The 53,368-nt window shown below is 50.7% G+C and carries 51 protein-coding genes, 1 pseudogene and 1 riboswitch (1 of these 53 only partly in view); of the genes and pseudogenes, 8 read left to right on the top strand and 44 right to left on the bottom strand.

Going from position 1 to position 53,368, the window contains the following annotated elements; all coding sequences use genetic code 11:
- The 9 genes from BLO51_RS03785 to BLO51_RS03750 form a co-directional block, all read right to left on the bottom strand.
- A partial coding sequence (locus tag BLO51_RS03785) for a helix-turn-helix domain-containing protein (RefSeq protein ID WP_167670099.1) occupies window positions 1–218 on the bottom strand: 218 nt, incomplete at its 3' end.
- 232 nt (window positions 219–450) lie between these two features.
- Window positions 451–606, bottom strand: coding sequence for a hypothetical protein (locus BLO51_RS30080; RefSeq protein ID WP_245719513.1), 156 nt, complete (start codon window positions 604–606; stop codon window positions 451–453).
- Window positions 555–1,301 carry a GntR family transcriptional regulator gene (locus BLO51_RS03780; RefSeq protein ID WP_245719512.1) on the bottom strand — a complete coding sequence of 249 codons (747 nt, stop codon included), beginning with the start codon at window positions 1,299–1,301 and terminating at the stop codon, window positions 555–557. Before BLO51_RS03780 ends, BLO51_RS30080 begins: the two co-directional genes overlap by 52 nt.
- A 155-nt stretch (window positions 1,302–1,456) precedes the next feature.
- The gene (locus tag BLO51_RS03775) at window positions 1,457–1,837 is read right to left on the bottom strand and encodes a YmaF family protein (RefSeq protein WP_090666996.1); all 381 of its coding nucleotides are present in this window, start codon (window positions 1,835–1,837) and stop codon (window positions 1,457–1,459) included.
- Window positions 1,838–1,941: 104 nt separating this feature from the next.
- Window positions 1,942–3,057: an aminopeptidase gene (locus BLO51_RS03770; RefSeq protein WP_090666994.1), complete on the bottom strand. Its 1,116-nt coding sequence runs from the start codon at window positions 3,055–3,057 to the stop codon at window positions 1,942–1,944.
- 142 nt (window positions 3,058–3,199) lie between these two features.
- A complete protein-coding gene (gene ndk, locus BLO51_RS03765; RefSeq protein WP_090666992.1) occupies window positions 3,200–3,643 on the bottom strand; it encodes a nucleoside-diphosphate kinase in 444 nt (147 codons plus the stop codon).
- 184 nt (window positions 3,644–3,827) lie between these two features.
- A complete protein-coding gene (gene ppdK, locus BLO51_RS03760; RefSeq protein WP_090666990.1) occupies window positions 3,828–6,533 on the bottom strand; it encodes a pyruvate, phosphate dikinase in 2,706 nt (901 codons plus the stop codon).
- Window positions 6,534–6,861: 328 nt separating this feature from the next.
- Window positions 6,862–8,154, bottom strand: a complete 1,293-nt coding sequence (gene murA, locus BLO51_RS03755; protein ID WP_090666988.1) for a UDP-N-acetylglucosamine 1-carboxyvinyltransferase — start codon at window positions 8,152–8,154, stop codon at window positions 6,862–6,864.
- A gap of 29 nt (window positions 8,155–8,183) precedes the next feature.
- Window positions 8,184–8,909: an FHA domain-containing protein gene (locus BLO51_RS03750; protein ID WP_174551189.1), complete on the bottom strand. Its 726-nt coding sequence runs from the start codon at window positions 8,907–8,909 to the stop codon at window positions 8,184–8,186.
- 318 nt (window positions 8,910–9,227) lie between these two features.
- Between BLO51_RS03750 and BLO51_RS03745 the strand changes: the two genes are divergently transcribed.
- Window positions 9,228–10,790 carry a sulfatase-like hydrolase/transferase gene (locus BLO51_RS03745; RefSeq protein ID WP_090666986.1) on the top strand — a complete coding sequence of 521 codons (1,563 nt, stop codon included), beginning with the start codon at window positions 9,228–9,230 and terminating at the stop codon, window positions 10,788–10,790.
- Window positions 10,791–10,931: 141 nt separating this feature from the next.
- Here the strand turns inward: BLO51_RS03745 and BLO51_RS03740 are convergent, their stop codons facing one another.
- The 7 genes from BLO51_RS03740 to BLO51_RS03710 form a co-directional block, all read right to left on the bottom strand.
- Complete coding sequence (locus tag BLO51_RS03740) at window positions 10,932–12,014, bottom strand: VanZ family protein (RefSeq protein WP_090666984.1); 1,083 nt, start codon at window positions 12,012–12,014, stop codon at window positions 10,932–10,934.
- Window positions 12,015–12,192: 178 nt separating this feature from the next.
- Window positions 12,193–12,636 carry a GNAT family N-acetyltransferase gene (locus BLO51_RS03735; RefSeq protein WP_090666982.1) on the bottom strand — a complete coding sequence of 148 codons (444 nt, stop codon included), beginning with the start codon at window positions 12,634–12,636 and terminating at the stop codon, window positions 12,193–12,195.
- 18 nt (window positions 12,637–12,654) lie between these two features.
- On the bottom strand, window positions 12,655–13,344 hold the full coding sequence (locus tag BLO51_RS03730; RefSeq protein WP_090666980.1) for a metal-dependent hydrolase: 690 nt from the start codon (window positions 13,342–13,344) through the stop codon (window positions 12,655–12,657).
- A gap of 129 nt (window positions 13,345–13,473) precedes the next feature.
- Window positions 13,474–13,842, bottom strand: coding sequence for a response regulator (locus tag BLO51_RS03725; protein WP_090667018.1), 369 nt, complete (start codon window positions 13,840–13,842; stop codon window positions 13,474–13,476).
- Window positions 13,843–13,938: 96 nt separating this feature from the next.
- Window positions 13,939–14,022, bottom strand: a riboswitch (cyclic di-GMP riboswitch).
- 126 nt (window positions 14,023–14,148) lie between these two features.
- Window positions 14,149–16,581, bottom strand: a complete 2,433-nt coding sequence (locus BLO51_RS03720; RefSeq protein ID WP_090666978.1) for an EAL domain-containing protein — start codon at window positions 16,579–16,581, stop codon at window positions 14,149–14,151.
- Between the two features lie 189 nt (window positions 16,582–16,770).
- Window positions 16,771–17,190: a DoxX family protein gene (locus BLO51_RS03715; RefSeq protein ID WP_090666976.1), complete on the bottom strand. Its 420-nt coding sequence runs from the start codon at window positions 17,188–17,190 to the stop codon at window positions 16,771–16,773.
- Between the two features lie 18 nt (window positions 17,191–17,208).
- A complete protein-coding gene (locus tag BLO51_RS03710) occupies window positions 17,209–17,970 on the bottom strand; it encodes a DODA-type extradiol aromatic ring-opening family dioxygenase (RefSeq protein ID WP_090666974.1) in 762 nt (253 codons plus the stop codon).
- 146 nt (window positions 17,971–18,116) lie between these two features.
- Between BLO51_RS03710 and BLO51_RS03705 the strand changes: the two genes are divergently transcribed.
- Window positions 18,117–18,461 carry a winged helix-turn-helix transcriptional regulator gene (locus BLO51_RS03705; protein WP_090666972.1) on the top strand — a complete coding sequence of 115 codons (345 nt, stop codon included), beginning with the start codon at window positions 18,117–18,119 and terminating at the stop codon, window positions 18,459–18,461.
- 46 nt (window positions 18,462–18,507) lie between these two features.
- On the opposite strand, the gene BLO51_RS03700 is transcribed toward BLO51_RS03705, so the two are convergent.
- From BLO51_RS03700 to BLO51_RS03650, 11 genes and pseudogenes are all read right to left on the bottom strand, one after another.
- Window positions 18,508–19,173, bottom strand: a complete 666-nt coding sequence (locus BLO51_RS03700; RefSeq protein ID WP_090666969.1) for an RraA family protein — start codon at window positions 19,171–19,173, stop codon at window positions 18,508–18,510.
- A gap of 19 nt (window positions 19,174–19,192) precedes the next feature.
- Complete coding sequence (locus BLO51_RS03695) at window positions 19,193–20,314, bottom strand: ROK family protein (RefSeq protein ID WP_090666967.1); 1,122 nt, start codon at window positions 20,312–20,314, stop codon at window positions 19,193–19,195.
- Between the two features lie 11 nt (window positions 20,315–20,325).
- Window positions 20,326–20,721: pseudogene (locus BLO51_RS30960) on the bottom strand (RidA family protein).
- Window positions 20,705–22,036, bottom strand: a complete 1,332-nt coding sequence (locus BLO51_RS03685; protein WP_090666965.1) for a M20 family metallopeptidase — start codon at window positions 22,034–22,036, stop codon at window positions 20,705–20,707. Before BLO51_RS03685 ends, BLO51_RS30960 begins: the two are co-directional and overlap by 17 nt.
- A gap of 25 nt (window positions 22,037–22,061) precedes the next feature.
- Window positions 22,062–22,805: an SDR family NAD(P)-dependent oxidoreductase gene (locus tag BLO51_RS03680; protein ID WP_090666962.1), complete on the bottom strand. Its 744-nt coding sequence runs from the start codon at window positions 22,803–22,805 to the stop codon at window positions 22,062–22,064.
- A gap of 201 nt (window positions 22,806–23,006) precedes the next feature.
- Window positions 23,007–23,228: an SDR family oxidoreductase gene (locus tag BLO51_RS03675; protein ID WP_245719511.1), complete on the bottom strand. Its 222-nt coding sequence runs from the start codon at window positions 23,226–23,228 to the stop codon at window positions 23,007–23,009.
- Between the two features lie 276 nt (window positions 23,229–23,504).
- Complete coding sequence (locus BLO51_RS03670) at window positions 23,505–24,752, bottom strand: MFS transporter (RefSeq protein ID WP_090666960.1); 1,248 nt, start codon at window positions 24,750–24,752, stop codon at window positions 23,505–23,507.
- A gap of 314 nt (window positions 24,753–25,066) precedes the next feature.
- The gene (locus tag BLO51_RS03665) at window positions 25,067–25,843 is read right to left on the bottom strand and encodes an SDR family oxidoreductase (RefSeq protein ID WP_090666958.1); all 777 of its coding nucleotides are present in this window, start codon (window positions 25,841–25,843) and stop codon (window positions 25,067–25,069) included.
- A 34-nt stretch (window positions 25,844–25,877) separates the two neighbouring features.
- Window positions 25,878–26,375, bottom strand: a complete 498-nt coding sequence (locus BLO51_RS03660) for a secondary thiamine-phosphate synthase enzyme YjbQ (RefSeq protein ID WP_090666956.1) — start codon at window positions 26,373–26,375, stop codon at window positions 25,878–25,880.
- Between the two features lie 4 nt (window positions 26,376–26,379).
- The gene (locus BLO51_RS03655) at window positions 26,380–27,099 is read right to left on the bottom strand and encodes a triose-phosphate isomerase (RefSeq protein WP_090666954.1); all 720 of its coding nucleotides are present in this window, start codon (window positions 27,097–27,099) and stop codon (window positions 26,380–26,382) included.
- A gap of 8 nt (window positions 27,100–27,107) precedes the next feature.
- Window positions 27,108–27,911 carry a sugar phosphate isomerase/epimerase family protein gene (locus tag BLO51_RS03650; RefSeq protein WP_090666952.1) on the bottom strand — a complete coding sequence of 268 codons (804 nt, stop codon included), beginning with the start codon at window positions 27,909–27,911 and terminating at the stop codon, window positions 27,108–27,110.
- Between the two features lie 253 nt (window positions 27,912–28,164).
- Between BLO51_RS03650 and BLO51_RS03645 the strand changes: the two genes are divergently transcribed.
- On the top strand, window positions 28,165–29,217 hold the full coding sequence (locus tag BLO51_RS03645; protein ID WP_090666949.1) for a LacI family DNA-binding transcriptional regulator: 1,053 nt from the start codon (window positions 28,165–28,167) through the stop codon (window positions 29,215–29,217).
- A gap of 3 nt (window positions 29,218–29,220) precedes the next feature.
- On the top strand, window positions 29,221–30,720 hold the full coding sequence (locus tag BLO51_RS03640; protein WP_090666946.1) for an FGGY-family carbohydrate kinase: 1,500 nt from the start codon (window positions 29,221–29,223) through the stop codon (window positions 30,718–30,720).
- A gap of 80 nt (window positions 30,721–30,800) precedes the next feature.
- Here the strand turns inward: BLO51_RS03640 and BLO51_RS03635 are convergent, their stop codons facing one another.
- From BLO51_RS03635 to BLO51_RS03615, 5 genes are all read right to left on the bottom strand, one after another.
- Window positions 30,801–32,153 carry an extracellular solute-binding protein gene (locus tag BLO51_RS03635; RefSeq protein WP_090666944.1) on the bottom strand — a complete coding sequence of 451 codons (1,353 nt, stop codon included), beginning with the start codon at window positions 32,151–32,153 and terminating at the stop codon, window positions 30,801–30,803.
- Between the two features lie 44 nt (window positions 32,154–32,197).
- Window positions 32,198–32,992: a carbohydrate ABC transporter permease gene (locus BLO51_RS03630; RefSeq protein WP_217266682.1), complete on the bottom strand. Its 795-nt coding sequence runs from the start codon at window positions 32,990–32,992 to the stop codon at window positions 32,198–32,200.
- A gap of 47 nt (window positions 32,993–33,039) precedes the next feature.
- Window positions 33,040–33,906, bottom strand: coding sequence for a carbohydrate ABC transporter permease (locus BLO51_RS03625; RefSeq protein WP_090666940.1), 867 nt, complete (start codon window positions 33,904–33,906; stop codon window positions 33,040–33,042).
- Window positions 33,907–34,151: 245 nt separating this feature from the next.
- Window positions 34,152–35,870 (bottom strand): sensor histidine kinase, encoded by a 1,719-nt coding sequence (locus BLO51_RS03620; RefSeq protein ID WP_217266681.1) that lies wholly within the window; start codon window positions 35,868–35,870, stop codon window positions 34,152–34,154.
- Window positions 35,871–35,979: 109 nt separating this feature from the next.
- Window positions 35,980–37,590, bottom strand: a complete 1,611-nt coding sequence (locus BLO51_RS03615; RefSeq protein ID WP_217266680.1) for a response regulator transcription factor — start codon at window positions 37,588–37,590, stop codon at window positions 35,980–35,982.
- Between the two features lie 238 nt (window positions 37,591–37,828).
- On the opposite strand from BLO51_RS03615, the gene BLO51_RS03610 reads away from it, so the two are divergent.
- The 3 genes from BLO51_RS03610 to clpP are packed head-to-tail and all read left to right on the top strand — an operon-like array spanning window position 37,829 to window position 39,375.
- Window positions 37,829–38,440: an ArsR/SmtB family transcription factor gene (locus BLO51_RS03610; protein WP_167670098.1), complete on the top strand. Its 612-nt coding sequence runs from the start codon at window positions 37,829–37,831 to the stop codon at window positions 38,438–38,440.
- On the top strand, window positions 38,440–38,766 hold the full coding sequence (locus BLO51_RS03605; protein ID WP_090666934.1) for a hypothetical protein: 327 nt from the start codon (window positions 38,440–38,442) through the stop codon (window positions 38,764–38,766). The genes BLO51_RS03610 and BLO51_RS03605 overlap by 1 nt, the downstream gene beginning before the upstream one ends.
- Window positions 38,767–38,796: 30 nt before the next feature.
- Window positions 38,797–39,375, top strand: a complete 579-nt coding sequence (clpP, locus tag BLO51_RS03600) for an ATP-dependent Clp endopeptidase proteolytic subunit ClpP (RefSeq protein WP_090666932.1) — start codon at window positions 38,797–38,799, stop codon at window positions 39,373–39,375.
- Between the two features lie 125 nt (window positions 39,376–39,500).
- On the opposite strand, the gene BLO51_RS03595 is transcribed toward clpP, so the two are convergent.
- From BLO51_RS03595 to solA, 4 genes are all read right to left on the bottom strand, one after another.
- Window positions 39,501–41,084 (bottom strand): DNA-binding protein, encoded by a 1,584-nt coding sequence (locus tag BLO51_RS03595; RefSeq protein WP_090666930.1) that lies wholly within the window; start codon window positions 41,082–41,084, stop codon window positions 39,501–39,503.
- A gap of 251 nt (window positions 41,085–41,335) precedes the next feature.
- A complete protein-coding gene (locus BLO51_RS03590) occupies window positions 41,336–41,764 on the bottom strand; it encodes a cell wall hydrolase (protein ID WP_090666928.1) in 429 nt (142 codons plus the stop codon).
- A 120-nt stretch (window positions 41,765–41,884) separates the two neighbouring features.
- Window positions 41,885–43,864, bottom strand: a complete 1,980-nt coding sequence (locus tag BLO51_RS03585; RefSeq protein ID WP_090666926.1) for an elongation factor G — start codon at window positions 43,862–43,864, stop codon at window positions 41,885–41,887.
- 266 nt (window positions 43,865–44,130) lie between these two features.
- Entirely contained in the window at window positions 44,131–45,288 is a 1,158-nt protein-coding gene (solA, locus tag BLO51_RS03580) for an N-methyl-L-tryptophan oxidase (protein ID WP_090667014.1), read from the bottom strand.
- Window positions 45,289–45,380: 92 nt separating this feature from the next.
- Between solA and BLO51_RS03575 the strand changes: the two genes are divergently transcribed.
- Window positions 45,381–46,241 carry an aldo/keto reductase gene (locus BLO51_RS03575; protein ID WP_090666924.1) on the top strand — a complete coding sequence of 287 codons (861 nt, stop codon included), beginning with the start codon at window positions 45,381–45,383 and terminating at the stop codon, window positions 46,239–46,241.
- On the opposite strand, the gene BLO51_RS03570 is transcribed toward BLO51_RS03575, so the two are convergent.
- The 8 genes in view from BLO51_RS03570 to BLO51_RS03535 are tightly spaced (at most 45 nt apart) and all read right to left on the bottom strand, a layout consistent with a single transcriptional unit that may run on beyond the window.
- Window positions 46,238–47,401, bottom strand: a complete 1,164-nt coding sequence (locus tag BLO51_RS03570; protein ID WP_090666922.1) for an amidohydrolase — start codon at window positions 47,399–47,401, stop codon at window positions 46,238–46,240. The two genes, BLO51_RS03575 and BLO51_RS03570, sit on opposite strands and share 4 nt — an antisense overlap.
- A gap of 18 nt (window positions 47,402–47,419) precedes the next feature.
- Window positions 47,420–47,929, bottom strand: coding sequence for a GNAT family N-acetyltransferase (locus tag BLO51_RS03565; RefSeq protein WP_245719510.1), 510 nt, complete (start codon window positions 47,927–47,929; stop codon window positions 47,420–47,422).
- Window positions 47,930–47,946: 17 nt separating this feature from the next.
- The gene (locus tag BLO51_RS03560) at window positions 47,947–48,699 is read right to left on the bottom strand and encodes an amino acid ABC transporter ATP-binding protein (RefSeq protein ID WP_090666918.1); all 753 of its coding nucleotides are present in this window, start codon (window positions 48,697–48,699) and stop codon (window positions 47,947–47,949) included.
- Complete coding sequence (locus tag BLO51_RS03555) at window positions 48,696–49,406, bottom strand: amino acid ABC transporter permease (protein ID WP_090666916.1); 711 nt, start codon at window positions 49,404–49,406, stop codon at window positions 48,696–48,698. Before BLO51_RS03555 ends, BLO51_RS03560 begins: the two co-directional genes overlap by 4 nt.
- Before the next feature lie 33 nt (window positions 49,407–49,439).
- Window positions 49,440–50,141 (bottom strand): amino acid ABC transporter permease, encoded by a 702-nt coding sequence (locus BLO51_RS03550; protein WP_090666914.1) that lies wholly within the window; start codon window positions 50,139–50,141, stop codon window positions 49,440–49,442.
- 33 nt (window positions 50,142–50,174) lie between these two features.
- Window positions 50,175–51,002, bottom strand: a complete 828-nt coding sequence (locus BLO51_RS03545; protein ID WP_090666912.1) for a transporter substrate-binding domain-containing protein — start codon at window positions 51,000–51,002, stop codon at window positions 50,175–50,177.
- A 45-nt stretch (window positions 51,003–51,047) separates the two neighbouring features.
- Window positions 51,048–52,397, bottom strand: coding sequence for an LLM class flavin-dependent oxidoreductase (locus BLO51_RS03540; RefSeq protein ID WP_090666910.1), 1,350 nt, complete (start codon window positions 52,395–52,397; stop codon window positions 51,048–51,050).
- A gap of 26 nt (window positions 52,398–52,423) precedes the next feature.
- Window positions 52,424–53,368, bottom strand: the 3' portion of a protein-coding gene (locus BLO51_RS03535; RefSeq protein ID WP_090666908.1) for an LLM class flavin-dependent oxidoreductase. 69 nt of this gene lie beyond the right edge of the window; only the last 945 of its 1,014 coding nucleotides appear in the window; its start codon lies beyond the right edge, outside the window; the stop codon is at window positions 52,424–52,426.

Genomic DNA, 53,368 nt, shown 5'->3' with positions numbered 1-53,368 from the left:
GGTGAATGATTCATTTTCAAAGCGGAAAGACCACCTGTTTGATAAGCTTGAATATAGCCTTTTACCGTTTGAACGCTTCGGTTTAAAATAGGCGCAATCGCTTCCGCCCGGGTACCTTGCAAATATAAATATAGCGCCTGATAACGCTCGTACATGCGGCGATCTTTTGCTTTTTTCATCGCTTGCTTAACTTCTTCTAATTTTTGTGCGTTTTCCATCTTCATTCCCTGCCTGTCTGTTCATGTTTCATTACTTATTCGACAAGTAGGTATGAATTTCCTTACCATAGATTTCTAAGGTCTTTAGTTCAACTTATATAGATCATATCTGGTTTTTTATTTATACTATAACGACATCAGAAAGCGCTGTCAGCCTTCTCATCAAAAAATATAGCGGGTAGTAACCGGACGACACAGCCCACCTGCAGAAAAAGAAAAGCCGTCCGGCTCCTCAGGTCAACGCCTCCTCGAGCCGACGGCAAATCGTATCTTCCTCTTCCATCCGGGACCAGAACCACTTCAGCTCCCGGTGCATCGCATCCACCTGCCTTGTGTTCAGATGAATGTCCGTCGTCCAGCGGAACGACGGAATAATTTCTCGGTACATGGAGTAACGCGACGGATGCTTGACCGCTCCCTTCCCACGCCACTCCGCAGCCTTCTGTCCGGCTCCTCCAGCCCTTTGTCGGCAAAGTGATCGCAGTTATAGCACAGCACGACCGGGGAAAACGCAAACGGCAGCGCCAAGTACCGGTCGCGATGCTTGAAGGCGCTTTGCAGAAACGGATACTGCCCGGCGGGCGGGCTCATGGGCTCCAACCACTCCTGCCAACCGCTGTCGACCACAGGCTGATAATCGGCATAGTTGATCGTAAATACGTCGACCATACCGCCCTTCATATATTCTTCAATCGCCTGCGCATAGTTCTCGTAAGGAAGGGCCACCGTTTGAACCCGGATATGCGGATAAGCGACATGAAAATCCGACAGCAGCCGGTTCAAGTCCATCTGTTCCATGACGGAGGGGTAATACCCCAGCTTGATCGTGACGCTGCCTTGGACCGCGGGGCTGCTGACCCGGTTACCGACTCTCAGTACCTTCTCGATCAACTGCTCGTCCACCAGCATATCCAGTCCTTTGCGGACGGAATTTTTACTGAGCTGGTACTGCTTGCCGAGCTCCATCTCGGATGGCAGGTATTTTCCAACGGAGAGCTTGCCGCTGACGATGTCTTCTCTGAGCAGTGTAACCATATGATCCAGACGCTTATGAAACGTCGTGCGGCTTGGCTTTTTCGGCATCGCCATATCCCTCCTGCCTGTCGAATAAACTGGTTTTCAGTTTATATAATGGCGGGTACGATGTCAATGCACCCAAGATTTTCAAACTTATGTGCACCCCAAAAAACGCCTGCTCCGAGCTTGCGCCGAAACATGCGTTTTTTGGGGTACGGGTGTTATACCTCATTGCCGGTGTTGCCTTTGTACGCGTGGGCGTGCGGTCTCATGCCGTTTACGGTCGTATACCCTTCGAAATAGTGATAATGTCCTCTGCCGGGTAGTGGAATGGCCGGACCTGTTACGCCCCGGATCGTATGGGTATGACCGTCGTTAAACGAAGTGACGGCGTAATAGCCATGAACATGCCGAGGGTTGCTCGGCGCGGGCTCAGTCATGCCGGCATAATAATGAAGATGCCCGTCATTGTACGAAGTCGCTCCCGAAAAAGGATGAACGTGAACGGGCCGACCGTCCCATGAAGTAATATAAAGCCTGTGTGCGTGACGAGGATCTTCGCCGTCGGAATGAACCACGAATCCCGTAACGGGAATGTCCATATGCACCAACCTCTTCTCCATGATGAATCGTACTCCATCGTATGAGAAGAAAGCTTGGGCCGTATGGGCGTTCGTCTAAGCTTGGAAACGGGCCGCTGCCCGCCCTATTTCAGATGCTCGGGATTCAGCTTCTCCAGCTCCGGCACGACAAAGCGGCCGTCCTTGCGGATCAGACGATCGTCAAAATAAATTTCGCCGCCGCCGTATTCCGGACGCTGGATCAGCACAATATCCCAGTGAACCGAGGACCGGTTGCCGTTATCCGCATCCGTGTAAGCGTTACCCGGCGTAAAGTGGATGCTGCCGTCGATTTTCTCGTCGAACAAAATGTCTTTCATCGGATGCTGTATGTACGGATTGACGCCGATCGCGAACTCGCCAACAAAGCGTGCTCCGTCGTCGATATCCAAAATTTCGTTCAGCTTGGCGGTATTGTTCGCCGTCGCCTCAACAATTTTGCCGTTGTCAAAGCGGAGCGTGATGTTCTCGAACGAAGTTCCCATATAAATCGTCGGAGCGTTATAAGAGATGACGCCGTTGACCGAATCCTTTACGGGCGCAGTGAATACTTCGCCGTCCGGAATATTGAACTGACCTGCGCATTTGATCGCCGGAATGTCCTTGATCGAAAAGCTGAGATCGGTGCCCGGTCCGACGAGCCGCACCTTGTCCGTCTTGTTCATCAGCTCGACAAGCGCGTCCATGGCCCCGGACATTTTGCTGTAATCGAGATTGCACACTTGGAAATAAAAATCTTCGAACGCCTCGGTGCTCGTATTCGCTTGCTGCGCCATCGACGGGTTCGGGTAACGCATCACGCACCATTTCGTATGATTGACCCGCTGGTCGACGACCGGACGCTGATACACCTTCATGAATAAGCGCAGCTTGTCCTCAGGCACATCGGACGTTTCGGTGATGTTATCGCCGCTGCGAACGGCAATGTACGCTTGCATCTGCTTCATGCGGTCCAGCTCGATGGCCGCCATCCGCTCGTACAGCTCCTGGTTGCCGCCAAGCATCAGCTTGCGCGTAACTTCGGGATAGCGGAATTCGATGAACGGATGTCCGCCTGCCGCATACACCTCTTCTATTAAACACTTGGTCAATTCCTGATCGCGAAGGCCGATCATTTCAATCAGGATGTTCTCACCCGGCTGAAGGTCGACGGAATACCGTACCAGGTTTCTCGCAAACTGCTGCAATCGTGGATCTCGCATCTTCTTTCTCTCCTTTGGGGACAGCATCTGAACTCACCTTCTCAACGTACCAAATTTTCGCGGAAAGTTCAAACCCTAATGAAGGTTTTCGGACAAAAGATCGCGATTATTTTACATTTTGAGGAAAGCTATTGCCGGACGGCTAAATCCAGCTTTGCAGCGCCCGGTCATAAGCCAAAAGCTCTTCTGCCCTGAAAAAGTTGGCAATTTCCCGTTCGGCGCTTTCCTGAGAATCGGAGCCGTGAATAATGTTGTTGCCGGTATGAACCGCGTAGTCGCCCCGGATCGTTCCCGGCGCCGCGTCCAGCGGATTCGTCTTGCCCATCATGGCGCGGGACAGCGCAATGACGTTATCGCCCTGCCATACCATCGCAAAGACCGGACCGGAGGTAATAAATTGAACCAGCTCGCCGAAAAACGGCTTTTCCTTATGCTCGGCATAATGGGTTTCCGCTTGCTCCTTCGTGATGACCATCAATTTGGAGCCGATGAGTTGAAAGCCTTTATCCTCAAAGCGCTGCACCAGCTTGCCGATCAACCCCCGCTGTACGCCGTCAGGCTTGATCATCAAAAATGTTTTTTCCATGTTCGTTTTACTCCGTTTCTAAAATGATAGATTGCTAATCTTACACTGGAAGCTGTGTGCATCCCAGTATAATCTTTTCCTTTATTCCCCATTCGTTCGAGGGTTCCGGAACAAGACACAAGAGCGCCGCCTGCACCCTTGCCCATGCAGGCGGCGTATGATCTTGTTCGATGCGCCTTGTTGCTTAAGTGCTCCGGCCGGACGTGACGGGTTCTTCCGAAGCCGTCTCCGGCGACGTTGCGCTTCCCAAAGCCAGTTGCGCTTGCGCAGCGGCGATTCTGGCGAGCGGCACCCGGTATGGCGAGCAGCTGACATAATCCAGCCCCACTCCGTGGCAGAAGAAGATCGACTGCTTGTCGCCTCCGTGCTCGCCACAAATGCCGGTCTTGAGCTGCGGCTTCACGGCGCGTCCGCGCTCGACCGCCCATTCGATCAACGTTCCGACGCCGTCCCGGTCCAGCACTTGGAACGGATTGTCGGGAAGCAGCTTCGTCTCCACGTAATGCGTCAAAAATTTGCCTTCGGCGTCGTCCCGGCTGTAGCCGAACGTCATCTGCGTCAGATCGTTCGTGCCAAACGAGAAGAAATCGGCGTGCTGCGCAATGTCCCCTGCCGTAACGGCGGCCCGCGGCACTTCGATCATTGTGCCGACGCGGTAGCGGAACGTGTGGGCGATCTCGCCGAGCACTTCATCCGCCTTGCGGGTCACGAGCTCGCGCATCCGCTTCAGCTCGTTCGCATGGCCGACCAGCGGAATCATAATGTCCGGCCGTACGTCGAGTTGCTCGCGCAGACAACTGAGCACGGCGCGGAAAACGGCCTCAATCTGCATCTCGTAAATGTCCGGCAGCACGAGTCCGAGACGGCAGCCCCGGGTACCGAGCATCGGGTTCATCTCATGCAGCCCCCGTACTTTGCGCAGCAGCTTCTCCAGACGCTCCTTACGGTCCGGATCCGCATCCGGCTGGCCGTTCAAGCGCTCGCGCTCGACAACCAACTGCTCCATATTCGGCAAAAATTCGTGCAGCGGCGGGTCGAGCAGGCGAATCGTCACCGGCAGTCCGTCCATCGCCCGGAAAATGCCCTCGAAGTCCTCCTGCTGCATCGGCAGCAGCTTCGCCAGCGCTTCCGCCCGCTCTTCCTCCGTCTCCGCCAAAATCATCGCTTGCACGACCGGCACCCGCTCGGCGCTCATGAACATGTGCTCCGTCCGGCATAGCCCGATGCCTTCGGCGCCGAAGCTGCGCGCCTTGGCCGCGTCCTCCGGCGTGTCGGCATTCGTATACACCTCCAGCGTGCGAATCTCGTCCGCCCAAGCGAGAAGCTCCTGCAGCTCGCCCGTCAGCTCGGGCTCGCGCAAGCTGACTTCGCCGAGGATGACCCGTCCGGTCGCGCCGTCGATGGAAAGCGCCTCGCCCTCCCGTACCGTGACGGTTTCTCCGTCAGCGGTCGTCACGGCAAAGGCCCGATCCGTCAAGCGCAGCGCCTCGCAGCCGCAGACGCACGGCTTGCCCATCCCGCGGGCAACGACCGCCGCATGGCTGGTCATGCCGCCCCGGCTGGTCAGCACGCCTTCGGCCGCCAGCACGCCGTGAATATCCTCCGGTGTCGTCTCCGAGCGCACGAGGATGACTTTGCGGCCCGCGCGGGCCCATGCCTCGGCCGTGTCCGCGTCGAACACCGCGACGCCGGAAGCGGCTCCCGGCGACGCCGGCAGGCCGGCTGCCAGCACATGCAGCGGCTTGTCGGTATCGATCGCGCGGTGCAGCAGCTGATCCAGATGAAACGGCTCGATGCGATTGACCGCTTCGCCGGTATCGATCACACCCTCGCGCACCAGATCGACGGCGATTTTGACCGCAGCTTGGGCCGTCCGCTTGCCGTCTCGCGTTTGCAGCAGGTAGAGCTTGCCCTGCTCAACCGTAAATTCGATATCTTGCATATCCGTATAATGCCGTTCCAGCTTCTCCGCCGTCCGCACGAGCTGTTCAAAAACTAGCGGCATTTCCTCGCCGAGCTTCGCAATCGGAACAGGCGTCCGTACGCCGGCTACGACGTCTTCCCCTTGCGCATTCATCAAGTATTCGCCGTACAGCACGGGTTCCCCGGTAGAAGGATTCCGCGTGAACACGACGCCTGTCCCGCAGTCGCCGCCCATATTACCGAACACCATCGTCTGAATGTTGACGGCCGTTCCTTGTTCGTCGGGAATCTGGTGCACCTTGCGATATACTTGTGCCCGCGCATTGTTCCACGAACGGAATACCGCTTCAATGGCCAGCTCGAGCTGCTCCTCCACCTGCTGGGGAAACTCGCGTCCCGCTTCCTTGCGAATCACCGTCTTGTACTCTCCGATCAGCTCCGTCCAGCCTTCAGCGCTTACTTCACTGTCCTGGCTTACCGCTAACCGCTGCTTGAGGTGATGCAGCAGCCGTTCGAATTGATACGTTTCGATGTCGAACACGACGTTGCCGAACATTTGGATCAAACGGCGGTAACAATCGAACGCAAATCTCGGGTTGCCGGTCAATGCCGCCAGCCCTTGCACCGTTTCGTCGTTCAAGCCCAGGTTGAGAATCGTATCCATCATACCGGGCATCGAAGTCACCGAGCCCGACCGGACGGACACGAGCAGGGGCTTGGCTGGATCGCCGAAGCCTTGATCCTTCGCCTGCTCCAGCTCCCGCATCGCTTGGTGGACCTGCTCCATCAGCCCCGCCGGAAGCTGCTTGCCTGCTTCGTAGTAGGAGCGGCACACATCCGTCGTAATGGTAAAGCCCGGCGGCACCGGCAAACCGGCGTTCGTCATCTCTGCTAGATTGGCCCCTTTTCCGCCGAGAAGCTGCTTTAAGCCAGCATGACCCGAATGAAACGGCACTAAAATTTGCATGATTGATAATCCTCCCGTCATTTTAGAACCTACGGTACGCAGACCGCGAGCACACACATGGAGCGTTATGGATGTTTAATGATGTATAAAACATACCATAGCTTTATTCCATTGTAAATAGTGTGTATTATTTATATTTAATACACACTATTTATCATGACTTCTGCGGTGCCGTAAGCAGGAAAAAGTAACGTCGTCCGATAAAGCTTGGAGATGAAATAATCCGACATGTCCTGTCGGCGGAAGCTGCCGAACAGCAAAAAACCTCTCCGCAGAGAGGTTTCGTTGGGGCAGAATAAAGCTCGCCCAATCCGTTTCGATGATTTTCTCACGCCATCCCGGCAGCCCGGCCATCCTGCTCCGTCTCCCGCTCATGCAGCGAAAGCCCGGCGCCCAGCGCGCGGAAGCTGCCGATCACATCCTCGTAGCCGCGCTCCAGATGCTCCACGCCCGTAATGCGCGTGCAGCCTTCGGCTGCGAGTCCCGCCAGCACCAGACACGTGCCCGCGCGCACATCGGTCGCATGCACCCAATCGCCGATAAGCGGCCGCCCGCCCTGAATAAAAGCACTTTCTCCGCGGACCTCGATCTCGGCTCCCATACGCCGAAGCTGCGGCACGTGATTGAAGCGGTTCGGGTACACCCGTTCCGTGACGATGCTCTTGCCTTTGGCCTGCGTCAGCAAAGCCGTCATCGGCTGCTGGAGGTCCGTAGCGAAGCCTGGATACATCGTTGCGCGGACCCGGGTCGCGCGAATCTGGCCGGTACTGCGTGCGGTAATGCTGTTTTCGTCCCACTCCATCTCAAGCCCCGTCTCACTCAGCTTGGCGATGCACGCCCCGAGGTGCTCGGGAATGACATCCTTCACGGTCACGCTACCGCCGGTGATGCCCGCACTCATCAAGAATGCCCCGGCGACGAGCCGGTCGGGAATCACGGTATGCCTTCCCCCGTTCAGGTAAGGCACGCCCTCAATCCGTATACGGTCCGTCCCTGCGCCGTAAATGCGCGCGCCCAGACCGTTCAGGAACGCTGCCGTATCGACGACCTCCGGATCGACTGCGGCATGATACAGATTCGTCCGGCCTTGAGCGCGGACCGCCGCCAGAATGGCGTTGATCGTTGCGCCTGAAGTCACGGTGTCGAAGTAAATATCCGCCCCGCGCAGCGTTTTTGCCTCCACAATATAGTGATCCTCGCGGAGCTTCACCGTCGCGCCCAGCGCTTGGAACGCCTTCATATGCTGGTCGATCGGTCTGGAGACAAAGTTGTCTCCCCCCGGAAACCCGACCGTCACCCGACCGAATTTGGCAAGCAAAGCTCCGGCAAAATAGTAGGATGCCCGGTAAGCGGACGCCTTGCCCGGATCGATGATTGCGCTGTGGATGTAGCGCGGGTCCAGCACAATTTCGCCGGATGGGCGGCGGGTGACTGCCATACCGATGTCTTTGCCGATCTGGGCGATCAATTTCACATCGTCGATATTCGGAATACCCTCCAGCGTCACCAGACCGTCCGCCAGTGAGGCGGCGGCCAACAAGGCGAGTGAGCTGTTTTTAGAACCGGGAATATGTACGCAGCCGTTCAGCGGGCCGGCAGGTTCCACTTCAATCCATCTCATTGACCCTTACCCACTTTCCGAAGATGTCGTTATTTGTTATGAAGCTCCAGCACGTATCCGCTGCCGCGAACCGCACTGATGAGAAAGGTGTCTTTGCCGTATTTTTTACGAATCCGGTACACCAGCGCATTCAATTCGTCCATCGTCACATCCGGAATCCCGTCCTCGCCGACCGAGCGCTCCGGCCATACGGCCTGCTTGATTTCGGCAATCGGCACGAGCCGATTGGCATGATCGTACAACAGCTGAATAAGCAAAAATTCTTTCTCGGACATTGCAATCCGCTTCCCGTCAACCACGCACTCCCGCTTCTCCCAATGGATCGTCAGCGGGCCGCTCGGCTCGTCCCAACGCTGCGTAATGCTGAGCGGCTCGAATTCCAGCGTCTGATCGGCGAAAAGATATGAGAAATGCAGTACCGTCATTCCTTTGGCCAGCTTGATGATATCAAACGATTTTAGCGGATACGGTTGATTCGGTTCGACGATCACACCGTTGATTTCCGTGCCGTGCATGCTGCCCAGATCGTACAGGACCGCACGCTCCTCTTCTTTTCGGATCACTATATGTTTACGGGAAATAAACGCGTTCGAAAAAGCAAAGTCCGGAGAATACAAATTCGATGCCCTGCCGATAACCGTTTCAGCGGCGGTCAGATTGAGGCACGTTCCCGAGCGGAAAGGCTCTCCGCGAATCACATAAAGACAAGCGAATGTATCCAGTTTCGTTCCCTCCGAGTGCTGCACAGCGGCCATTCGTCGTTGTGCGGTCGATAAAAATAAGTTGACCTCCTATCATCATAGCTTATTTCAGCCTTGAAGGAAAATAGGCTACGCTGACGCATCAGTTATATTTCGGTAATACGACCTTGTCAGGGAAAAGCGGAGCGCATAAAAAAGCCCGCTTCGCCGAATGCTTCTTATGGGAAGCGGACAGCGGTCCGGGCACTAGCGGATTTATTCCATGTGGCAGTATGCAGCTCTACAACGACCCTGATGCACCGCACTATCTACAAGACGAATGTCCGTGGTATAATAATTTAACGAAAACGTATTCAAACAGGAGATACGCCTATGCCTTTGTTTCTTCGCCTTACGGCTTTGACCTGCGGCTTGTTTCTTCTCATTATTTTGCAAGCTTCGGACTACATTCGACCTCCCGTCCCTCTGCCGCCGCCCGAGATTGAACTTCAAACCGCGTGGACGCCTGAAGAGCTGCAAAAGCCCCCGAACATCATCATCCTGCTCAGCGAAGCATTTTGGGACATCACTCAGATCAATAGCCTGCAATTCAGCAAGGACCCGGCGCCGATGTTTCATGCGCTGCAGGAGAAATTCACCCACGGCACGCTGCTTTCCCCGATGTTTGGCGGCGGTACGGCCAACGTCGAGCTGGAAGTGCTGACCGGGCATTCGATGCGCTTTTTCCCGGAGGGTTCCATTCCGTACGAGCAGTACATCAAGCAGCCAACCGCTTCGCTGGCCAGCCTGTTATCGGGACAAGGCTATACGACAACGGCGATCAGTCCGTTTTACCATTGGTTCTTCAACAGCTCGGAGGTTTACAAGCATCTCGGGTTTTCGCGCTTCATCAGTCTGGAGTATTTCAATCCGGACGAATATTTCGGTCCTTACATCGGAGATCACGCCGTCGTGCGGCGCATTATTGAGGAGTCCGAACGAAGTCCCGGCCCAAACTTCATTTTTGCCAATACGATGGAAAACCATTATCATTACTGGCCGGACAAGTTTAAAAAGAACCATATCGAAGTGAAAGGCCATATGTCCAAGGCTGCCACAGGCATTGCCGAGACGTATGCGCAAGGCTTGTCTGGCGCCGACCGGGCGCTGCAGGAGCTGGTTCTGCATTTCAGCAGGTTGAAGGAGCCGACGATCATTGTATTTTTCGGCGATCATCTCCCTTCTTTGGAAAAGCTCTTGGTTTATAAGGAATCGAATTACATCAGCGGCGAGGACGACCCCGACTTCTTGGAAAAAATGCATAACACTCCCGTCGTCATCTGGAGCAACTATTTGCCGAAGGAAGCGAAAGAGGAACTGCATATGAGCCCGTCGTTTCTCGGGCCATACATTTTGAATCTGGCGAAGCGGCCGGGTAGTCCGTACACGGACTACTTGTCCGACCTGTACCGAAAAATGCCGGTGCTGCCGCCGAAAGCATACTATGAAGCGATGAACATCGACGTTAATCGGGTACAGCAGTACGAGGCTAAGCAGAAGGCCATCCTGGAGTTGGAGAAGCAGGCGTCCGCAAGCAGCGGAAGCTCAAATGCGGCGGGCGGTAATACGAAAGGAGATCCGTTTATCCTAGGCTATGGCGAACCGCTGATCGAACGGGTAAGCCCCGCTTCCTTAACCGTCGGGGGCAATGCTTTCGGAAGATCGCAGCTTACCATACATGGCGGAAGATACGGCCTTGGCAGCACCGTATTCATCAATGGCGAACCGCAGCAGACGACTTGGAAGAGCGAATCCTCGCTTAGCGTCAATCTGCCGAAGGCAATGACGGCCAAAGCCGAAATGCTTGACGTTCAGGTCTGCGTCGTTGATTCCAAGAACCAGGTGCTTGCAGCCTCGCGAATCGTAAAGTTACCTGTGCAAGAAAATAAACACTAAAAGCCGTGCATACGCACTGTAGAACCATGTCGACTTCTGCGCTTGCCCGGGAAATGGACGAAGCGCAGCTGTCCGCCCGGGCCAGCGTCGCTTTGCCGTATTCAACAACGGCGCCTCAAGGCCATCTTCAACATCGGGTTTCTATGTTATCGAATGCTTCGTCCCGCTCCACCGCTCGTAGAACAGTATCCTGTCCCGCCGCACGAAGCAGAGCAGCGCATGGATGCCGAAGACAAGGTTCAGGAGCCCTGCGACAAGCAGCAACGGGATCATCACCATCGAAGGAAGGTTGTTCTTTTCACCGCTGATAAACAGCACATTAGGACCGCCAATCACAAAATACAAGGAAACGCAGCGGACCAAAAGCGCGTGCAGCGTCAACCCGCCATCCCTTCCGTTCAAGCGAATGCGCACGATCCGCTTGCCCAGCGTCCTGCCTTCGGTCAAGTATGGCACGACGACAAAATAGAAGAGGACGGCCCCTGCGACGGGAAGCAGCATATGCCGCCCGAGGAAAAATAGAACGAACGGCGACAATACCGCCCAGTCGATCAGCCATGCGACAAAACGGCGGGTGTAGCTGACACGCGTAACGGACAGATCGACGCCTTCGTCCAGTGTATCGCTCTTGGGCATAAAGGCCGTCAGCCATGGAGCAACGGCATAACCGACCAGGCCGCCTGCCGTGTTAAGCATCAGATCGTCCACATCGAACAGACGGTAGGGGCAATCATAAATCCCGTACAGCCCCGTTCCCTGCGTCACTTCAAAAAACAGCGACACCAGAAACGTCGTAATCGTCGTCCGGAGAATGTGGCGCCGGAAATAATAGCGTAAAAACACGCCCAGAGGGACAAGCAGCAGCACATTGAATGCCACTTGCAGAAATGCCCGTTCCCCGAACACCTTAAGATAGGTTGCCGGATTGTCCCACTGCAGGCCCGTTTCCCGCAGAAAATCACGTACAAACTGGAACGGTGCCCATAGATTGAACGAGCTCGCCGTCCCGGAGCAAGTATGCCGGGTATCCGGCAGCGGCAGGATGACCAAGTAGAAGGCGCACAATAAGTACAATAAAAACGAATACAGGACAATGACGCGTATTTTATTGACATAGCCGTATTTCCGGTACTGCACGATCAGAAACGGCAGCGTAAAAACGAACGCGAGCAGCGGAAACGTCTGCAACGCGTAGCCGATTGGAAACAAATAAGCTTGAAGCATTGTTGTTCACACCCATGCTGTAATATTTGATAAAATTATAATGGAAATACGGCGGTCTTCCCATAGATTCGGCTTACATTAATGACATTATTGTCACCCTGCATACGCAAAAAAACACGCTGAAAACCAGCGTGTCATGCGATTTTGTACAAAAATGGCCTGTCCCGCTAAAACTTTTTTACAGCTCCTTGCGCATACGCACGTGCCAGATTCCGGCGTCGAGGAACGGTTCGGTCGAAATCGTTTTGTAGCCTAATTTCTCGTAAAACGCCTCCGCATGGGTCTGAGCGTCCAGGATGATCGTCGGAACGCCCTGCGTCCGTACGTCCTCTTCCATCGCCTGAATGATCTGGCGTCCGAGCCCGTATCCGCGGTACGGCTTCATTACGGCAATCCGCTGGAGCTTGGCCGTCTTCCCGTCGTACATGATCCAGCGGGCAGCCGCTGCAGGCTCATTTCCGTTCTTGATCAGAAAATGCCTTGCCGCGCTTGGCGAAGCATCGTATTCGTCTATCTCTTCTTCCGGCGAAACCCCTTGCTCTTCCACGAACACGCGAACACGTACGGCAAAGCAGTCGCGAAGCTGTTCTTCTGTATGTACTGGCACGATGCTCAAATCCATGATGTCTTTTCCCCCAAGCTATAACGTAAGTTTTTCTCCCGGCTGCAATGCCCGGCTCTGGATGCCATTAACCCGAAGTCCGGCGGCGAAACGGTCCGCATCCTGAACGATCGGCGGGAACGTATTGAAATGAAGCGGCACGACCGTTCTTGCGCCCAGCCACTCGGCGGCTAAGGCCGCATCGTCCGGTCCCATCGTAAATACGTCGCCGATCGGCAGGAACGCCAGATCAATCTTGTGGCGCTGACCGATCAGCTTCATATCGGAGAATAACGCCGTGTCCCCGCTGTGAAGAATCGTCAGCCCGTCCCACTTGATCACATATCCGCCGGGCATCCCCCCATAGATGATTTTCTTCTCTTCTTCCAGTACGATTCCCGAGCTGTGGATCGCTTGAATCATCTCGATCTCCGCAAATCCGATCGACGCTTTGCCGCCGATATTCATCGCGAAGGTGTTCAAGCCCTGCCAGCTCATGTACGTCGCCAGCTCGAACGTTGCAATGACTGTTGCATTGTTGTTTTTGGCGATGGGCACGGTATCGAGAATATGGTCGGTATGTCCGTGTGTAAGGAGGACATATTCCGCCTTCACATCCTCGGGCTTGGTTGTAGCCAGACGATTCCCGGAAATAAACGGATCGATAATTAAGGAATGTCCTCCGTGAGTCAATTGAACGCAGGAATGACCATGATACCAAATTTCCATACGACCAGCTCCTTCTTTTGATTCGAATGGTTGCTTTCACACGAATTCTATTGTACCAAAGAGATGACGCGAAACTCAAAAGAAGGCATCCGCTTCTGACGGCTCCTTTCGCGGCTGCACGATGCATCGTCAATCCTGGCTCGCAAACGCCTTCTTCAAAGCCTCCCGGACCCGGTCCTTGCTGAACGGCTTGACGATAAAGTCGCTTGCTCCCATCGAGACGGCCCGGATCAACAGTGCCTGCTGGCCCATAGCGGACACCATGATTACTTTTGCGTCGGGGTCCATATTCTTGATCTCCTCCAGTGCCGTGATTCCATCCATTTCGGGCATCGTAATGTCAAGCGTAACAAGATCCGGCTTCAGCTCAGAGTATAATGTTAGCGCTTCCAGACCATTGCTAGCCTCGGCTACCGTTTCGTAACCCAATTCCTGAATTACGTTTCTCAGTATCATCCGCATGAATAGCGAATCGTCCACGATCAAGATTTTTTTCACGCCGAATTGCCCCCAACCCGTTGTTTTTGTATACAAAAAAATAAGACCACCCCAAACGCCAAAAGGGAGGCCGTGTTTGACTATTTCCTCTTGTCCTTCGGCAGCTGGCTGACATCGTGTTACACCTTAGTCCCTGTAGCTTTGCGTCCTTGACTTTCGCCAAGTTTGCCATGTCGGTGACAAAAATCGATTGTAAATTGTATTATAAGCATCCGGGGGGAAAAATACAAGTACAGGACAAAAAGACCTCTTCGCAACGACTCCGGCCACTTGAGAGTTTCGTTTGAAAGGCCTTATGCTTTGGGATTACGCAGTTTCGGCCGAACGGTCCATGTTCTTCAAGAATCGTTCAAATTCATCCGGCGGCAGCGGCCTGCTGTAATAGTAGCCTTGCACCAAATCGCATTTTTTGTCGCGTAAAAAGTCGATCTGTTCCTGTGTCTCCACGCCTTCCGCAATGACTTGCAGGCCGAGATGGTGCGCCATGGCTACAATCGTAGCGACAATCGACGCCCCGCTGGACCCATAGGCAATGTCGCGTACGAACGATTGATCGATTTTCAGCTTGTCGATCGGGAACCGGTTCAAGTAGCTGAGCGAGCTGTAGCCGGTGCCAAAATCGTCCATGCTGACTTGTACGCCGATTTGCTTCAGCCGGCGCAGCGTCGTTTCCGCATTGTTCGCGTCCGCGGCCATCATGCTTTCCGTAATTTCCAGATCGAGATATTTCGGCTCCAGACCCGATTCCTGCAGCGCTTCCCGGATCGATTCGATCAAATGCGGCTGCTCGAACTGCTTGTTCGACAGGTTGACGGAAACGGGCATCGGCGGGAATCCGGCTTCCTGCCACAATTTGTTTTGCTGGCAGGCCATGCGCAGCACACATTCGCCGATCCGATGAATCAGTCCGCTCTCCTCAGCGACCGGGATGAATAGTCCCGGCGAAACGAGACCTTGCTCGGGATGCCGCCAGCGCACCAGCGCCTCGGCTCCGATCACCCGGCCCTGCATATTCACCTGCGGCTGATAGTGCACCTCGAACTCATCCCGCTCCAGCGCAAGCCTCAAGCCGTTTTCAAGCGCAAGCTTCTGTTCGGATGCTTCGTCCATTTCCGAGGAGTAAGCTTGTACCCGGTTGCGCCCTTGCTTTTTGGAATAAAACAACGCCGAATCGGCATGCTTCAGAAGCATTTCTCCGTTAGCGGAGACAGGTTGCACCGAGTAGCCGATGGTGAGGCTGAGATACACTTTGTGCGCTCCCAGCGTAAAGGGACGCTGGAGCCTCTCGTGAAGCCGCAGCGCTTCTACGGCCGCTTCGCTCTCTCCTCCTGCAATCCCGCACAGCAGCACGGCAAACTCGTCGCTGCCGATTCGCGCGATGACCTTCTCTTCACCAGCGGCGTGATACAGACGGTCCGACAGCTGCCGCAGCAGCCTGTCCCCTTGCTTCTGCCCGATGGAATCGTTGATCAGCTTGAAGCGGTCGATATCGATGACCAGAAGCGCCATTTCGGTTTCTTCTTCCGCCTCCGTCAGCACGTTCAACGTTTCCAGCAAATAACGGCGGTTCGGCATTCCTGTCAGATCGTCCCGGTAAGCAAGGTCGTTAATCCGGCGCTCCGCTTGTTTCTTTTCCGTGATGTCTTGACATATCCCGAACAGTCCGGTGACCTCCCGGTTCACGACAATGGGAACGCAGGTGACGCTGAGATCGATTGCCTGCCCCTGCTTATGCTTGATGGTCATTTCGAACTTCTGGGGGATGCCCTTTATGGATTCCGCTACCCTCCAGCCAAGCTCATCGGTATTCCAAAGCTCCGAGATGCCGCTTAAGCTGCGTCCAACGGTCTCCTCCGCCGAATAGCCCGTAATCGCCTCGACCGCCGGATTCGCGGCGATGAACCGCCCTTCCAGATCAATGGAAAACACCGCATCCGTATTATAATCAAACAGCGATTGAAAATGCTGCTCGCTTTCGTGAAGCTTGGCCGCATGGTAGGCAAGCCTCTTGTCCACGAACGACGTCACAAGCGCAATCCCCAGCAGCAACAGCGTCATCATGACGATCACATAAGCAATCAACGACGTTTCCACGCTCAGCTCGTTGTTCATCCAATGCATATGATCCAGACTGATGAAACGGGCTGCCTCCATCCCCGTGTAATGCATGCCAGAAATCGCCGCACCCATAACAAAGCCGCTGCCGATTTTATAGTAAATGCGGGACCTGCCGATGTCATCGCGAAAATGAAAGGTCAGCCACATCGCAACCATGGACGCGATCAGTGCGATGACAACGGATAGGACCAAGTACAGCGGGCTGTACTGAATGACCGCGTTCATCTTCATCGCCGTCATTCCCGTATAGTGCATGCCTACGATGCCGAAGGCCATAAACAGACCTCCGACGATCCAATTCCGCCATCCAAAATGCCTTCCCCCGACCGCGCCCAAAGCAATATACGAAGCGATGACGGCAAAGATCATCGAAAGCAGAACAAGGGCAACGTCGTAATGGACCTCCATCGGCATCCGGTAGGCAAGCATTCCTACAAAATGCATCGACCAGATCCCTAGCCCCATTGCCAGCGCCCCGCCGCTAAGCCATATTAACCTGATACGCCCCTGGGCCGCTTTGACTCTGCCTCCCATATCCAATGCCGTGTAAGAAGCCAGGACCGAGATCGCATAGGAAAGAAAGACCAAAAACCCATCATAGGTGCCAATCATTTGCTGCATAGTCTTTACCTTCTTTCCAATTTGATCCTTTTCTTTTCTATATTATACCTACGAGGCCTATATACCGTCTACATCTTTTTGTCGAAATAGCTCGAATATAATGAAGATGCCGGTAAGAGCGCTTTTCTTTTCGATGGCATGCAAAAGAAGCAGATCTGCGCAGACCTGCTTCTCTCTTTGATCTGTTATTTACGCGGAGGGGCGCTTCGATCTGCCTGCGGACAGCAAGCCGTCGAGCGCCAGCAGCGAGTTTCCGGCAATGGCCAAAGCGAGCGCCATGACGAAGAACGCCAAATCCAATTCGTACCCGGCCATCTCCGGACTTCCCAAAAATCCGCCAGCCCATTTCGCCTTCACGATAGCGCCGATCATGATCAGTGCAAATAAAGAAGATACGATCCGGGTACCAAGACCCAGGATCAAGGCGATTCCTCCGACCACCTCGATAATTCCTACGACATAGGCAGCGAAGCCCGGAAGACCTATGCTTTCGAACCAACCGGCGATGTTGCCGATGCCGCTCTGAAATTTAACCACTCCATGAACCAAAAAAGAAATGCCAAGCACAAGCCGGATCAACAGTAGACTCACTTCATATTTCCTATTCAAAAGTTCCCTCTCCTTATTTTAAAATTGCAAACACATATAGCTGAGCGTGCCTAAATCGTAGCTCCGATGGATCACCTGAGCTTGTTCTTCCCCGTTTCCCATCGCGATGAACAGCGGCACGAAATGCTCCGCTCTCGGCACGGCCTGACGGGCATACGGGGCTTGTTCCGCATAATGGAACAACGTATTCAAGTCGCTGGACTGCAGCTTCTCAAGCAGCCAGTCGTCGAAGGCAACCGCCCATGGCTCCGGCGTCTTCTGGCCCCAGTTCAGCATCCGGAGGTTGTGTACGGTTACCCCACTGCCGATCACCAGAATGCCTTCCCGTCCCAGCCCGCGAATCGCCTCGCCGATCCGGTATTGCTGCTCAGGGGCAAGACAAGGATTCACCGATACTTGGATTACCGGAATATCCGCCTTTGGATACATGCGATGGAGCAGTGTCCAAGAGCCGTGATCAAGCCCCCTGGCCGAATCGGTGCGGACTTCGATACCGTTTGCCGTCAGCTTTTGCTCCAGCATCGCCGCGATCGCTGTGGACCCTCTGGCCGGGTACTTGACCTGGTACAGCTCATCCGGAAACCCGCCGAAATCGTAGATCGTATCGTAGACATCGTCCGTCGATGAAATCGTTAGCGTCTCGCTTTCCCAATGCGCCGTAAAGATGACAATCGCCCGGGGTTCGTACTGCTCACCCAATTTCGCCAAAAAATCGGTATAAGGCGTCTGCTCGATAGCGAGCATCGGAGAGCCGTGCGCTAAAAATAACGCTGGAATCATCATGCTACCCCCTAAGTAATAAAGTTACTTTATGTAAGTAAGTATATGATAATAATTAAAGTATGTCAAGTAACTATATTTTTGTTTGCAACTATACAATTTATTTGATCATGCGGTATAATAGAACTAGAGCGAGGTGACGGGATATGAATCAGAATTCAGTATGCCCCAGATTTGAAAAAGGCATGCGGATCGTCAGTAAACGATGGGCCGGGCTTATCATCCATCAGCTGCTTAAGGGCCCTCAGCGGTTCTGTGCCATAGAGACCGCCCTTCAGATCAGCGGAAGATTGCTATCGGAGCGATTAAAAGATTTGGAGCACGAGGGGGTTGTAAAGCGGGACGTGTATCCGGAAACTCCCGTTCGCATCGAGTATTCTCTCACGGACAAAGGCCGCGCTCTGGCTCCCGTCTTCCGGGAATTGGAGAAATGGACGAGCGCCTGGGTGGAGCTCGATGAGGAACCTGCAGCCGATCCGCTTACGCCATAAAAGCATGCAAAAAGGCGCCGCTTGGCGCCTTTGCGTGTTGAGAAACTTAGAGCATTTTGTATTGGTCGTATACTTCCTTTAATAACTTTCCTGCCAGCAACTCATTTCGAATCATGTTTTCGTTATTGACTTTTTCTAATGCCCTTTCCACTGTTTGTGGAAATACCTTTTTAGGGATGATAACGATACCATCTCGATCTCCGAAAACGACATCGCCAGGGTGCACCAAGACCCCTCCAACCTCAACTGGACAATCATAAGAGATAACATACTCGCGACCTTTTGAATCTAATGGATTATAGCCACTGCAAAATACCGGGAAATCCATATTGATTAATTTCTCCGAATCTCTAATCAATCCATCTAAAATAACTCCTGTTGCTCCCCTCATTCTGGACGCAGTAGCCAATAATTCACCCCAAAGACCGCTGCGTTTGGAATTGTTCGTTCCAATCATTATAACTTCGTTCAATTTAACACTGTCAATAGCCTCAATTTCTTTCTCATACGGATTCTCATAAGTTTCAAATATATCCACAGCCAGAATTGTTTTTGTACGTCCCACAATTTTCCAATTCACATTTACAGGCCGAATGTTTTGATCGAGCACTTGATTGCGAAAACCAAATTCATCCAAAATATCGCAAATGACTGCAGTATAAAGTTTTTCCCTCATCATTTGAAAGCATACCGTTTCATCTTGAAAATTCATTGATGTGTTACCCTCCAATTTAAAAAAGATTCTCGTTGATCGTTAAATTTTTATGAAGAATTTGGATTGCCATATAAAGACTCCCCATTAATTCTGTGTCCCCTTTATAATAGGTTGTTTCTAAGAGGGGAGCCCTTGGATTGATTTGATGCAGCAATTCTTGAATGGCAGGCAGATGATTGCTTTTAAGAATCTTGCCACCTATGAAGATTCGTTCTGGGTCGTACAAACAGATGATATTACTTAGACAACATGCAATCATGAATCGATATTGAGACACGATTTGGCTTTTCTCGATATCATCTGAATCGTTTTCTAGTAAAATCGGCTCAATCTTATTCCATTCCAGCCACCGTTCCAAATATCCGCCATCCGCTTGAAATCCGTTGGAGAGTTGCTGGGAAGCATTAATCAACATATCGCCAATTTCTCCTGCAGCATACCTCCCTCCCCGGTATACTTTCCCTTCGATCATCATACCAAGTCCCACAAGCTCGCCAATCGTCACGAAAGCCATGCTGGATGGTTTGTTTTCAAGAAATGACTCCTGCCCAATCAACCCCATATAAACGTCGTTGTCTATGAAAACGGGCACTTTAAACTTGGACTCCAAATTCTTTTTTAAATGTAGTCCCTTTAAGCCGGAAATAAATCTGGCGTGCAGGATTTCTCCCGTATCCGGGTTAGCCATTCCCGAAATTCCGATGGCAATCGAGGAAATCTGGTTTACTTGTAATCCAGCGAATTGGAAACACTTTTGGATAATTTCGGATAGATCATCCGTGATATTTTCTATAGAGTCTGTGTTCATATCCTCGCGCACCAAAATCTCCCCGGCGTTATTTGCCAAAGCAATCTTGGTAACCGGATGGGATAAGTGTATCCCCACAACATATGCGTTATTACTGTTGAGTTTTAGCAATATCGGCTTCTTTCCACCCTTTGATTCACCCTCGCCTATCTCCACGATTTCCCCATCGCTTAGCAGATCGGCCGTCAGTTTCGAGACAGTCGGACGACTGATGTTTAATGCTTTGGAAATATCCGCACGTGAGATCGGCCCTTGTTTTCGGATCAAATTAAGCACCATAGCCGTATTTATCTTTTTTAATACCTCGGGTTTTCCCGATAAATCAGACATTACTGGACTCACTACCTTTCAGAAACGATTGCAATTACATCCGCCTCGACCTTGATTCCGACCAATTGACTCCCTACCGTTGTTCTTACTGGTTTTACCGTGTCGGAAAAAATGGTTTCGTACGTTTTGCTAAACCGATCAAAATCGTTAATATCCTGTAAATGTACCGTTACTTAAACAACATCCTTCAGTGTCCCGCCTGCTTCAGCTAAAATCGCTTCGATATTTTTAAAAGTGAGAATCGTTTGCTCTTCTACCGTACCTTCGATAATTTCCCCCGTTGATGGATCAAGCGGACCTTGACCGGAAACGAATACGAACGGCCCAACAATCAGCCCCTGCGAATACGGTCCCGTATTTTGTGGAGCATTCGTAGTAATAATTTCCCTTTCATCCCATTGTTTCATACCTATCTTCCTCTCCGTTTATTATGCCTAAAGGCGACATGTTACACCATTTCGCAATAGCTAATATATAGACTTTGGTTAACCTCATCAAACTGTCGACATCAACAAATTCATCTGCTGCATGTGCATTTTCACCGATAGGACCTAAGATAATTGCAGGTGAAGGCGAATATAGGTTAAACATAAAAGCGTCACATGCAAAAGGCGCCATATGCTCTTCTTCGGGCACTCCACACTCTTGACTCACTAAAGAACAAAGAATTGGAGTAAGTTCTGTCTTTGCAAAGCTCCCGGGCAAAAAACGAGTGATCTGTTCCCAGAAGACTTCATAGGCCTGCATAGACGGATCGTTACACAACGCTTGTAACCGGTTTTTAAAGTCCCGTTCCACATCTTGGAGTGTTTCCCCAGGCAGGCACTCTACCCATACCTCGATTGAACATGTTTGCGGAATTCCGTCAGCCATTCCCGGTTCGAAATCGCCGCCTTTGATATAGGAGAGCACTACATTCGGTGTCAGGACTTCACCCGACTTCGTTCGAAAGGCAACTTTATTTTTACATTCATCGTGAAAACGTTCAATTTCGCAGACGATACGTGAGATTCCGTAAATCGGATTAGACAAGCTTTCACCGCCGAATCCCATGCCACCCTTTCCTTTCAACGTGATACGCCATGTCACACCGCCCAAATGCGATGGACAAACCTTCATATTGGTTGGTTCAGGTATAATTACAGCGTCTGCATGATGATCACGAATCCGTCCTGCCAGTGTACCGTTAGCCCCTCCCATCTCTTCATCCACTACACTTTCAAATAGAATATCGCCCTTTAGAGGTATTTCTTTTTCCGAAAAAAAAGAAAATGCAGTAAGAATCGCAGCGATCCCGCCTTTCATATCATTTGAGCCTCTGCCGTATAGTCGACCGTTCCTCTCAACCGGACAAAACGCTTCAAATTCACCGTCAATTCCGGGGACGACATCGGAATGTACAGAAAACAGCAACGATCTTCCGCCACCGGTCCCACGAATTCGAGCAAAGAGATTGGGGCGGTTTGTGTAATCACGTCCCGGATAGTACGCTTCGTGATCCATTAGTCCATGGACGTTTGACAGAGAATATAACTCTGTTTCAAACCGAAGTTCACGTACTTTTTTTTCCAACAAGTGCTGGACAGGTAACTCATTTCCTGTTGGTGGACGGTTTTCGCTGGGAACTTGAATCAAGATTTTCAAAAAACCAACTAATTCATCCTTTTTACCTGTAACCCATTGATCGACCGACCAGCGAAATTCATCGGATATTTCCTTCAAGTTAAAGCACCCCTGAGTTCAATATTTAAGCCAATTTAATCAGTTGTCCGCCATCTATGACCAGACAATGCCCTGTCATATATCGAGATTCATCTGATGCCATAAACACGGCCGCATCGGCAATTTCTTCTGGAAGCCCTACTCGTTTCATTGGTATCGTTTTAAGATATTCCTTTATCCCCGCTTCATTATCAATCTCAGCCTGTGTTAGGCGAGTTGCGATAAATCCTGGACATAAAGCATTAACACGAATATGATGACTCGCTAGCTCGACCGCCATGGACATCGCAAGCAAATTCAACCCTCCTTTGCTGGCGTTGTAATGCGCCTGTGTATTTTCCGCACGCATTCCATTTACGCTCGACATATGTATAATTGAACCATGGACCCCGCTTTCGACCATCTGTTTCGCTACGGCTTGGCCAACTAAAAACGCCCCTTTTAAATTAATGGCGATGTGTCTTTCCCAGGCCTCTTCAGTAATGTCAAGAAACGGGGTCAACTCGCAAATCCCTGCATTGATTACAGCTATATCAATATGTCCAAAAGTCTCAGTAACCTGCGCAATTGCCGCATCGACCTGACTTTTATACTGCACATCACATACAATCCCCATCATTTCCCCTTTATAGGATTGCATCCATTCTTCGTTAACTTCCAAGTCAAGTATAGCTACTTTAGCCCCTTCTTGGGCAAACTTTAAGGCTATAGCTTTACCGATTCCGAGTGTACCACCGGTAATGAGAGCGGTTTTCCCTTTCAACCTCATTCCAGATTCCTCCTCCTTATGAATTACCGAAATAGTTTTATTGATAGTTAAGTTTACTTACAAAGATTATAAAATCATACTTTCGCTTTTGTCAATAAGACAGCAATATTTTTTTAAGTCACGTGAATCACTGTCCTTAAACATATAAACGCCCCCATCATAGTGGAGGCGCATGCTGCTGTAGAATTCGCTGCTGATCAACTAAAAACAAGTGTAAGCTCCATCAATGCGGAAGTCCGCTCCTGTTGTATAAGAACTCATATCTCCTGCAAGATAAACGGCAATAGCTTCTAACTCTTCCGGTTTTCCCATTCTATGTACCGGAATCAATTTTTCCCACTGACTGATCAATGGCGTTAATCCCGGATCATTCAGTGTCATCTCCGTCGCCATATATCCCGGGCTGATCGTATTGACACGCACATTTTTATCCGCCCTCAATTGCAAAGCGTTTTCCGATTCCTCTTGCTCCGCCTGTTACAAATATTTTCTTCCCGTCCAATCTCATTTTTTCTATAATTCCCATTTTCTTTTCCTCCTCTTATTTTAAAATTCTCAACTTATTCGCCAACAATCTGAACATTTTGAACCTACTTTTACAACCTTGTAATTTTTAATCAAAAAAATGTACCGCTTACAATTGTCTTTTATTTATTTTCAAACGTTGTAATTTATATTAACTTTTATCGTTTTGTCGGTTTAAGTAATATTTTTAGGAATCTTCTCAGGCTCATCTAGGAAATTAGTAAGCAAGGCACCTATAAAATAAAGTATAGCAACTACCCAAGTGACACCGCTTGCACCAATGGAATTTATGAATAGACCAACTATTGCTGGGCCAATAACAACAGACAAACCTGTTCCTAAGTTCAATACTGACATGATTGCCCCTTTATCATTTTCAACCAAATTAGCTGACATTGCATCTAAAGGTATATAACCTGCTACACCTGCTCCCCAAATCATCCCAAGTATAAGTAATATAATATAGTTTGCTCCAACCAGTTGTGGAGCAAAAAATAGAAGTAAAGATGCTACTCCAGTCAGGACTCCACCACACCAAATAATAGTTCTTTTATATCCTATTTTGTCTCCAACTATTCCCCAAATCAAATTAAACAGGATATTACTAGTAAAAGCAGTACCCCATATGCTTAGCCATTCAGAGGTTGTAAAACCTTGAGATATCATATACATAGGCAGGTAGACAGGAAAAGCATACTGAGACAGTGAATTTATAATTCGAAGGATACAAGCTATTAATAACTTAGGATGTTCTTTAAGAATCGTTACTCCTTTTAGAACCTCTTTAATTTTATCCATTGTATTATTATTACTTTGAGGGACAATATTATCGCGATTAAGTACTAGCGCAAAAAAAGCGCCAGAAATAATAAAAATGAGCGTAGTCCATAAAGTATTAATATGACCTAGTTGATTTATAGCCCAACTAGCATAAAAAGTAGCCAACACTTGCATCCCGCCTGAAAAGACAAAGTAAAACCATCCATATGCTGTACTTAGTTTTTCGGCTGGGCTTCTATATGCAATCCAAACTGAAAACGCATAGGCGAAAAGAGGATATCCAAACCCTTTTATGGCCTGTGTAATCAATAATATCGAATAAGACATTTCTTTTAACCCTAAGCTTACGAAACCTACTGTACCAACGACACAAAAAATTACTCCTAATAGCATTGTTCGTTTAGCACCAAATGTTTCAAAAAATACTCCGGCAAACCAGGATGATATCGCTACAGTCACACCATACATACTAAATAAAGTAGAAACTTGTTGAATACTTAATCCATTATCCTCCAAATAGGGACTTAACCAACCTATTTCGATCCCATTGCCAATCATAAATACTAAAACACCCAAATAACTCCACGATAAGACACTTGGTATACCAATTCTATCAAAAAAACTCTCTCTCCTAGCCTTCATCCTAACCCCACCTAACTAATTTATGCGAGCCGGTGCACCGCTCGTTTACGATTTAGCGCTTTCAATTCAAAATAACACTTGAAAATAACAAAGCCCCTTGGGCTTTCGAAATTTAGGTTTATGCAAGAAACTGTAACCGTTTTCATCCAATGTCAATAAATCCAGCTTTTCAATTTACTTGAACAACTTATTGAGTGCCCCTTTTGACAAATGGCTTTTTTGTGCAGCGCCTACGGCACTGCACAAATTAAATGCCATAACCTACATTTTATGATGCACTAAACAGGTGAATCCCTCTCTGAAACTCTTTTACCCTAAAAGCAAGTGTAAGCTCCATCAATGCGGAAGTCCGCTCCTGTTGTATAAGAACTCATATCTCCTGCAAGATAAACGGCAATAGCTTCTAACTCTTCCGGTTTTCCCATTCTATGTACCGGAATCAATTTTTCCCACTGACTGATCAATGGCGTTAATCCCGGATCATTCAGTGTCATCTCCGTCGCCATATATCCCGGGCTGATCGTATTGACACGTACATTTTTATCCGCCCACTCCACAGCCATATTTCTTGACATCGCTATCACACCTGCTTTTGATGCCGCATACGAACATTCTTTCTGAGGAACATTTGTAATATGGGCTGACATCGAGGCGGTATTGATAATCGAGCCTCCTCCTTGTTTTATCATCACTCTCCCGGCTGCCTGCGCGGTTAGGAAAGTTCCATTTAAGTTTACGTTGATTACCCTGTTCCAATCTTCCAGCGTATCCTCTTCTACCGGTACCACGTGTCCTATCCCTGCATTACAAAATGCTACATCCAGTCTGCCGAATTCTTTTAGAATCGTCTCCATCATCTTATTCACTTCGTCAGGCTTGGTAATATCCGTTTTAATTGCGATCGTTTTATTATGATTGGCCTGTGCAATTTCTTTTGCGGTTTTCTGTGCCTCTTCTAAATCAACATCAACAATGGCAACATCTGCCCCTGCTTCGGAAAGTGCAATTGCAAAGCGTTTTCCGATTCCTCTTGCTCCGCCTGTTACAAATATTTTCTTCCCGTCCAATCTCATTTTTTCTATAATTCCCATGTTCTTTTCCTCCTCTTATTTTAAAATTCTCAACTTATTCGCCGACAATCTGCACACGTACCATGCGTGTACGCTCTCTCGTCTGATCCATATCCGAAAAATAGATTCTTCCGAACTCGCCTAAAGTCATTTCACCTTCCAAAAGCGGAATTGTCTCAGACCGCCCAAGCAAAACAGAACGTAAATGTCCGTCTGTGTTCAGCAACCATTCTGGCTTTTCATCCCTTAATTCCATTGCATTTTTTGTATGAATCGGACCCGGATGCAGATATTGCCCCTCATACTGACATGTCGGAATGATTTTCTCCAATGCATTTATCATATCCTGAAGGATCAGCGGAGTGTTCCAAAAAGTAACATCCTCTGAATCCTCCTGCAGAAATACACTGCAGCTTGTATGTTGTGAAAAAACATTGACAAGCCCGTTTTTAATTCCTGATTTTTTTACACATTCCTGTACCTGTTCTGTAATGTCATCAAAACTCACTCTTCTGCCTGTTTCAATTTTAAATACTTCATGAAATACTGCCATAATATTAATTCTCCTTTTCTTTTTTTCTTATCTTCCATGCTTCTGCCACAGATGCAATCATTTTTTCCATCATTTCTAATGGCTTCTCTGCCTTTATGATTCCGCTGGTTGAACCCGTGGCATCGGCTCCTGCTTTAATTATTTCGTAAACATCTTTTTCATCGGTTATTCCCGCTCCATGCAAAATCAGCATATTAGGATTCACCTGGTGTATTGCATGATTGATTTTTGCAATCTCTTCCATATCCTGAGGGCCGCGTGCGCCCTTCCCTATGAGCGCAGGTGATTCAGCTAAAATAATATCCGGGTTAAGACATGCTATTGCGGCACCTTCTTCACTGCTTCCAGCACATACTAATGTTGCCAGACCCACTTCATGTGCTCTTTTTATACTTTGTGTCAGCACTTCTATTGTTAATGGTTTCTCCGTATGATTCAAAAGAACGCCAACCGCTCCTGCTGCTTTTACCGCCTCAGGTAAAACCGCTCCCACTCCCCTTCCCGGATATATGGGGTCCATGTGCTGCGCAAATACTTTAATGTAACGGGTTGCCCTTGAGATCGGCTCTATATCTGTATACTGAGCAGTAAAAATGATATCAACTCCATATTTTTCACAGAGTCTGTCAGCTTCTACTGCCAGTTCTACCGCTTCTTTTCCATATAGATATGTCTTGGGGCCAATTTCAAAAAATGGCTTGCTTATTTTAAATTCATTCTTCATAACATCACCTATTTCAACATCTTCTTTAAAAACTCTGCGGTCTCGGGCAATGTCTTAGATGGATCTCCGCTGGTGCTGCATTCTAAATTGAGGAAGCCATTGAAACCAACCTCTTTCAACGCATTAAAGCACGCCTTCCAATCAATTGCTCCATAGCCCGGAAGCAGACGGTTATTGTCACCTAAATGTACATGTTGAATAGAGTCTCCTGCGTATTTAATGCTTTCAACCATATCCGCCTCTTCTATGGACATATGGAAAAAATCTGCTAAAACTCCGGAGTTATCTATGTTTAATTTGTCAATGACATCCTTGCATTCTTTGATACTGTTTAAGTATGGACTTTCATATCTATTAATCCCTTCAAGCAGCATCCTGCCCTTGGTCCCCATAAGGGGTTTGGCAACTTCTTTGTACATTTCCAGAAACCCCAGCTCTTCCATTTCTGTCATTTTTTGATAAGAATGAAACAATGGCAGCGGATTCTGCGCACCGTATGCAAATTCAAGCTCTGTGACTGCTCCGATTTCACCACTAATTTCAGCCGCAAGCTTATACATTTCCCTGCTCTTTTTTCTGAGCTCCATATTGTCATCCATTAAATGTCCGTAAATCTCATCTCCAAAGGCAAACTCACACGGGATGATTCCTGTTCTTTCTTGTAATGCAAGTATTTCCTGGTGCAGCTCTTCGCTCCATTCACTATAGTTCACAAATATCGCGATGCCATCGTAACCCCATTTGTACAGTTGAGTGGCCTGCTCAGTCAAATTGTTTCCCGGCAGCATTAAATTCGTACATGATATCTTCATTTTGAACCTCCTTTTACAACCTTGTAATTTTTTATCAAAAAAATGTACCGCTTACAAACTGTCTTTTGTTTGTTTTCAAACGTTGTAATGATCATATTAGCTTTTATCCGTTTTGTCAATCACTCTGTCGAACTCATTTTTAATCTCTCGCAGCATATTGACAACGTTGTAAATATATTGTACTCTGTTCTAAATATTTATCCTCACAAACTTCTGCGTAATTGCTCCTCATTAAAGAAAGGAGTATCCAGCAATGACAGATACAAACAAACCTATTACTATTAAAACCATTGCAAAGGAATTGAACATCTCATTTTCAACTGTATCGAAAGCATTGAACAACAACCCTGCCATTAAAGAAGAGACCCGAAAGATGGTTTTAGATAAAGCAAATGAAATGGGCTATACCCCTAATTCACTTGCCAAAGGCCTGCGAAGCAATTCTACCAAAACCATTGCAATCATTTTTAATGATATCGAAAATCCTGTACTTACCTATATTTTCCGCACCATTTCGATCAAGATGGCTGATCATGGATATACCACAATGATTTTTGATTCACAGTTCAGTGAAAAAATTGAACGCGCCAATATATTGACTGTTCTTTCCAGGCAGCCGGATTTTATTATTCTCGAACCGACATCCATGAACCCAAATAATTTACAGCTGTTATCAGAGATGTCCAATCGACTAATCCTTCAGGGCGTTCGCTACGAGACCATGAATTGTCACCATGTTCATGTTGATTATGCGCATGGCGGATATCTTGCTGCTTGTGCCATGCTGTCAAATGGACATCGGGATTGTTTAGTTATCACAGAGCCCTTATCCTTTCCCACGAGTGAACAGTTTGTATTAGGGATCGAACGGGCTTACAGCGAATATAATGTTCCGTTTAACAGAGATATGGTTAAAACAACACATTCATCCATCACAAACGGCTTTCAGACCATGCAGAAATTATGGGATTATGACACAAATGCATTCAGTATTCCCTTTACAGGTGTACTGACCTTTGATGATACTCTGGCTTACGGAGTATACAAAGCTGCTATGCAGTACAATTTTAAAATTCCGGAAGATATAAGTGTTATTGGATTCGATGATAATCCTCTTTCAGCTTTTTCCATGCCTCCTCTGACCACCATACACCTGCCCAAAGAAAAAATGGCAGAGAACTACATCAGTATTTTACAATCAGCGTTATTGGAAGGACGTACTGAAACACGCTTTTTTTCTTCTGACCCAATCCTGATTCCCAGAGATTCTGTATGCAATTTGTTTAGAAGAAACAGGAGGAACTAAAATATGAATATCATATCTATCGATTTGGGTACGACGAATATCAAAGTTTCTGTATACGACAAGCATTTGAATCCGCTTACTACACTTTCAGAAACCGTACATTATAACCGCAGCGGCGATTTTGTAGAATTTGACCCTGAGCAGTACTTCACATGCATTCAAGAAATGATCTGCAAAACGGCTGCAATCGGAAAAACTTCAAACAACGAAGATGTCATCCAGATTGTCCTGACCGGGCAGGCAGAATCTCTTATTTTACTGGACGAAAACAAAACACCCGTACATCCCGCAATCTCCTGGTTGGATATGCGCTCCCGCAAAGAATGTGAAGAATTATCTTCTGTATTTGATTCTGAGCTGTGCTACCGCATTACAGGCCAGCCCGAATTAATCCCAACATGGCCGATTACAAAGATGCTTTGGATGAACCGGAATAAACCCGATATATTTAATCAGACTGCTCATTATCTATTGCTGAAAGATTATATCATCTATCGATTATGCGGCCGCATAGCCGGAGATTACTCTATCTATAGCTTTTCTCATTATTTTAACATCACAGAGAAATGCTACTGGGAAGATATCCTCAATTACTGCGGCGTAAAAACAGAGCAGTTGCCTGAAGTACTTCCTTCCTGCAGTATTGCCGGGACACTTTTATTGGAATGGATTGATTCCGAAATCGGGTTGACTTATGATACGAAGATCAATGTAGGAACATTGGATCATTTTGCCGGCATGATTGGAACCGGAAACATCAAAGAAGGTATCATCAGCGAATCTGCGGGAACCGTTTTATCTATCGCTACTCTGGTAAACGCTCCTCTTTTCAGTGAAGGCCGGATTCCGCTGAATTGCGGACCTTTCCCGGATACCTACGTCCTGTTACCGGTATGCGAGAGTGGCGGATTTAGCTTGGAATGGTACAAGAATCAGTTTTTAGAAGATGTTTCATTTACAGATATAAATGAGACCCTTATGCGGCGAACCCATCGTATACCGCCTGTATTTTTGCCATACTTGACAGGAGTAAACGCTCCTGACTTCAATGAAAATGCTTCCGGCGTTTTCTTCGGTATCCATGCTTCACATGATAAATACGATTTCGCTCTGGCTATTATGCAGGGTGTTGCCTGTCTGCTGAAAAAGAATCTGGACTATATGCGTGATTCCGGAGTCAAGATAAATAAAATCATTTCCACCGGCGGCGGAGCAAAATCGCCTTTGTGGACCCAACTGAAGTCAGATATCACAAAGCAGGTAATTGAACTTCCAGAAAACGAAGAGGCGCCTTGCTACGGCGCTGCCATGATTGGCGCCGTTTCGGAAGGGTTTTTCCCGACATTCAAAGATGCTGTGGATCATTGTGTCGTAATGAAGAAGAGATATGAACCTGCTGAACGTATGGAGTATGATAAAACCTATGCTGTTTTCACTGCCTTGTATCGTTCTCTGAAAGATGTATATGAGTTGAATGCAAATGAAAGAATGAGGGATTTTTAAGAGGTTTTATAATAAGTTTGAGGCCATCGGGAGTATTTACTCCCGTGGCCTCATTTTCTTGTGCGGCAATGACCGGACTGCTATTTTATTATACTCTCAAACTTTGCTTGTAATTTATCCAATGTATCCTTAGGGCTGGCTTGTTTCGTTACGGCTTTATGAAGCTCCTCCGACATGGCCGAATCCATTTCTCCCCATTCCGAGATTCTGGGACGCAAATCGCTTATTTTAAGAGCTTCAAGCGTCATTGGCATGTATTCGATCTTGCTGATTTCTGGATCTTTAAAGACGGATTCTCTAGCTGGAATCCCTCCGAGCAACGTCCATTTTTTCTGCGTCTCCTTGGATAACGCCCATTCGAAGAACTGGTAGGCCTCCTTCGGATGTTTGGAATTGGCCGGAATCATGTAGGTCCACGAGCCATAATTGGCTGTTGGACGATCATTCGCCGGTTGTAGAGCATATCCCATTTTTCCGGCTACTTTGGACTTGGATTCGTCGAGCAGGCCTGGAATTTGATCGTTATAGTTAATGGCAGCGAAGGTTAAATCCTGCTGCATCGCTGTCGTCACTTCATCCCAGGTGTAATCCACACTGCCTGGTACGGCATAATCGAATAAGGACACATAATAGTTGAGCGCCTCCATGTTTTTATCGGAATTCATCACAATTTTTCCACTTTCATAACCTTTATCAAATATACCGCCACCATATGCCCATGCCCAGCTGAGCCAATCCGCTGAGAGTGCCGAGTGCCTTTTGGCCATAATCGACATCCCGTAGAAATTGTGGTCCAGTACCTTGCCCGCCAAAGTTTCGCCTTTCTTGCGGGTAAAAAATTGAGCCATATCCTTCATTTGTTGTGGCGTCTTAGGCACACTTAACTCATACCCGAAGCGTTTGAGAAACGCTTCTTTCTCGGACGAGTTCTCCAACAAGTCTTTACGGTACCACATGAACGTAATCGTAGGATTAGATGGAAACCCGTACATCTTGCCTTTCCAGTTAGCGCTTCCATTCCACATTGCAGGAATAATGTCTTTCACATCAAAATCATCTGGTGTTAAAGTCTTGTCGTTCAAATATTCATCGATTGACTTGACATACCCCTTATCGACCAACCGCCCCAAATATTCATAGGGTAATGATACTGCATCGTACGATCCCGTGCCGGAAGTAAAGTCTAGCATCGTTTTCTGCACGACCATTTCGTATGGAAGCTTTTCAAACTCTACCTTGATGCCCGTTTTTTGAGTAAACTCGGGAACCAGACTCTCCAATGCGTCCGTTAAGCCCGAGGCCTCAGCAACAAACCGAATCGTCGTATCGGGCGCTTTGTTCTGATTCTCTGTCGCCTGCTGAGTACAACCGACTGAGGTGAGCGTAAATATGGAAACCAATGAAACTGCAAGTAATTTGCTTCTAAGCTTCATCTATTTTCCTCCTTGACTGGATTCGTTATCATGACAGTTGGTTGTTATTTCACAGCCCCCATAGTCATTCCTTTTACCAAATGGCGTTGAACGGCGAGCGTAAATATCGCGATCGGTACTGAAACCACGGTTCCGACAGCGCATATTTCCCCCCATAACGTACCATTCGAGCTGATTAGGCCTGGAATTGCGACTGGCAATGTGGCGGTACTTTTTCCTGTTAACACGCTGGCTAACAAATATTCATTCCATGAGGTTATAATACACAGGATGGAGGATGCGCTAAGTCCTCCGAGCACAAGCGGCATCACGATTCTGAAAAAAACCGCTATGTTTGTACAACCGTCTACTGCGGCCGCTTCTTCAATTTCTTTGGGAACGGTGTCAAAAAAACTTTTCATCATCCATACCATTAGTGGAATGGTCAATATAGAGTGGGCAAGCACTGCACCCGTCATAGTATTCATCAACTTCAGCTTTACCATTAACACATAGAAAGGAATCGCGATTACGACAGGGGGAACCATTCGGGTAAGCAATGCCATCATAAGTAACAGCCCGTCCCCCCTTGCTTTGGAACGCGATAAAGCATAAGCTCCTGGCACACCGATTAAGATCGCTATCCCCGTGGAAGTGACAGCCAGTTTCACACTGTTCAACAAGTTCTGTAGGAAGGACTTGTGAACAAACGCTTCTGTATAGTTGACTGTCGTAGGGCTGAATACTATTTTTGGGGGAATGGAGAAAAGGTCCAGTCTGCCCTTCAACGAGCCGAGTAGCATCCACAAATAAGGGAATAGCGCCATAATAGATAAAACGCCTAGGACGGTATAGGTCATGAACACTTCTCTTGTTCGGATTTGCCGCATTTCGTGAAATCCCTCCGCTAGGTCTCTTTTCTTGTTACTTTCAGAGATAATAAGCTCATAAGCAACACCATAATCAAGGTAATTACGCCGATGCTGGCTCCGTACCCCATATCCCAATTATGGAAATTTACTTTGTAGGTAAGCATTTCGACTGACTCCGTACTGGAACCAGGACCTCCCCCCGTAAGCACCAATATTTCATCGAATATACGGAACAAATCAATGGAACGGAACAGCACGGCGGTAACTAGAATCGGTCTCAGTAAAGGCAAGGTTACGTACCAAACCGTTTGCAGTTTGGAGGCGCCTTCCAATTCAATCGCTTCATACGGCTCCACTGGAAGCGATTGCAAACCGGCTAACAGCAGCAAAGTGACATATGGTGTCCAATGCCAAATATCCAATATTATGATGGAGGCAAGTGCAGTTATGCGCTGGCCCAGAATAGAGCCTCCAAGATCGAAGCCTATATACTCCAAATACCATGAGACCAAACCGAATCTATCAATGAGCAGCAATCTCCCAATTAGTCCGACTACAATGGGCGCAATGGTCATGGGAAGAAAAATAAACGAAGAAAATATTTTGGTACCCCTCAAATTTTTGGCAAGCAGCCCGGCAATGAAAAAGCCGGCAACCAACTGTGCGGGAATGACAAACAGGATGATCGTGAATGTAACGCCCAGCGAGCCCCAGAAGTTGGAATCAAGCAATGCCCTTGTATAATTGTCCAATCCGATAAACTGGCCCTCATATCCCGGCAAAGCGAAGCTGAACTTGCGAAAGCTCAAATTAACGGTATACAGAATTGGAAAACCTGCTACAAGTAGCATATAGACCCAAACCGGGATTCGAAAATAAAAATTGACAGATTTTTTTAACATTGCATTTCTCCCCTGCTATCCATTCAATGATTTCATTTTATACCAAAAAAAGCACTTTCAAATCATCATAACGTTTTTTGCTTTTTCACCAGCATGCCTCCTCTGTTGTTTCCCCCATAGTTAAGTCTTTAAATGACTTGTCATGCGGGATATTTCTATTGTATGAAGTTTTGGTCAGGCGTGAGGTAGGTAATTGGATGGTTAAGGTGTCTTATCTTACTGTATTTCTACTAAAAAACAGAACATTAGGAATCCTTGTAGATCACGGCTGGAAAAAAGAGCTCCACACAGGTGCCTTTCTCCGGTTCACTGTCAATTTTTATGCCATATTCTTCTCCGAAATAAAGCTTGATTCGCTGCGTTATGTTTTTTAATCCGTAGCTGCCACTATGATTGTCGGCTTCAATAAGCCCCGCTTCCAATTTGGCGACCGTCTCCCGGTCCATACCGGCGCCATCGTCTATAATTCGCAGCTTAATGATTTGATCATCCTTAAACCCAATAATGCGGATTACACCCTTCTGGTCGGGCTTCTTTTGAATACCGTGAAATATTGCATTTTCGACGATCGGCTGAAGTAAAAGTTTTATCGTGCTGTATCTGTAAAGCTCCGGGCAAATATCGAAATACGCCTCTATGTCGTCCTCGAATCTGTTTTTTTGAATATCGATGTACGTTTTGATATGTTCGATTTCATCCTCGATATGGACAATATCCCTGCCCCCATTGAGGGATAGCCGGTAAAACCTACTGAGCAATTGAGTCATGTGCATAATATCCCGAGCTTTATATTTAAGAGCCATCCAGTTGATCGTATCCATCGTATTGTACAGAAAATGAGGATTGATTTGTGCTTGAAGGGCCCTCAATTCCGCTTCTTTTTTGCTTACTTTTTCCTGATACACTTCTTTGATCAATGTACGGTTGCGAGCCACCATCTTATTGAAAGAAATCATCAGACTACTCAGTTCGTCATTATGCTCTACCTTGAGTTCATAATCATCGTCCTCAATATCCACCCTCCTCACATACTCAATCAATTGAAGAACCCGTCCTGTCACATTTTTTGATAACAGTACGGCCAGCAGGATGGATACAAGAAGGATGAGTGCGAATGATTGGAGCAGGAATTTCATAATAATTACGTTCTTTTCAGAAATGCTTTCCATCGAGATAATCGAGACGATGTTCATATCTAACGATTCAATATTTTTCACCTGAACCAATGAGTTTTTGCCCATGACATCCGTGCGAACAAAATTTTTTTCATCCAGCGACAAATGTTCAAATCCTTTCATCGTGTATATCGATTTACCAGTTAGTGCGCTGTCTCGGTTGGATAAAATTGCGCCACTGCCATTAACGATAAACAGCCTTCCGTTAACAACTTCCTCCGTTGCTTCCAATATCTTGAATATATCTCTTTCCTTTAAATCAATGCTGACATATCCAAGGCGCTTGTCCAACTGCTTGAGATCGTTGAGGACGCGAACGCAGGAAATAATATTTTCCTGCCATGCATGATAAAACTTGTATGGATAGGTGCTGGTCCAGACAATTTTGCCATTGCGGTCATTTACATCCTTATACCAAGGGGCCGAAGCTGCCTGCTCCATACCAAGCAGATTCACTTTATTACTCGAATAGAAGATAGGGGTATCGAAAAAAATCCGTATTTTAAAAACTTCTTGCTTGTACGGAAAAGACTGGATAATATCATTGATCTTTCTGAAATCTTCCATACTTTGTTGAAAATCGTCGTCCGTAACCGGTCGTCTTAAATACTCTCGAATATTCGGATTCGCGCTGATGGAGTCGGATACTTGTCTAATACTATCCGTCAGGTTCACTACATCGATAGCAACTCTGGACAATGTGTTTTGAATGTTTTTTGCCTTTTCCTCCTGCATGATCTGAGTCGATTTCCAATAATAAATTATGCCTAAACTGGACATAACAATCATGTTTATAATAAGAAAATAAATGATGATCTTTGTCCGCAGACTGTAACTGCCGTATTTTTTTTTGAAGAAAGATAACTGTATTTTCATTGTTCGGATCTCTCCATTAGCATCATTTATATTCTGAGGGGCTGAGGCCAGTTATCTTCTTAAACAGCTTGCTGAAGTACTTAGGGTCCGAATAACCAACGTCGAGACAGATTTCATACAATTTGCTTGAGCCCTGCCGCAGCAGTTCCTTTGCTTTTTCAATTCTGACACGCGTCAAGAAGCCGTTAATCGTTTCCCCCGTTTTTTGTTTAAAAAGAAGACTTGTATAAGCAGGGGAAAGAAATACTTCCTTGGCTATCAGCTCGATGGTTACATTTTCGGCATACCTCTCTTCGATCAAGCTTTTTATATAATCAACAATTTGGGATTGCCCGTCACGACCAGTGGCGACATAATTGCATACTTTTGTGCAATGAGTCAACACAAACTGCTTCATATCTTCTATCGTTTCTAACCTGAACAGTTCATTGGTAATGGCGAAAACATCCAACGTGGGATCCTCTGATCTGTCGTCCGCATATTCAGCATAGATGCGTTGAAAAACAGCAGTGAACTGCAGGCATACACTCTGAACGTATTGTAGGGAGCATGAGCGGTTCAAATGTTCAAATACATCCTCTATCCGGAGCCGAGCTTTGTCCATATCCCCCGCTTTTAAAGCAGCGTAAGTCTGTTCGTAGATTTTGTATCCGAAGGTTGCGTCCTTTTCACTAAGGATCGACACGTTATCGGCATAGATGATATGATTTTTACCTCGATACAGCTTTTGATTTATTGCATGCACAGCCCTGTAATAAGAAAAACTTATTTTCTCGACACTGTTCACCCATTCCCCGACGCCGATGGTAACGCTTAAATCAAGATCCCGATTCAGACCGTTCTGGAGCGTTTGTATCCATTCACCTGCACTCTCGGCTATAGCCCCTCCATGCGCAGTACGAGAGGGGATAATGCCAGCTAACTCACCTTCGTTCAGTTGAACCATAATTCCCTTGCCATCTATCGTTTTCTGGGCAATACTGATTATTTCCATAGATAGTTGTTTCAACTCAAACGGCTCTTTATCCGAGCAAATCACAGTGTAGTCATCAACATCGACAACAAAAACAAGATAACCGGTATCTTCGACTGGAAGATCGATTGCAAGATGTCTCATCTTTTCGCCGATCAAATCCTTTTCGCCGATCTCACCCAAGATGAGCATGGAAAGAAACTGGTCCCGAAGCAACGGAATGCTTTCGTGAAGCCTGCTTTCCAATTCCTGTCGGTTCTGCTCTTTCTTTTTTTCGATTTCGCAAAGTTCAGCCGTCTTCCTGATGACACTTTCCAACTCGTCTATATCTATAGGCTTTAGTATATAATCGATGATGCCTTCCTTGAAGGCTGACTTCATATAGGCAAGATCCGAATAACCGGTTATAAAAATGATTTTGGTTTCCGGAAGAAGCCGTCTCAACTCCCTGGAGAATTCAATGCCATCCATGACAGGCATCCGAATATCTGTCAAAACAATATCGGGCCTTACTTGAACGGCCAGGTCTAACCCGTCGCTCCCGTTCCTTGCTTGTCCTGCGATTACAATCCCGTAATCTGTCCAATCCAAGCATTCCTTAATACCCTCAACCGTTTTTTTCTCGTCATCAACAATAATCATTTTTAACAAATGAGCCACCTCGCTTTAATAAAGATAACGCTTTCATAAAATATAACAAATATTCGCGCGACTCCATACTCTATAGAGGCTTTCTCAAATTCGAATATCTATCGGGTCCTTATTTGTTCATTTTACTTATTTCACTCATTTTTGCAACCGCCTTCATTTCAACAGATCACGCACCTATTGACAACGATGAATTTACGTAATAATATATTTTTACGTAGAAAATACTGTTTTACGGAGATGAACCATTGTGACCGAAGACATATTGGAAAGCCTGCGGATTGAAGCCCCGGAGCAGGCGATGGCCCTGCTTAATCCGCTGCGGGCGGATATTGCCGCCCGGCTGGCGTCGCCCGCTTCCGCGGCGGAAGTGGCCCGAGCGATCGGCGAAGCGCCGCAGCGGATCAACTATCACTTGAAGGCGCTGGAGAAAGCCGGTCTGGTGCGCCGGGTCGGTACGAGGCAGGTACGCAACCTGGTCGAGGTGCTTTATCAAGCCGTCGCCAAGACGTTCATCCTGTCCGATCAACTGGGAATGAAGCCGGAAACGGTCCGCCGCCTCAAGGACCAAGGCTCGCTGTCCCATCTGGTTCAAACGGCGGAGCGCATCAAGCAGGATGCGCTGCTCCTGATGGAGCATTCGGACGAAGGCCAAGACATTCCAAGCGCGTCGCTGCAGTTTCAAGTCTCTCTCCGGGATGCGGAGGAGCGGCAAGCTTTTGTCGAGGAGTACGCCGCCCTTGTCCGGCAGTTGACCGCCAAGTACCGCAAACCGGCGAACGAAGCGGAACCCGCAGACCCATATCAGGTCGTGCTGGCCGTATATCCGCAAATCGATCAAACCTCGGGAGGGAATGCGTAATGGAACGCAAACTGGAGCACAAAGCAAAACAGAGCGGCGATACCGAAGCTGGCGGAGAAAACTCCCCGGCCGTCGTATGGCAGTGGTCAGAGCCGCAAAAGGACCGGGAAGCCGAACAAGGCTGCCGGCCAGTGACGCATTTGGACGCCTACCGGCAGGCCGGAAACGATCGCTCGGAAGCAACCGTGACCCGCTGGGCGCTGCCTTCGCGAACCGGAGCGCCGGGCGCCGAGGAAGTTCTCATCATGGTCTCCTCGGGCTTTACGGCACGCAGCCAACGCGGCGTGAGCCGTGGAGACACAACGATTCAAGCGCTGGCCGCATAAGCGGTCTGAGCCACAGGGAGGGCATCAATTATGAACTATGTACCAGTCGTCGTGGAACAAACCGGCCGTGGGGAGCGTTCCTACGATATTTATTCCCGCTTGCTGAAAGACCGCATCGTCTTTCTCGGAAGCGAGATCGACGATCAAGTCGCCAACTCGATCACCGCTCAACTGCTGCTGCTGTCGGCGGAGGACCCTGAAAAAGACATCCATCTCTACATCAATTCGCCGGGCGGCTCGACCACCGCAGGCTTCGCGATTTATGATACGATGCAGTTCATCAAACCCGACGTATCGACCATTTGCGTAGGCTGCGCCGCCTCCTTCGCCGCCGTTCTGCTCGTCGCCGGAGCCAAGGGCAAGCGGTATGCGCTGCCTAACGCCGAGGTCATGATTCATCAGCCATGGGGCGGGATGAAGGGGCAAGCGTCCGATATGAAAATTCATGCCGACCACATCCTCGATACCCGGGACCGGCTGAACCGGATCGTCTCCGAGCGCTCGGGCCAGCCGCTGGAAAAGGTAGCGCGGGATATGGATCGCGATTACTTCATGTCCGCGGACGATGCGGTGACCTACGGCTTGATCGATAAGATTATGCAGCCTTGAGGCAGCGAATCTAACCAAAAAGCACTCTTCGTCCCGTACGACGCGCATGGCGCCGCCGGCTGGCGAAGAGTGCTTTTTTTCATCAGAGGCCCTTACATTCGGTTAAGCTGCGGTGACGCCGAGGGTTAAGGCAGCGGCTCTGCAGATACATCCGAGATGGTGACAGTCTCCGTCTTCAAGTTGTCGCTCGCTTGTTTGAGCCGGAGGCTCGCCGAACCGCTCGTTCCGGGTTTAATCTGAACCGTCAAATCTTTCGTAGCCTTTCCTTGACTGTTGGCCGTAAGTGAAAAATTCGTGCTGTAACCGTAGCCCGACGGCCACGAGCCATCCGCATTGCGGATCTTCGCCACTTGGGTTCCGCCTGTCAAGTAAATGCCCAGTTTTAAGTCCGACACCGTGGCCCCGGGATCCAAGTTATCCACGACGACACGAATCTGGAACTCTTCGTCGTTCGGGAGCGGCTCCTGCTTGACGAAGCTGTATGTCGGATTGCCGGCCTCCGGCCCGGACCCGTACCCGTACGATCCCGGCTTGAACGTTGAACGGTCCCACCATTTATATCCGGGCGCCGGCGCTGCCCACGGCTCGGGCTTCGGCTCGGTCGAGCTTGCCGGGTTTTCGAACGGGAGCAGCGCAGTCGGTTGGTCCAGCTGCAGGTTCGGGACTTGGTCGAGCCGTGCGTAGCTTTCCTTTTTGGCGAGCCAGTTTATGACATTCACCAGCAGCTCACCGTCGTCCTGTTCCTCGAAGCCGTCGTAAGTCTTCTTGACTTGTCCCGTTTCTTCGCGGCGGTATTTCGGCGTGGCATCCTCAACCGGCGACGAATCGCCAATGAACGCCGCCTTGCCGGCAGCCACTTTGGCGACAGCCGCGTACGGCCCTTCCGCCTTCCCTCCGCCGTTATATACGCCTTGATCCACCGCGTTCGGCCACGCGGCGTTCGTCTTCGGCAGGTACACGATGCCTTTCGCCTTGAGAGGATCGATGATGGCAAGAGTCGAACCGGCATGCATCGCAACCGCTGAGACGCCCTGGGTAATACCGAACGCCTGGTTAGGCGGAACGATCTGGTTGGCCGTAACGTCTCCCAGCGCATTGTAACGAAAACGGACGCCGAAATTCGTGGCGAGCCAATCCGAGCTGGCCACTCCCTGCATGGCCTCGGAAGCGCGCTCTTCGGCGCTCATGCCTTTCGCCGGATCGGTCCAGCCTCCACGCCGGTAGCCGTTCATCACTTCCGAGGAGTCCCAGCGGTTTTTGTTGCGGTCCGCATTATAATGGTCGGCGATGAAAAAAATGCTGCCGCCATTCTGGACGTACTGCGCCATCGCGTCCTGCTCGCTTGTTTTATAAGGATTGTTGGCTTCTCCGATCACGAACACGTCGTAACTACTCAGATCGCTCAGCGTGATCGGCGACGTTTTGCGAAGCTCCTTCACATAGTAGCCGTTGTTCGCGAGCGCATTAGCAAAATCCGAGAACGCCCCGTCGATGACCCAGTCGGCGGCTCCGGCCGTCTGGCCGTGCGTGTTGTCGAACAGAATTTTTTTGCCCGCATTCTCGTTCACAACCGTAGGATTAAGGAACGGGGCAGGGTCCGTCGGTCCTTCCGCCAGCGCCTTCGGCGCCTCCCCTATCCATCCCGGCAGCGGAAGGAGCAGCGAAAGCGCCAGTGCCGTTTTTGCAAGAACAGCTTTAAAGGATCTCATGAGTTACCTCCAGTATCTTCTATATTGGGGCATGCCACCCAGATCCATTTTACCATTTTGTCACAGCTTGGGAGATTAAGTTTTCGTAAAAATCTGGACGAACAGCGGTTCTCAGTTCGGTGCATGAAAACAAGACGCCGCCCCTTCGTCCCGGAAGCGGCAGCTTTGACTGCGGCTATCCCGAGATAGAAGGAGCGGCGCTCCAACAATGACGTCCAGCGGCAGTACCGGGCAAATGCCCGCTACACACGCTAAAACGTGTTATAAATGTTTTCGCACTCTGCCGCGGTCGGCTGGTAGAAGCAGTGTTTCTTGAACCGGGCCACGAGCGGCTGGTTATACCATGTCGGCGGGCAATCGCCCTCCGGACGGAAATACCAAAGACTGAACTTGGCCGGCCATTGCCGTTCGCCGTTCACGGTACGGCGCGCCAAGCGTTTCTCCCGGTCTCTGGCTTTCTGATAAAAGTACCCGTGGATGACGGCCTCAAACGCATGCGGCTGATAGATCATTTGCGGAATCGTGCGCAGCCCCTTAAAGTCCGAGCAATTCGCTCGAATACGGTTAACTCCAACATTGCCGACCAGGATCATCCCTTTTTCCCCTTCTCCCTCCGCTTCCGCGCGAAGCAGTCGGGCCAGCAAATCGACATCTTGCTGTCTGGCTTTGACAACGGCCATGATGTCACCTCTGTTATCGTTAAGATACTTACAGAGTATTGCCGTACTTGCCCATAGGTGACTGTCGCCAGCGAAAAACCCGACCGGAGCTTTCAACTCCTGCCGGGTTTAGCACTGGCCTTAGTAAGGTCGCAGAATGTGAAGCAAATATTCATTCCGGTTTAATGGATTATAATCGGTCCGCGCTCTTGTCGGCACGTCGCCATGCATTCTGACGTATCCAGCGGGTTCCACGAGCATAAAGCCTTCCCCGTGGGTAAACGCGTGCAAGCTTCTCTTGAAGCTCTCCGTTGCGGCTACGGGAATGCTGCCTGTTATTAGACACATGCCGTTATGCATTGCCGTTTCGTGCACTGCTGCTTGGATCGCAGATAATTTGTAGATCGCTTTGCTCATCATAGCGGCGGGCACCGTTAACTCGAACGCATGAATAGGCTCATAAACATGCGTACCCGCCTGCGCCAGCGCCTCCATCAATACAAGGGGAACCAGCTTTCTAAAGTCGCCCGCCGCCGATACCGGACTGAAATAACCGGTATGGGTCAGGGTCACGACAATATCGGTAACCTCCCAGCCGTACAGCCCTTGTTTCAAGGTCTCGTGGACCGTCTCCTCAATGGCTTTATGGAAGGCCAGCGGCAACGAGCCTAATTCGACTTCCATGCGATAGGCGATTCTGCTTCCGGGCAAGCCGGGCTCGACTTTGAACCCCACGGTCGCATAAAAAGGATTATCGCCTTCCTCGATGATCTCCAGCGCCTGGCCCGTTCCTTCCGGCTTTTCCAAGCAAACCGTTCGGGTCTCCGAAAACCTGACTTCCAAATCGTAATGTTCCTTCAAGGCCGCTTCGATCACTTCTTTTTGCACTTCGCCAAAAATGCGGATATAAAGCTCTTGATGAACATCATCTTTCATCACTTGAATTAACGGATCTTCCTCCGACAGGCCGATAAGCGCCTTGTACAGCAGATGGTCCTTGCTTGGCTCCACCGCGTCGATTCGCGACTCCATTTGAGGAACTGCGAAGCTGAAATGCTTGATGAGATGAGACTGCTCGCCGACGACATCCCCGATCCGGACGTCTTCCAGCCCCCATACTTTGCCTAAATCCCCCGAGATTACCTTGGCAGCGGGAATAATCTCCCCGTTCATCAAGGCATGAAGCTTTTTGATTTTGCAGGTGCGCGCTTCGAATTCGCTCTCCCCGTTTTTCCGCTGCAGCTTCACTTGCTCTCTTAGGCTTAAGCTGCCCGAGAACAGTCTGACATAAGCGATCTTTTCGCCGGACGGTTCTTTTTCGAGCTTAAATACGACCCCCGACAACGGCTCTCCCTCTGCGTGTTCGTTCACCGGAAACCATTGAGCCACGCCCTCAAGCAGGCTGGACACGCCCACTCCCGTCATGGCGGACCCGAAATAAACCGGGTAGATGTTCGCTTGCCTTACTTGCTTTCCGAATGCCGCTTTCACTTGTTCTTCCGGCACCGCTTCGCCGTTTACATAAGCTTCCAACAGCCACTCGTCATGTGCTGACGCAAGCTCGATGCATCGTTCCATAAAAGCGGGGTTCGCAGCCCAATCGAAACGGTGTTCAACAACAGACGCATTCTTCATGCCTGCATGTTCAACCTGACACAGGGAAAACGCGTTCGGTATCAGCTTTTCACGAATCCCCTCCATCGTCGTATCGGATTGTGCGCCCATACGATCAATTTTGTTCACGAACAGGATCGTGGGGAGTCCCATTTTCTTCAGCACGGAAAACAGGATTTTGGTCTGCGCCTGAACGCCTTCCACTGCGGAAACAACCAGTATAACGCCGTCCAATACACTGAGAGACCGCTCCACTTCCGCGATAAAATCCGCATGGCCCGGCGTATCGATCAAATTCACTTTCAACCCATGGAGATCAAAAGAAACAACGGAGGCCTTGATCGTGATGCCTCTTTTCCGTTCCATTTCCATGGTATCCATCTGTGTATTTCCTTGATCTACCTTTCCCAGCTCGTCGATAACATTCGTATCATATAAGATACGCTCAGTCAGACTTGTCTTTCCAGCGTCTACGTGCGCCAGAATCCCTATATTTATAGTATGCATGCGTTAAAATCCTCTTTTCTCCGTACATATTATTCTCCTTTCGAATGTGGTTAAGTTGCCGCATTCCGATCACTCCAATCTATAGTATTAACTCCAGTATATATGGATTTTACGGATTATTCCAATTGAATGACGCTTATGTCTTTCGATCTAGCGCAGCAGCGATCATAACCTTCACAATACCGCCAGATTCGTTCCATCTCTTCCAAAAAATAAAAAGAAGCCTGTTTTTCACACTGGCTTCTCCATTAAATAAATATTCACTTTCACCCAACACTCTCCACCTGCTGCTTCTGAAACCGGGACAGCCGGAACATGCTTAGATCGAACGCGTCCGGTTTTCCTTCGATCCGGTCAGCCAAAATTTCGCCGACGACGCTGGCAAACTTGAAGCCGTGACCCGAAAAGCCGCAGGCGATCTGAATGTTCGGATCGGACGGCGCTTGGTCGATGATGAAATGTTCGTCCGGCGACAGCTCGTATTTGCACACCCCGCCGCGCAGCAGAGCGCCTGCCGCAGCCGGCATATACGTCTCCAGCGACCGGCGGACATCGCCTTCGTCCTCCGGCAGCGTCCCGAATTCAGCCGGCTGCTCGACCGGCGAGAGCGGAAGACCGGTCTCGTGCCGCCCGATCTTCACGCCGGACCCTTGTATGCTCGGAAAGCCGTAAAAGCCGCCGTCCGGGGTGCTTAACGTGAATCCCGGGAACCGTTCGGAAGCGAATAGCGCTTCGTCGGCCTGAAACCAAGCGACCGCTTTGCGGACCGGCGTCACGGGCAGCGCAAGCGACGGAAGCAGCACGCTGCCGACTCCGGCGCCCGCGCTTACGATAAGACGGTCCGCGTGGAAGTCGCCGACCCCGGTTTTTACGGTGACGCTCGCGTTCCCCGGTACGACCTCCGTTACGCGAGTATACGGAAGCAGCACCGCCCAATGCGCCAACGCCATCTCGCGATACGCCTGCACGCATTGCTCGCTGAGCAAATAGCCGGCCTCCGGCTCGAACAGCCCCGCGTAATCGTCCGGCAGTTGAATGCCCTGCCAGCGCTTCGCAATCTCCTCCGGCCGCAGCAGCTCGACCGGCAATTGAAGCGCAACCGACGATTCGAGCTTGTCGCGGAGTCCCGAATGCCCTGCCGGCGCCATATTCAGCACGCCGCTGCGAAAGAACAGCTTTCGGCCGCTTTCCTCCTCCAGCTCGTTCCAGAGCCGGTGCGCCCGGACAGCCATGGCGGAATAGGGCCCCCCTCCGGCGTAGACATGACGGAGCAGTCTCGTCTCCCCGTGATGGCTGCCTCCCCCATGGGGTGGGTCGAACGCGTCGATCAGCAGCGTGCTTATCCCTCTCCGCGCCAAATGCGCCCCCGCGCTCATGCCTATGGAGCCTGCGCCGATGACGATGACATCGTAAGACGTACGGATAACGGTCACTCCTTCCCAATCGTATATTAAAGCGCTTATAATTAGGTATAATCAGACTATGACCACTTACATTCCCGAAGGAGTGAACTTTTTTGGAACATAGAACTTTCGGCGCGTCCGACAACCAATTTCCGATTCTCGGCTTCGGCGCCCAGCGCATTGTGGACGAGCATCAATGTACGGAGGAAGAAGCGATACGCATCGTCAACCGGGCGATCGACGAAGGCATCACCTACTTCGATACGGCCCCGAGCTATTCCGACGGGCAGTCGGAGGAGCGGCTCGGCAAAGCGCTCCGGCACCGCCGCAACGACGTATGGATCGCTACGAAGACGCACGACCGAACAAGAGACGGCTCGTGGCGTCTGCTCGAAGCCAGCCTGAACCGGCTGCAAACCGACCGCGTTGACGAATGGCGTCTGCATAATCTGGTGACGATGGACGATTTGGAGCAATGCTTCGCCAAGGGCGGAGCGATGGAGGCGATGCTCGAAGCGAAGGAGCAGGGCATTATCAAAGCGATCAGCGTCAGCGGGCATACGAACCCGAAAGTGCAGCTCGAAGCCATCGAACGGTTCCCCTTCGACAGCGCCTTGGTGGCGCTATCCGCCGCCGACCACTTCATCTACAGCTTCGCGCACGAATTTCTTCCGCGGGCCGTCGAGAAAGGAGTCGCCGTGATTGGCATGAAGGCGATGGCGCTTGGGAAGCTCGCCCCGTGGTACGAGCAGGCGCTGCGGTACTCGTTCTCGCTGCCCGTTGCCACGACCATCATCGGGATGGAAACGATGGAGCAGCTGGAAAAAAACCTCGCCATCGCCAAACAATTCCGCCCGATGTCCGACACGGAGCAGCTCGATTTCTTGAAAGAAATCATCCATCTCGCCACGCCGGACGTGCTGCGCTGGAAAGCGAGCGAGTGGATGTCCGGCGAATGGTACCGGCGCGACTAGCCCCGCAGACGGTCCAAAGCGTGAACCACCGTAAGCGCAAATAAAGCCGCTCCCGGCGCCAGCGCATCCTCGTCCAGCGTAAATTTCGGATGGTGCCATTCCTCCGTTCCGCTCGTGCCCATCCAGAAGTAGCAGCCCGGCACCTGTTCCTGGTAGTGCGCAAAATCTTCGCCGCCCGTGGAACGCCGGGCCTCCGTCACCTGGAGGTTCAAAGCTTGCGCCGCTCCGCGGACGATCTCCACCGCTTCTGAATCGTTGGTTACGGACGGAATCCCCGCAAACCAAGTCAGGCGCGCCTCCGCGCCGTAACCTGCAGCGATGCCGCTTGCGATGCGCCGCAGCAGATCCGGCAGCTTCTGCCGGACCTCCGGGCGGAACGTCCGCACGGTGCCGTCCAGAACGGCTTTGTCCGGGATGACGTTCCACGTGCTGCCCGCATGAAAGCTGCACACGCTGACGACCGCGCTGTCGAGCGGGCTGATGCTGCGGCTGACCGCGGTTTGGAGGCCGCCTACGATCGCGCTGGCGGCGACGATCGGGTCGATCGCCGTATCGGGAATGGCCGCATGGCCGCCCTTGCCGGTCACCGTCAGCTTGAAGCCGTCGACGCTGGCCATCAGCGGCCCCGAGGCCAAGCCCACGGTGCCGACCGGCAGCTCAGGCTTGTTATGCATGCCGAAGATCGCCTGCACGCCTTCCAAAGCGCCCGCCTCGACCATCGCTTTCGCTCCGGTGCCCTTCTCTTCCGCCGGCTGAAACAGCAGCCTCACGTTTCCTTTCAGCTCTGCCGCATGCCGCTTTAGCAGCAGCGCCGCGCCGACAATCGCCGCGGTGTGAAAATCGTGCCCGCAAGCGTGCATTTTTCCCGGAATTTCCGAGGCGAACGGCAGCCCGGTTTCTTCCGTCACCGGCAGCGCGTCGATATCCGCCCGCAGCGCCACCGTCGGCCCGGGCTCGGCCCCTTCGACCTCCGCCAGCACGCCGACAGGCAGGTCGAGCGGCAGCAGCCGGATGTCCGCTAAGCTTAACGCTTCCCGGATTTTGCGGGTCGTCTCCACCTCCTGCATCGACAGCTCTGGATAACGGTGCAGGTCGCGGCGAAGCCGCACCAGTACGGGCTTCAGTTCCTCAGCCTCTTGAAGCAGTCGTTCAGGGTTCATGCGCAGACTCTCCTCGTTTCAGCCTGTGGTGGCGCGAACTTCAGGCAGCAAATTTTTGCGCAAAAAGACAAGCTTGTCGTCCCGTCCCAGCTCCCGTTCATAGAAGCGCACATAGCCTTTCCGTTCGTACATGGGTAGCAGCCAAGGATGCTTTGCCGAAGTCGCGAGAACAACAGCCGGCGAAAGCAGAATGTCCCGTACGACCGCTTCCTCCGCATACGCCAGAAGCTTATTGCCGACTCCGCGGTTCGCATACGCCGGATCGACGGCAAAGTTGTACAAGAACGGCAGATCGGTTACTTCCGGCAGCGACCGGAGCGAAATGGTCGCGACGATCGTCCCATTGATCTCCAGCACGTAGCTGGCATACTCGGCGACATTCGTCCGCACCATCTCCAAATCCGCATGGACGGCCGCAAATTCGATTTCCAGCTCTCCGATGCTCCGATAAGCTCTGCGAATCACGCTCAGAAGCCGCTCGGCATCGTCCAGAGTCGCTTGACGGTACACCTCGTTCACGGAACTCACCTCACGATTTTGGCTATTTATATCACATAACTCCATTCCGGCGTGATTCGTCTTAAGAACTGCTTGGTACGCTCTTCCTGAGGGCGGGAAAAAATGTCCTCCGGCTTGCCCTCCTCGACGATGACACCTTCGTCCATAAACACCACGCGGTTCGACACTTCGCGGGCGAAGCTCATTTCATGCGTCACGACGATCATCGTGATGCCTTCGCGCGCAATTTTGCGGATGACGGACAGCACTTCGCCGACCAATTCGGGATCAAGCGCCGACGTCGGCTCATCGAACAAAATCACCTCGGGATTGAGCGCCAAAGCCCGGGCGATCCCGACCCGCTGCTGCTGCCCACCCGAGAGCTGGCTGGGATAGGCATCGACTTTTGCCGCGAGGCCGACCTTCTCCAGAACCTGAAGGCTGCGCTCCCTCGCCTCTTCCTTCGGCAGCTTCTGCGCAATCACGAGGCCTTCCATCACATTTTCCAGCGCCGTCTTATGCTTGAACAAATTGTAATGCTGGAACACCATCGCCGTTTTGCGGCGCAGCGTCAAGATATCGCGCTTGCTCGGATGCTTGCAGTTGATCGTAAAATCGCCGATCGCCACCTCCCCGTCCTGCGGGCGCTCCAGCAGGTTGACGCAGCGGAGCAGCGTCGTTTTGCCCGATCCGCTGGGCCCAAGAATGACGACGACTTCCCCTTTATCCACCGACAAGTCGATCCCTTTCAGCACCGTCTGCTTGCCGAACGACTTCTGAATGTTCGTCAGCCGTATCATGTCACGCCTCCCCGATTGTATTTGGTTACCCTTTTCTCCAAATAAGCCGTCAGCCGCTCCGCCACGACCGTAATTCCCCAATAAATCAGTGCCGCTGCGATAAAGGCTTCCAGAAACTTCAAATTGTTCGATGCCACGACGCTGGCTTTGCCAAGCAGCTCCATCTGCGAGAACGTGAACGCAAACGTCGACGTATGCAAAAATCCGACGAACAGGTTGCACAGATTCGGCAAAATGACCCCGATCGCCTGTGGCAGCACGATGCGTCTGAGCGCTTGCGGCGTGCTCATGCCGACGGAGTAAGCGGCCTCGATCTGACCGCGGTTTACCGCCAGGAGACCGGAACGGATGATCTCGGACATATAAGCGCCGGCCGTCAGGGAGAACGCCGTCAGCACGAACGACAAGATCGGGATCGAAGCCGTCTTGATCCCCCATCCGTAATGCATCGACAGCTTGTCGATCAGCATCGGCAGCCCCCAATAAATGAGGAACACGTGCAAAATGACCGGCGTTCCGCGCAAAAAGGAAACATAGGCGTCGGCGATCCGGTGCAGCACCTTCACCTTGTACATGCGGATCAGCGCCGCCGCCACGCCGATGACGAACCCGAACAGAAGCGGGACAATCGTAATGACCAGCGTCAAAGGCAGCGCGGCCAATATTTCAAAAAAAGCCGTCACAATAAACCCGATGTCGATACTCATTCGTTCTCACTCCATCCCCGGACCGGCAGCCGGTCATGCGCTCGCTATTTTTTGTTCGTGCCGCTGCAATCGGATTTCCGTCAGCGCAAAGCCCTTCTCCAACACGAGCACGGTCAAATAGTAAATGATCGTCAGGCCGATATACACCTCCAGCGTGTGGGCGGTCGTCGCAATCAGCGTCTGCCCCCGCCCCATCATGTCCATGACGCCGATGGAGTACGCCAGCGACGTATCTTTCAAGAAGCCGATCACCGTGCTCGCGAAATTCGGAAAAGCAACGACGAACGCCTGCGGCAGGACGATCCGGAAGAAGGCCTGCGGCCCTGTCATGCCCACGGCGTACGCGCCTTCAAGCTGGCCGTGGTCTACGGCGTTGACCGCCCCGCGGATCACCTCGGAGATCGAGGCGGCGCTGCCGAGCGCATACGTAATAATGACGAACACGATCGGATTCATCCGCGACATGTCGAAGTCCACGAGCTGCAGCAGCGCGGGCACCCCGTAAAAGACGAGAAACAATTGGATCAAAATTGGCGTTCCGCGGACAAACGAGACGTAAACGGCGGCGATCCGGTTCAGCACCGGAACGTTGTACAGCCGGGGCAGCGCGATCAGCAGTCCCAGCAGTACGCCGAAGAAGAGCGAAGCGGCCAAAATAAACAGGGTAATATGCAGGTAAGACAGCAGTATAGGAAGGAATTCCGCTATGAGCGCGGCGTCGAACGATTTCCCCATTCCCACCCAACCCTTTCTGTAAGGGAATTTGGTTTATTTTTCCACAGTATAATCGTCGCCCAGCCATTGCTTGCTCAGCTTCGCCAGCGTCCCGTCGGCCTTGATCGCCTTCAACGCCTCGTCGATCCTGCTTTTCAGCTCGCTTTCATCCTTGCGGAGTATGAAATACACTTTCGAATTGGAGAGCGTATCGCCCACTGTTTTGAGCTGGGCGTCCGCGCTTTTGTTCAAGTAATCGATGGCAAACTGCGTGCTGATCATGGCGTCGACCCGCCCGATTTTGACTTGCGCGCTCGCGTCTTCGCCTGCGCCGGTATACACGATCTGGATCGGGTTGTCGTGTTCTTTATTGTATTTTTCAGCCAGCGACGCCGCATTGCTCGTCGCGGTTGCGATCAGCTTCTTGCCCTTCAAATCGGCGATCGACTTGACGTCGGTATTGTCCTTGTGCACGATGATTTTGTTCGGGAAAATATTGTACGCTTCGTCGTTGTACAAAAATTTCTTCTGTCTTTCCTCGTTCACTTCCATTTGATGCGCGATAAAATCGATCTTTTTCGTTTGCAGACTCAGCAGCAAATTTTTGAACTCCATCGTTTTCAGCTCGAACTCATACTCCGGCAGACGTTTGTCGATTTCTTTGACGAGCTCCACGTCGTAGCCGGTCAGCTTGCCGTCCTTGTCGATGAAGCAAATGTTCGGAAACTGCGTGCCCGTGCCGACGATAATTTTTTTCACGGCCTGACTTCCATTGGAAGCCGACGCGCTTGAACTGCCCGCCCCTCCCGTTGTGGCTTGAGCGCTGCATCCTGCCAGAAGGAGGACGGTAAGCAGTGACGCCGAAAGAAATCTTTTTTTCATATGGTAACCCCCATGATCATGATGAATTGTCAAGAACGAATCCGATCAGGAGCTTTTCACAAAATCTTGTGGCGTTCGTCTGGCGAGCGTATGGCGGTTTTCCGGCTTGGCGAGGCCCAAATTCCCGCGCAGCGTGTCGGACTCGTACGCCTCGCGGTAAATTCCCCGCTCCTGCAGGATCGGTACGACCAGCTCGACGAAATCGTCGAGTCCTCCCGGCACGCTGGAGTGAATAATAAATCCGTCGGCCGCCTTCTCCTCGAACCACTGCTGAACGAGGTCGGCCACCTTCTCCGGCGTCCCGATAAAACGGCCTTTCGGCGTCGCCGTCTGCAGCGCCACCTGCCGCAGCGTCAACCGCTGCTCTTTGGCCGTCTGCTTGATTTTGTCCGTCGTGCTGCGGAAGCTGTTGCTGCCGACATCGCCCAAATCGGGGAAAGGCTCGTCGAGCGGGAACGGCGAGAAGTCGAAATGGTCGAAGAAGCGGCCTAGGTAGTTCAGCGCGTTCTCGATCGTCATGAGGTTCGCGATCTCTTCGTATTTGCGCTCGGCCTCCTCCTGCGTCCGCCCGACGATCGGCCCGATGCCCGGGAAGATGAGGATATCGTCGGCGCTGCGGCCGTATGCGGCGGCCCGCGTCTTCACATCTTGGTAAAAGCGCTTGGCATCCTCAATCGACTCGTGCCCGGTGAATACCGCATCGGCCGTCTTGGCTGCCAAGGTGCGGCCGCTGTCCGACGACCCGGCTTGGAACACAATCGGGTGCCCCTGCTTGGAGCGGGCAATGTTAAGCGGGCCCTGTACGGAGAAAAATGGCCCTTGGTGATCGAGCCGATGCATTTTGTCCGGATCGAAGAACACGCCCGAAGCTTTATCCCGCACGAACGCGTCGTCCTCCCAGGAATCCCACAGCCCGCGGGTCACCTCCAAAAATTCCTCGGCGATCTTATAGCGCAAGTCGTGCGATGGATGCTCTTTTTTGCCGTAGTTGAGGGCGGAGCCTTCCAGCGGAGAGGTGACCACATTCCATCCGGCCCGGCCTCCGCTGATATGATCAAGAGAAGCGAACTGTCTGGCGACCGTGAACGGTTCGCTGTAAGAGGTCGACAAGGTGCCGACGAGACCGATCTTCGAAGTGACCGCGCCGAGCGCGGATAAAATCGTGAGCGGCTCGAACCGGTTCAAAAAGTGCGGGATCGACTTTTCGTTAATAAACAAGCCGTCGGCGATAAACACCAGATCGAACTTGCCTTCTTCAGCCTTGCGGGCTTGCTTCGCATAGAACTCGAAGCTGACACTGGCGTCCGCCTGGATATCAGGATGTCGCCAAGCCGCCATATTCCCTCCGACGCCGTGGATGATTGCGCCCAATTTCAGCTTTCTTCCGTTTGCCATTCCGATTCCTCCCTCGTTTTCCACGTTTATACGACCGACTCGGCGAATGCTTCCTTGAGCTGCGACAGCGCCTGAAACCGCTGCCCGAATTCCTTCAAGGCGAGAATCAGAATGAGTTCGTCCACGCCGTACTTCCGCTGGATGTCCAGCAGCTTGGCGCGCACGGTTTCCTTGGAGCCGTGCACAACATCAGCATCCTTGATTTCGATCGTATATTTTTCCTCGCTTTGCCGCCCGAATTCTTCCGCATGCTCTACGCTTTTCACGGCGATCGTCCTTCCGCTTTCCAAGTGAATTTTCACGAGCTTGGCGTCGGCGGCAAGCCGCTTCGCTTCCTCGTCCGTATCCGCCACAATGACCGACAATGCGAGAATGGCCTCCGGCCGGAGGGACTTCCGGGGAGCAAACCGGTTCCGGTACGTATCCAGCGATTGCCGGACAATCGCCTTGTCTCCGTTAATAAACTGCGCGAAGACGTAGGGAATGCCCCGGCTCGCCGCAAGCTCCGCGCTGGCCGGTGACGTTCCGAGCAGGTACAAGTCCGCAGGCTCGGCCGGAACCGGAATCGCTTTGAGCCCATGAAGCGGATGGTCAACAGGGATCGTATCGGTCAAATACTGCTCCAGCTCGATCAGCTTATCCGCCAGCGGTCTGCTTTGCCCGGTAGTCTCCTGCTGGAGCGCCATCGTCGAGAGGGGAAGCCCTCCCGGCGCCCGGCCGATGCCGAGGTCCACCCGTCCCGGAGCGAGAGAGGCGAGCACGTTGAAATTTTCCGCCACCTTGTACGGGCTGTAGTGCTGCAGCATGACCCCGCCTGAGCCGATGCGAATCCGCTCGGTCTGCGCCAGCAAATGCGCGATCAGCACCTCCGGGGAAGAGCCCGCGACGGCCGCCGAATCGTGATGCTCGGATACCCAGAACCGGTGGTAGCCAAGCTCCTCCGCTTTTCGCGCCAAAGCTACCGTATGCCG

Origin of the sequence: Paenibacillus tianmuensis (assembly GCF_900100345.1) — a bacterium.
GTDB classification, from domain to species: domain Bacteria; phylum Bacillota; class Bacilli; order Paenibacillales; family NBRC-103111; genus Paenibacillus_G; species Paenibacillus_G tianmuensis.
The sequence above is the reverse complement of the archived record's forward strand: the minus strand, read 5'-3'. Positions and strand labels throughout refer to the sequence as shown.

What these genes read in the sequence shown, in the direction of transcription:
- BLO51_RS30080 (WP_245719513.1), bottom strand. Translation starts at nt 606, where the DNA reads ATGTACCGAGAAATTATTCCGTCGTTCCGCTGGACGACGGACATTCAT.
- BLO51_RS03780 (WP_245719512.1), bottom strand. Translation starts at nt 1,301, where the DNA reads ATGCCGAAAAAGCCAAGCCGCACGACGTTTCATAAGCGTCTGGATCAT.
- BLO51_RS03775 (WP_090666996.1), bottom strand. Translation starts at nt 1,837, where the DNA reads ATGGACATTCCCGTTACGGGATTCGTGGTTCATTCCGACGGCGAAGAT.
- BLO51_RS03770 (WP_090666994.1), bottom strand. Translation starts at nt 3,057, where the DNA reads ATGCGAGATCCACGATTGCAGCAGTTTGCGAGAAACCTGGTACGGTAT.
- ndk (WP_090666992.1), bottom strand. Translation starts at nt 3,643, where the DNA reads ATGGAAAAAACATTTTTGATGATCAAGCCTGACGGCGTACAGCGGGGG.
- ppdK (WP_090666990.1), bottom strand. Translation starts at nt 6,533, where the DNA reads ATGCAAATTTTAGTGCCGTTTCATTCGGGTCATGCTGGCTTAAAGCAG.
- murA (WP_090666988.1), bottom strand. Translation starts at nt 8,154, where the DNA reads ATGAGATGGATTGAAGTGGAACCTGCCGGCCCGCTGAACGGCTGCGTA.
- BLO51_RS03750 (WP_174551189.1), bottom strand. Translation starts at nt 8,909, where the DNA reads ATGGCCGCTGTGCAGCACTCGGAGGGAACGAAACTGGATACATTCGCT.
- BLO51_RS03745 (WP_090666986.1), top strand. Translation starts at nt 9,228, where the DNA reads ATGCCTTTGTTTCTTCGCCTTACGGCTTTGACCTGCGGCTTGTTTCTT.
- BLO51_RS03740 (WP_090666984.1), bottom strand. Translation starts at nt 12,014, where the DNA reads ATGCTTCAAGCTTATTTGTTTCCAATCGGCTACGCGTTGCAGACGTTT.
- BLO51_RS03735 (WP_090666982.1), bottom strand. Translation starts at nt 12,636, where the DNA reads ATGGATTTGAGCATCGTGCCAGTACATACAGAAGAACAGCTTCGCGAC.
- BLO51_RS03730 (WP_090666980.1), bottom strand. Translation starts at nt 13,344, where the DNA reads ATGGAAATTTGGTATCATGGTCATTCCTGCGTTCAATTGACTCACGGA.
- BLO51_RS03720 (WP_090666978.1), bottom strand. Translation starts at nt 16,581, where the DNA reads ATGCAGCAAATGATTGGCACCTATGATGGGTTTTTGGTCTTTCTTTCC.
- BLO51_RS03710 (WP_090666974.1), bottom strand. Translation starts at nt 17,970, where the DNA reads ATGATTCCAGCGTTATTTTTAGCGCACGGCTCTCCGATGCTCGCTATC.
- BLO51_RS03705 (WP_090666972.1), top strand. Translation starts at nt 18,117, where the DNA reads ATGAATCAGAATTCAGTATGCCCCAGATTTGAAAAAGGCATGCGGATC.
- BLO51_RS03700 (WP_090666969.1), bottom strand. Translation starts at nt 19,173, where the DNA reads ATGAATTTTCAAGATGAAACGGTATGCTTTCAAATGATGAGGGAAAAA.
- BLO51_RS03695 (WP_090666967.1), bottom strand. Translation starts at nt 20,314, where the DNA reads ATGTCTGATTTATCGGGAAAACCCGAGGTATTAAAAAAGATAAATACG.
- BLO51_RS03680 (WP_090666962.1), bottom strand. Translation starts at nt 22,805, where the DNA reads ATGAGGTTGAAAGGGAAAACCGCTCTCATTACCGGTGGTACACTCGGA.
- BLO51_RS03670 (WP_090666960.1), bottom strand. Translation starts at nt 24,752, where the DNA reads ATGAAGGCTAGGAGAGAGAGTTTTTTTGATAGAATTGGTATACCAAGT.
- BLO51_RS03665 (WP_090666958.1), bottom strand. Translation starts at nt 25,843, where the DNA reads ATGGGAATTATAGAAAAAATGAGATTGGACGGGAAGAAAATATTTGTA.
- BLO51_RS03660 (WP_090666956.1), bottom strand. Translation starts at nt 26,375, where the DNA reads ATGGCAGTATTTCATGAAGTATTTAAAATTGAAACAGGCAGAAGAGTG.
- BLO51_RS03655 (WP_090666954.1), bottom strand. Translation starts at nt 27,099, where the DNA reads ATGAAGAATGAATTTAAAATAAGCAAGCCATTTTTTGAAATTGGCCCC.
- BLO51_RS03650 (WP_090666952.1), bottom strand. Translation starts at nt 27,911, where the DNA reads ATGAAGATATCATGTACGAATTTAATGCTGCCGGGAAACAATTTGACT.
- BLO51_RS03645 (WP_090666949.1), top strand. Translation starts at nt 28,165, where the DNA reads ATGACAGATACAAACAAACCTATTACTATTAAAACCATTGCAAAGGAA.
- BLO51_RS03640 (WP_090666946.1), top strand. Translation starts at nt 29,221, where the DNA reads ATGAATATCATATCTATCGATTTGGGTACGACGAATATCAAAGTTTCT.
- BLO51_RS03635 (WP_090666944.1), bottom strand. Translation starts at nt 32,153, where the DNA reads ATGAAGCTTAGAAGCAAATTACTTGCAGTTTCATTGGTTTCCATATTT.
- BLO51_RS03630 (WP_217266682.1), bottom strand. Translation starts at nt 32,992, where the DNA reads ATGACCTATACCGTCCTAGGCGTTTTATCTATTATGGCGCTATTCCCT.
- BLO51_RS03625 (WP_090666940.1), bottom strand. Translation starts at nt 33,906, where the DNA reads ATGTTAAAAAAATCTGTCAATTTTTATTTTCGAATCCCGGTTTGGGTC.
- BLO51_RS03620 (WP_217266681.1), bottom strand. Translation starts at nt 35,870, where the DNA reads ATGATTGTTATGTCCAGTTTAGGCATAATTTATTATTGGAAATCGACT.
- BLO51_RS03605 (WP_090666934.1), top strand. Translation starts at nt 38,440, where the DNA reads ATGGAACGCAAACTGGAGCACAAAGCAAAACAGAGCGGCGATACCGAA.
- clpP (WP_090666932.1), top strand. Translation starts at nt 38,797, where the DNA reads ATGAACTATGTACCAGTCGTCGTGGAACAAACCGGCCGTGGGGAGCGT.
- BLO51_RS03595 (WP_090666930.1), bottom strand. Translation starts at nt 41,084, where the DNA reads ATGAGATCCTTTAAAGCTGTTCTTGCAAAAACGGCACTGGCGCTTTCG.
- BLO51_RS03590 (WP_090666928.1), bottom strand. Translation starts at nt 41,764, where the DNA reads ATGGCCGTTGTCAAAGCCAGACAGCAAGATGTCGATTTGCTGGCCCGA.
- BLO51_RS03585 (WP_090666926.1), bottom strand. Translation starts at nt 43,864, where the DNA reads ATGCATACTATAAATATAGGGATTCTGGCGCACGTAGACGCTGGAAAG.
- BLO51_RS03570 (WP_090666922.1), bottom strand. Translation starts at nt 47,401, where the DNA reads ATGAACCCTGAACGACTGCTTCAAGAGGCTGAGGAACTGAAGCCCGTA.
- BLO51_RS03560 (WP_090666918.1), bottom strand. Translation starts at nt 48,699, where the DNA reads ATGATACGGCTGACGAACATTCAGAAGTCGTTCGGCAAGCAGACGGTG.
- BLO51_RS03555 (WP_090666916.1), bottom strand. Translation starts at nt 49,406, where the DNA reads ATGAGTATCGACATCGGGTTTATTGTGACGGCTTTTTTTGAAATATTG.
- BLO51_RS03550 (WP_090666914.1), bottom strand. Translation starts at nt 50,141, where the DNA reads ATGGGGAAATCGTTCGACGCCGCGCTCATAGCGGAATTCCTTCCTATA.
- BLO51_RS03545 (WP_090666912.1), bottom strand. Translation starts at nt 51,002, where the DNA reads ATGAAAAAAAGATTTCTTTCGGCGTCACTGCTTACCGTCCTCCTTCTG.
- BLO51_RS03540 (WP_090666910.1), bottom strand. Translation starts at nt 52,397, where the DNA reads ATGGCAAACGGAAGAAAGCTGAAATTGGGCGCAATCATCCACGGCGTC.